56 protein-coding genes and 2 tRNA genes (2 of these 58 cut by a window edge) are annotated in these 56602 nt (G+C 66.9%); 38 read left to right on the top strand and 20 right to left on the bottom strand.

Features of this window, described 5'->3' with window-relative positions:
* Positions 1 to 154, top strand: the end of a protein-coding gene (gene trmD / locus LC041_RS11905) for a tRNA (guanosine(37)-N1)-methyltransferase TrmD (RefSeq protein WP_226533282.1). 566 nt of this gene lie to the left of the window's left edge; the window shows 154 of its 720 coding nt (coding positions 567-720); the start codon falls outside the window, past its left edge; its stop codon occupies positions 152 to 154.
* 11 nt (positions 155 to 165) lie between these two features.
* On the opposite strand, the gene LC041_RS11900 is transcribed toward trmD, so the two are convergent.
* Both LC041_RS11900 and map read right to left on the bottom strand, forming a co-directional pair.
* A complete protein-coding gene (locus LC041_RS11900; RefSeq protein ID WP_226533281.1) occupies positions 166 to 759 on the bottom strand; it encodes a histidine phosphatase family protein in 594 nt (197 codons plus the stop codon).
* 27 nt (positions 760 to 786) lie between these two features.
* Positions 787 to 1569, bottom strand: coding sequence for a type I methionyl aminopeptidase (gene map / locus LC041_RS11895; protein WP_226533280.1), 783 nt, complete (start codon positions 1567 to 1569; stop codon positions 787 to 789).
* A gap of 109 nt (positions 1570 to 1678) precedes the next feature.
* Here map and LC041_RS11890 point away from each other — a divergent pair, with 109 nt between their 5' ends.
* The 9 genes from LC041_RS11890 (at position 1679) to LC041_RS11850 (ending at position 8731) form a co-directional block, all read left to right on the top strand.
* Positions 1679 to 2167: an MFS transporter permease gene (locus LC041_RS11890; protein ID WP_226533279.1), complete on the top strand. Its 489-nt coding sequence runs from the start codon at positions 1679 to 1681 to the stop codon at positions 2165 to 2167.
* Positions 2168 to 2336: 169 nt separating this feature from the next.
* Complete coding sequence (rplS, locus tag LC041_RS11885) at positions 2337 to 2684, top strand: 50S ribosomal protein L19 (protein ID WP_045265383.1); 348 nt, start codon at positions 2337 to 2339, stop codon at positions 2682 to 2684.
* Positions 2685 to 2801: 117 nt separating this feature from the next.
* The gene (lepB, locus tag LC041_RS11880) at positions 2802 to 3527 is read left to right on the top strand and encodes a signal peptidase I (protein ID WP_226533278.1); all 726 of its coding nucleotides are present in this window, start codon (positions 2802 to 2804) and stop codon (positions 3525 to 3527) included.
* Complete coding sequence (locus tag LC041_RS11875; protein WP_226533277.1) at positions 3524 to 4183, top strand: ribonuclease HII; 660 nt, start codon at positions 3524 to 3526, stop codon at positions 4181 to 4183. The genes lepB and LC041_RS11875 overlap by 4 nt, the downstream gene beginning before the upstream one ends.
* 49 nt (positions 4184 to 4232) lie before the next feature.
* Entirely contained in the window at positions 4233 to 4559 is a 327-nt protein-coding gene (locus LC041_RS11870; RefSeq protein ID WP_047523373.1) for a DUF2469 family protein, read from the top strand.
* A 125-nt stretch (positions 4560 to 4684) separates the two neighbouring features.
* Positions 4685 to 5047 carry a YraN family protein gene (locus LC041_RS11865; RefSeq protein ID WP_226533276.1) on the top strand — a complete coding sequence of 121 codons (363 nt, stop codon included), beginning with the start codon at positions 4685 to 4687 and terminating at the stop codon, positions 5045 to 5047.
* A complete protein-coding gene (locus tag LC041_RS11860) occupies positions 5044 to 6573 on the top strand; it encodes a YifB family Mg chelatase-like AAA ATPase (protein ID WP_226533275.1) in 1530 nt (509 codons plus the stop codon). The genes LC041_RS11865 and LC041_RS11860 overlap by 4 nt, the downstream gene beginning before the upstream one ends.
* Positions 6570 to 7763, top strand: a complete 1194-nt coding sequence (gene dprA / locus LC041_RS11855) for a DNA-processing protein DprA (protein ID WP_226533274.1) — start codon at positions 6570 to 6572, stop codon at positions 7761 to 7763. The genes LC041_RS11860 and dprA overlap by 4 nt, the downstream gene beginning before the upstream one ends.
* Before the next feature lie 65 nt (positions 7764 to 7828).
* Entirely contained in the window at positions 7829 to 8731 is a 903-nt protein-coding gene (locus tag LC041_RS11850; RefSeq protein ID WP_226533273.1) for a tyrosine recombinase XerC, read from the top strand.
* A gap of 32 nt (positions 8732 to 8763) precedes the next feature.
* Here LC041_RS11850 and LC041_RS11845 read toward each other — a convergent pair whose 3' ends face one another.
* Positions 8764 to 9285, bottom strand: a complete 522-nt coding sequence (locus tag LC041_RS11845; RefSeq protein ID WP_226533272.1) for a murein hydrolase activator EnvC family protein — start codon at positions 9283 to 9285, stop codon at positions 8764 to 8766.
* Positions 9286 to 9590: 305 nt separating this feature from the next.
* Between LC041_RS11845 and rpsB the strand changes: the two genes are divergently transcribed.
* The 9 genes from rpsB to LC041_RS11800 all read left to right on the top strand — a co-directional run bounded on the left by rpsB (position 9591) and on the right by LC041_RS11800 (position 16289).
* Entirely contained in the window at positions 9591 to 10502 is a 912-nt protein-coding gene (rpsB, locus tag LC041_RS11840; protein WP_226533271.1) for a 30S ribosomal protein S2, read from the top strand.
* Positions 10503 to 10543: 41 nt separating this feature from the next.
* The gene (gene tsf / locus LC041_RS11835) at positions 10544 to 11371 is read left to right on the top strand and encodes a translation elongation factor Ts (protein WP_091036126.1); all 828 of its coding nucleotides are present in this window, start codon (positions 10544 to 10546) and stop codon (positions 11369 to 11371) included.
* A 92-nt stretch (positions 11372 to 11463) separates the two neighbouring features.
* Positions 11464 to 12180 (top strand): UMP kinase, encoded by a 717-nt coding sequence (gene pyrH, locus LC041_RS11830; protein WP_047523364.1) that lies wholly within the window; start codon positions 11464 to 11466, stop codon positions 12178 to 12180.
* Between the two features lie 68 nt (positions 12181 to 12248).
* A complete protein-coding gene (gene frr, locus LC041_RS11825) occupies positions 12249 to 12803 on the top strand; it encodes a ribosome recycling factor (protein WP_226533270.1) in 555 nt (184 codons plus the stop codon).
* A 5-nt stretch (positions 12804 to 12808) separates the two neighbouring features.
* Positions 12809 to 13954, top strand: coding sequence for a phosphatidate cytidylyltransferase (locus tag LC041_RS11820; RefSeq protein ID WP_226533269.1), 1146 nt, complete (start codon positions 12809 to 12811; stop codon positions 13952 to 13954).
* The gene (locus LC041_RS11815) at positions 13954 to 14535 is read left to right on the top strand and encodes a DivIVA domain-containing protein (protein ID WP_226533319.1); all 582 of its coding nucleotides are present in this window, start codon (positions 13954 to 13956) and stop codon (positions 14533 to 14535) included. Before LC041_RS11820 ends, LC041_RS11815 begins: the two co-directional genes overlap by 1 nt.
* 48 nt (positions 14536 to 14583) lie before the next feature.
* Complete coding sequence (locus LC041_RS11810; RefSeq protein WP_226533268.1) at positions 14584 to 15273, top strand: transglycosylase SLT domain-containing protein; 690 nt, start codon at positions 14584 to 14586, stop codon at positions 15271 to 15273.
* A 9-nt stretch (positions 15274 to 15282) separates the two neighbouring features.
* A complete protein-coding gene (locus tag LC041_RS11805) occupies positions 15283 to 15570 on the top strand; it encodes a hypothetical protein (protein ID WP_226533267.1) in 288 nt (95 codons plus the stop codon).
* 2 nt (positions 15571 to 15572) lie between these two features.
* Entirely contained in the window at positions 15573 to 16289 is a 717-nt protein-coding gene (locus LC041_RS11800; RefSeq protein WP_226533318.1) for an alpha/beta hydrolase, read from the top strand.
* A 15-nt stretch (positions 16290 to 16304) separates the two neighbouring features.
* On the opposite strand, the gene LC041_RS11795 is transcribed toward LC041_RS11800, so the two are convergent.
* Complete coding sequence (locus tag LC041_RS11795) at positions 16305 to 17366, bottom strand: AI-2E family transporter (RefSeq protein WP_226533266.1); 1062 nt, start codon at positions 17364 to 17366, stop codon at positions 16305 to 16307.
* A 180-nt stretch (positions 17367 to 17546) separates the two neighbouring features.
* Here LC041_RS11795 and LC041_RS11790 point away from each other — a divergent pair, with 180 nt between their 5' ends.
* Together LC041_RS11790 and LC041_RS11785 are read left to right on the top strand one after the other, a co-directional pair.
* Entirely contained in the window at positions 17547 to 19487 is a 1941-nt protein-coding gene (locus tag LC041_RS11790) for a glycosyl transferase (protein WP_226533265.1), read from the top strand.
* Positions 19484 to 20413, top strand: coding sequence for a tetratricopeptide repeat protein (locus tag LC041_RS11785; RefSeq protein ID WP_226533264.1), 930 nt, complete (start codon positions 19484 to 19486; stop codon positions 20411 to 20413). Before LC041_RS11790 ends, LC041_RS11785 begins: the two co-directional genes overlap by 4 nt.
* Positions 20414 to 20441: 28 nt before the next feature.
* Here the strand turns inward: LC041_RS11785 and glgB are convergent, their stop codons facing one another.
* The 3 genes from glgB to glgX all read right to left on the bottom strand — a co-directional run bounded on the left by glgB (position 20442) and on the right by glgX (position 26853).
* Complete coding sequence (gene glgB, locus LC041_RS11780) at positions 20442 to 22646, bottom strand: 1,4-alpha-glucan branching protein GlgB (RefSeq protein ID WP_226533263.1); 2205 nt, start codon at positions 22644 to 22646, stop codon at positions 20442 to 20444.
* Complete coding sequence (locus tag LC041_RS11775; RefSeq protein ID WP_374197672.1) at positions 22643 to 24622, bottom strand: alpha-1,4-glucan--maltose-1-phosphate maltosyltransferase; 1980 nt, start codon at positions 24620 to 24622, stop codon at positions 22643 to 22645. Before LC041_RS11775 ends, glgB begins: the two co-directional genes overlap by 4 nt.
* A gap of 158 nt (positions 24623 to 24780) precedes the next feature.
* Entirely contained in the window at positions 24781 to 26853 is a 2073-nt protein-coding gene (gene glgX, locus LC041_RS11770; RefSeq protein ID WP_226533262.1) for a glycogen debranching protein GlgX, read from the bottom strand.
* Positions 26854 to 26953: 100 nt separating this feature from the next.
* Between glgX and LC041_RS11765 the strand changes: the two genes are divergently transcribed.
* The 4 genes from LC041_RS11765 to LC041_RS11750 are packed head-to-tail and all read left to right on the top strand — an operon-like array spanning position 26954 to position 32072.
* Complete coding sequence (locus LC041_RS11765) at positions 26954 to 28129, top strand: cysteine desulfurase family protein (protein ID WP_226533261.1); 1176 nt, start codon at positions 26954 to 26956, stop codon at positions 28127 to 28129.
* 9 nt (positions 28130 to 28138) lie between these two features.
* Positions 28139 to 29236, top strand: coding sequence for a tRNA 2-thiouridine(34) synthase MnmA (mnmA, locus tag LC041_RS11760; RefSeq protein ID WP_226533260.1), 1098 nt, complete (start codon positions 28139 to 28141; stop codon positions 29234 to 29236).
* Between the two features lie 38 nt (positions 29237 to 29274).
* Positions 29275 to 31608, top strand: coding sequence for an NAD-dependent DNA ligase LigA (gene ligA, locus LC041_RS11755; RefSeq protein WP_226533259.1), 2334 nt, complete (start codon positions 29275 to 29277; stop codon positions 31606 to 31608).
* Positions 31605 to 32072, top strand: coding sequence for a hypothetical protein (locus tag LC041_RS11750; RefSeq protein ID WP_226533258.1), 468 nt, complete (start codon positions 31605 to 31607; stop codon positions 32070 to 32072). Before ligA ends, LC041_RS11750 begins: the two co-directional genes overlap by 4 nt.
* Positions 32073 to 32095: 23 nt before the next feature.
* Here LC041_RS11750 and LC041_RS11745 read toward each other — a convergent pair whose 3' ends face one another.
* Positions 32096 to 33901 carry a DEAD/DEAH box helicase gene (locus LC041_RS11745; protein ID WP_226533316.1) on the bottom strand — a complete coding sequence of 602 codons (1806 nt, stop codon included), beginning with the start codon at positions 33899 to 33901 and terminating at the stop codon, positions 32096 to 32098.
* 65 nt (positions 33902 to 33966) lie between these two features.
* Positions 33967 to 35667 (bottom strand): long-chain-fatty-acid--CoA ligase, encoded by a 1701-nt coding sequence (locus LC041_RS11740; RefSeq protein WP_226533257.1) that lies wholly within the window; start codon positions 35665 to 35667, stop codon positions 33967 to 33969.
* A 67-nt stretch (positions 35668 to 35734) separates the two neighbouring features.
* Between LC041_RS11740 and gatC the strand changes: the two genes are divergently transcribed.
* Genes gatC through LC041_RS11710 form a run of 6 tightly spaced genes read left to right on the top strand, consistent with a single transcriptional unit; the run spans position 35735 to position 41286 of the window.
* A complete protein-coding gene (gene gatC / locus LC041_RS11735; RefSeq protein WP_211544318.1) occupies positions 35735 to 36034 on the top strand; it encodes an Asp-tRNA(Asn)/Glu-tRNA(Gln) amidotransferase subunit GatC in 300 nt (99 codons plus the stop codon).
* Positions 36031 to 37548, top strand: coding sequence for an Asp-tRNA(Asn)/Glu-tRNA(Gln) amidotransferase subunit GatA (gene gatA / locus LC041_RS11730; protein WP_226533256.1), 1518 nt, complete (start codon positions 36031 to 36033; stop codon positions 37546 to 37548). The genes gatC and gatA overlap by 4 nt, the downstream gene beginning before the upstream one ends.
* On the top strand, positions 37548 to 39062 hold the full coding sequence (gatB, locus tag LC041_RS11725) for an Asp-tRNA(Asn)/Glu-tRNA(Gln) amidotransferase subunit GatB (protein WP_226533255.1): 1515 nt from the start codon (positions 37548 to 37550) through the stop codon (positions 39060 to 39062). Before gatA ends, gatB begins: the two co-directional genes overlap by 1 nt.
* A gap of 47 nt (positions 39063 to 39109) precedes the next feature.
* The gene (gene dinB / locus LC041_RS11720; RefSeq protein ID WP_226533254.1) at positions 39110 to 40366 is read left to right on the top strand and encodes a DNA polymerase IV; all 1257 of its coding nucleotides are present in this window, start codon (positions 39110 to 39112) and stop codon (positions 40364 to 40366) included.
* Between the two features lie 37 nt (positions 40367 to 40403).
* Entirely contained in the window at positions 40404 to 40721 is a 318-nt protein-coding gene (locus tag LC041_RS11715; protein WP_226533253.1) for a hypothetical protein, read from the top strand.
* Positions 40705 to 41286 carry a hypothetical protein gene (locus LC041_RS11710; RefSeq protein ID WP_226533252.1) on the top strand — a complete coding sequence of 194 codons (582 nt, stop codon included), beginning with the start codon at positions 40705 to 40707 and terminating at the stop codon, positions 41284 to 41286. The genes LC041_RS11715 and LC041_RS11710 overlap by 17 nt, the downstream gene beginning before the upstream one ends.
* A 3-nt stretch (positions 41287 to 41289) precedes the next feature.
* Here the strand turns inward: LC041_RS11710 and LC041_RS11705 are convergent, their stop codons facing one another.
* From LC041_RS11705 to orn, 6 genes are all read right to left on the bottom strand, one after another.
* Entirely contained in the window at positions 41290 to 41793 is a 504-nt protein-coding gene (locus tag LC041_RS11705; RefSeq protein ID WP_226533251.1) for a DUF2017 family protein, read from the bottom strand.
* Positions 41790 to 42086, bottom strand: coding sequence for an ATP-dependent Clp protease adapter ClpS (clpS, locus tag LC041_RS11700; RefSeq protein ID WP_226533250.1), 297 nt, complete (start codon positions 42084 to 42086; stop codon positions 41790 to 41792). Before clpS ends, LC041_RS11705 begins: the two co-directional genes overlap by 4 nt.
* Positions 42083 to 42430 carry a metallopeptidase family protein gene (locus LC041_RS11695; RefSeq protein WP_226533249.1) on the bottom strand — a complete coding sequence of 116 codons (348 nt, stop codon included), beginning with the start codon at positions 42428 to 42430 and terminating at the stop codon, positions 42083 to 42085. Before LC041_RS11695 ends, clpS begins: the two co-directional genes overlap by 4 nt.
* Positions 42431 to 42468: 38 nt before the next feature.
* Entirely contained in the window at positions 42469 to 43104 is a 636-nt protein-coding gene (locus LC041_RS11690; protein ID WP_226533248.1) for a LysE family transporter, read from the bottom strand.
* An 89-nt stretch (positions 43105 to 43193) separates the two neighbouring features.
* A tRNA-His gene (locus tag LC041_RS11685) sits at positions 43194 to 43266 on the bottom strand.
* Between the two features lie 36 nt (positions 43267 to 43302).
* Entirely contained in the window at positions 43303 to 43929 is a 627-nt protein-coding gene (gene orn, locus LC041_RS11680) for an oligoribonuclease (protein ID WP_226533247.1), read from the bottom strand.
* An 85-nt stretch (positions 43930 to 44014) separates the two neighbouring features.
* On the opposite strand from orn, the gene LC041_RS11675 reads away from it, so the two are divergent.
* The 5 genes from LC041_RS11675 (at position 44015) to LC041_RS11655 (ending at position 47925) form a co-directional block, all read left to right on the top strand.
* Positions 44015 to 44087, top strand: a tRNA-Arg gene (locus tag LC041_RS11675).
* Between the two features lie 525 nt (positions 44088 to 44612).
* The gene (locus LC041_RS11670) at positions 44613 to 45119 is read left to right on the top strand and encodes a single-stranded DNA-binding protein (protein WP_226533246.1); all 507 of its coding nucleotides are present in this window, start codon (positions 44613 to 44615) and stop codon (positions 45117 to 45119) included.
* A gap of 81 nt (positions 45120 to 45200) precedes the next feature.
* Positions 45201 to 45689, top strand: coding sequence for a DUF6993 domain-containing protein (locus LC041_RS11665; protein ID WP_226533245.1), 489 nt, complete (start codon positions 45201 to 45203; stop codon positions 45687 to 45689).
* 63 nt (positions 45690 to 45752) lie between these two features.
* Positions 45753 to 47432: an energy-dependent translational throttle protein EttA gene (gene ettA, locus LC041_RS11660; protein ID WP_226533244.1), complete on the top strand. Its 1680-nt coding sequence runs from the start codon at positions 45753 to 45755 to the stop codon at positions 47430 to 47432.
* A gap of 7 nt (positions 47433 to 47439) precedes the next feature.
* Complete coding sequence (locus LC041_RS11655; RefSeq protein WP_226533243.1) at positions 47440 to 47925, top strand: acyl-CoA thioesterase; 486 nt, start codon at positions 47440 to 47442, stop codon at positions 47923 to 47925.
* Positions 47926 to 47955: 30 nt separating this feature from the next.
* On the opposite strand, the gene LC041_RS11650 is transcribed toward LC041_RS11655, so the two are convergent.
* A complete protein-coding gene (locus LC041_RS11650) occupies positions 47956 to 48846 on the bottom strand; it encodes an acyl-CoA thioesterase (protein ID WP_226533242.1) in 891 nt (296 codons plus the stop codon).
* 51 nt (positions 48847 to 48897) lie between these two features.
* On the opposite strand from LC041_RS11650, the gene LC041_RS11645 reads away from it, so the two are divergent.
* Positions 48898 to 49563 (top strand): hypothetical protein, encoded by a 666-nt coding sequence (locus LC041_RS11645; protein WP_226533241.1) that lies wholly within the window; start codon positions 48898 to 48900, stop codon positions 49561 to 49563.
* A gap of 32 nt (positions 49564 to 49595) precedes the next feature.
* Here LC041_RS11645 and LC041_RS11640 read toward each other — a convergent pair whose 3' ends face one another.
* From LC041_RS11640 to pepN, 4 genes are all read right to left on the bottom strand, one after another.
* Positions 49596 to 51260, bottom strand: a complete 1665-nt coding sequence (locus LC041_RS11640; protein ID WP_226533240.1) for an FAD-binding dehydrogenase — start codon at positions 51258 to 51260, stop codon at positions 49596 to 49598.
* Complete coding sequence (locus LC041_RS11635) at positions 51257 to 51748, bottom strand: globin (protein WP_264189241.1); 492 nt, start codon at positions 51746 to 51748, stop codon at positions 51257 to 51259. Before LC041_RS11635 ends, LC041_RS11640 begins: the two co-directional genes overlap by 4 nt.
* Positions 51703 to 52776, bottom strand: a complete 1074-nt coding sequence (locus LC041_RS11630; protein ID WP_226533238.1) for a mechanosensitive ion channel family protein — start codon at positions 52774 to 52776, stop codon at positions 51703 to 51705. The genes LC041_RS11635 and LC041_RS11630 overlap by 46 nt, the downstream gene beginning before the upstream one ends.
* Positions 52777 to 52922: 146 nt before the next feature.
* Entirely contained in the window at positions 52923 to 55475 is a 2553-nt protein-coding gene (pepN, locus tag LC041_RS11625) for an aminopeptidase N (RefSeq protein ID WP_226533237.1), read from the bottom strand.
* 146 nt (positions 55476 to 55621) lie between these two features.
* On the opposite strand from pepN, the gene LC041_RS11620 reads away from it, so the two are divergent.
* A protein-coding gene (locus LC041_RS11620; RefSeq protein ID WP_226533236.1) for a ferrochelatase crosses the window boundary here: on the top strand, positions 55622 to 56602 show its 5' portion. 204 nt of this gene lie beyond the right edge of the window; only the first 981 of its 1185 coding nucleotides appear in the window; the start codon lies at positions 55622 to 55624; its stop codon lies off the right edge, out of view.

Below are 56602 nucleotides of genomic sequence, written 5' to 3'. Positions count from 1 at the left end.
GAAGCCCGCATCCTGGCGCGAGCGATCCGTGCCCGACGTTCTCCTGAGCGGCAATCACGCCGCCATCGCCGCCTGGCGCCGCGAGCAGCAACTGGATCGCACCCGACGCCGTCGACCCGATCTCCTGTCGACGGAGGAGAGCTCTGCGTCCTGAACGGCATCCGCTCAGAGCATGCGTTCCGTGGAGCGGATGATCTCCAGGACGACACCGGGGGGATGGCGGAGGCCCAGTGCGTTGGCCGGGTCGAGTCCTCGCAGCTCTGCGCGCAGCATCCGTCCGATCATCTCGTGGCTCACCAGGAGCGGGGCACCTGTGGCGGCCCACCCACATGCGCTGAGCGCTCGACGGGCGCGCACGCGCGCCTGGGCATAGCTCTCCCCACCGGGGAACGCCCAGCCGTAGCGGTTCGCTGCGCGCTCTTCCCGAAGGGAGGGATACGCCTGGTCGACCTCGTCCCAGGTCATCCCCGCGAGCTCGCCGTGGTCGATCTCCGCGAGGTCAGGGACCTCGATCAGCTCTGCGCCGATCCGCTCGGCGATGATGGTCGCGGTCTGTCTGGCTCTCCCCAGTGGACTCGAGCACACCGTCAGCACTCCGGCGCCTCGCAAGCGCTCCGCGGCGGTGCGAGCCTGCGCCACCCCGTCGTCCGTCAAAGGGGAATCCAGCTGTCCCTGCAGGCGGTGCTCGACATTCCAGGTCGTGCGTCCATGCCGGGCGAGGAACAGATGCTCGGGGACGTGACGATCCTGGGGAATCATGGACTCAGGATGGCACAGCACTCCCGCTCAGTCGACGCCGAGGAAAGACCTGTCCGTCAACACGATCGGTCCGTTCTCGGTCACCGCGATCGTGTGCTCGGAGTGCGCACCGCGGGACCCGTCGGCGCTGCGCAGGGTCCATCCGTCCGGGTCGGTCACCAGCTCGTCGGTCGTTGCGAGGAACCAGGGTTCCAGGGCGAGGACGAGTCCGGCGCGCAGGGGGAAGCCGCGGCCCGCGCGGCCGTCGTTCGGCACATGGGGATCCCCGTGCATGGTGCGACCGACGCCGTGGCCGCCGAAGTCGGTGTTGATCGAGTACCCCTCACCGCGCGCGACGTCCGCGACGGCTGCGGAGATGTCTCCGATGCGATTGCCCACGGTGGCGGTCTCGATGGCTGCCGCCAGCGCGCGCTCGGTCGTGTCGATGAGTCGCAGATCCTCATCGCGTGCGGTGCCGACGGCGAAGGACACCGCGGAATCGGCGACCCAGCCGTCGACGGCCACAGCGAAGTCGAGGGTCACGAGGTCGCCGTCGCGCAGGGCGTAGTCGTGGGGGAGTCCATGCAGCACGGCGTCGTTGACGGACGTGCAGATGACCTTGCCGAATGGGCTCGCACCGAACGACGGGTGGTAGTCGATGTAGCAGGACTCCGCTCCGGCCCTGCGGATCATCTCGTGCGCGCGACGGTCGATCGAGAGGAGATTCGTCCCGACCTTGGTCTCATCGCGCAACGTCGCCAGGGTTTCGGCGACGAAACGTCCTGCGGCGCGCATCTCGTCGATCTCGGCAGGGGTGCGCAGTTCGATCATCGGTTGTCCTCTCGTCATCTCCATTCTCCCTGATCCGATACCCCGAGATCTCCGACCGCTCTCAGCGAACATCAGGGCGCGGGTGCGCGGCGCGTCGTACGATCTGAGCATGTGGTTGCGACGGGCGTTCTTCCGCTGGCTTCTTCCGGCGGCGTTCCTGCTGCCGCTGTGGCTCCTCATCGGCTGGGGCGTCTTCCAGGGTGGCTGGGCGATCCTCTGGGTGCTGCTCATCGCGATGCCGTCCGTATTCCTCGGGCAGCTCCTGCTCACGCTCCTGACGCGCTCGCGTCCTTCCGTTCGTATCGAGCGAGCGGTCTCGTGGTGGGATGTTGCCGGCTTCACGCTCTGGCACGGTCTGACGATCGCGGTCGGGTTCTTCATCGAGGGACTGTTCCCCTGGTTGCTCACCGGCGCGATCGTGGTCGGCATCGCATTCGTCTGGCTCCAGGTGTGGCAGTTGTGGCAGGAGGCCAGGGGCAGCGGCGCGCGGTTGCGCGAGACCATCACCTGGTCGACGATCCCGACCGCCGACGAACAGACACCTCCGACCAGAGCGCACGAGGTGATCGTGGTGCGGGAGACCGACGGTCGCGACTGACGGCGCGGTTTTGGCCGAGCACGTCTTCCATGGCAGAATGAGTGTTTGTGCTGTGACCGGCTCTGCCACAGGGGAGCCCGCGGACGCGTCAGCTCCGTACAGTTCATCCCTTTTCTTGTTCCTTTGAATACATGCATGCGACCTGTGGCGGGTGCAGAGAGAGACGATCATGCAGATCCTCGACGCCGTCGACGCGGCTTCCCTCCGTTCGGACATCCCGGACTTCTTCCCCGGTGACACCGTCAAGGTGCACGTCAACATCACCGAGGGCAACCGTTCCCGCATCCAGGTCTTCCAGGGCGTCGTCATCGGACGCCAGGGCGACAGCGTGCGCGAGACCTTCACGGTCCGCAAGATCAGCTTCCAGGTCGGCGTCGAGCGTACCTTCCCGGTGCACTCCCCGGTGATCGACCACATCGAGGTCGTCACCCGCGGTGACGTGCGTCGCGCGAAGCTCTACTACCTCCGCCAGCTGCGTGGCAAGAAGGCGAAGATCAAGGAGAAGCGCGACCGCTGAGTCGCAGCATCTCCGCAGCACCCCGGGACACGATGTCCCGGGGTGCTTCGTTCTCTCCCCGGTGTGCGAACCTAGATAGCGTCGCCGCACGACGGTGCATGATCGTGAAGGAACCTGATGACTGAATCCTCGTCCGCGCGCACGGCCAGACGCCGCCGCGGGTTCCTGGTCTTCCTGCGCGACGTGCTGGTGATCATCGTCATCGCCGCACTGGTGTCGTTCGTCGTCAAGACCTTCGTCGTGCGGTCCTTCTACATCCCGTCGGCCTCGATGGAACGCACGCTTCTCGTGAAGGACCGGATCCTCGTCGACGAGCTCACCCCACGGTGGACGGCGTACGAGCGCGGTGACGTGGTCGTCTTCAAGGACCCGGGCGGGTGGCTCGATCCTCAACCGCAGACCCCTGCTCAGCCCCCTCTGGTCCAGGCCGTCGATTGGGTGCTGAACTTCGTCGGAATCTCCGCGAGCGATTCACAGGATCATCTCGTGAAGCGGCTGATCGGTCTTCCGGGGGATCACGTGGTCTGCTGCAACGCGCTGGGGCAGATCACGATAAACGGTGCTCCGATCGACGAACTGAGCTACCTCAATCTGCCGGATGGCGATACGGCCGCGTCGAACGAGCCGTTCGACGTCGTGGTGCCGGAGGATTCGGTCTGGCTGCTCGGAGACAACCGTGACCGCTCCCGTGATGCTCGGGCACACCAGGACCTTCCCAGCGGAGGCTTCGTGCCGATGGAGAACATCGTGGGCAAGGCGTTCCTCACCACGTGGCCGTTGAACAGGATCGGCCCCATCGACGGACACCACGACCTCTTCAACGGCGTTCCGGATCCCGAATGACCGTTGTCACGCCGAAACTGACTCTCGAGCGGCGGCTCCTGGGCGAGTGCGAGCTGATCATCTCGCTCGACGAGGTCGGTAGGGGGGCGCTCGCGGGTCCTGTCGCCGTCGGCGCTGCGATGATGGATGCCGCCGGTGTTCGTCGACGCGTCCCCGAAGGGCTTCGCGATTCCAAGCTCGTGACGGAGAGAAGACGCCCGGAAATCGCGGAGCGGGCCGCCGCCTGGGTGCAAGCATCCGCAGTCGGCTGGGCCACGGCGAAAGAGGTCGATGAGGTCGGCATCATGTCCGCTCTCGGACTCGCGGCCTCACGGGCCGTCCAGTCGATCGTCGATCAGGGCGCGCCTGTCGAGGAGGCGCTCATCCTGCTCGACGGCAACCATGACTACGTCTCCAAAGCACATCCGGTGCCGCTGCGTGTCCGTCCGGTGATCAAGGCCGACCGTGACTGTGCTTCGGTCTCCGCAGCGTCCGTGATCGCGAAGGTCGCGCGTGACGGCTACATGGCCGAGCTCCACGAGGCTCATTCCGCATACCAGTGGAACCGGAACAAGGGCTACGCGAGTCCCGAGCATCGTGATGCGATACGCAGCCACGGTCTGTCTCCGTTCCATCGGGCTTCGTGGGCGATCGCGGACGTGCCGACGCTGTTCTGAGCGCTGCGATGCCGCGGTCCAGGGCCCGCGACTCTAGGATGGACACATCATGGATGAGGAAGCCTTCGACGACTACGACCGCGAACTCGAGCTGGCCCTGTTCCGGGAGTATCGGGACGTGGTGTCGCAGTTCCAGTACGTGGTCGAGACCGAACGTCGCTTCTATCTGGCCAACGAGGTCAACGTCGTGCGACGCGACAGCGAACACGACTTCTACTTCGAGATCTCGATGACGGACGTGTGGGTGTGGGACATCTACCGTGCTGACCGATTCGTGAAGGCCGTGCGAGTCCTCACTTTCAAAGACGTGAACGTCGAAGAGCTGCAGCGTCGTGAGTTCGAGCTCCCGCAGGAGCTGTCGCTCGACGGCGAGTGACGCCGGTGCCGCACTCGCGCGGCGAACTCCTCCACACGCTGCCTCACGCGTGAGTTGTCCCCAGCGCTCGGGCCATCGGGGCCGTATCGAGCCAGGCGACGCGAGCGTCGCGTGATGCTGAGTCCATGGCATCGAAGGATGAACTCGGCAGAGCCGGAGAAGAGCGCGCCGCGCGGCATCTGACGGGGAACGGGTACACCGTTCTCGCGCGGAACTGGCGGTGCGCGCAAGGAGAGATCGATATCGTCGCCGCATTCGGACGGTACTTGGCGATCGTGGAGGTCAAGACGCGGCGAACGGTCGCCTTCGGGCACCCTTTTGAGGCGATCGATGCGCGAAAGCGACGGCGGCTGTGGCAACTCGCGAGCGCGTGGGCCGTCGAGAACCCCGACGCGACACGGGGGAGGGCCATGCGGCTCGAAGTCATCGGGATCGTGGGCGCTGACCCGGCACACGGGACACTCGAGCACCTCGTGGACATCGCATGAGCACAGCGCGCACGTGGGCGGTGGCGCTCACCGGTGTCGATGGGCATCTCGTCGAGGTCGAGGCCGACCTGTCGAACCAGACGCCGGAGTTTCGCATCATCGGCTTGCCGGACAAGTCCCTCGGCGAGGCCGTTCAGCGAGTCCACAACGCGTGCAAGAACGCGAGTCTCGACCTCCCTCGGCGGCGTCTCACCGTGAACCTGTCACCGGCGAGCCTTCCGAAGCACGGCTCAGGGTTCGACCTCGGGATCGCCATGGCCGCGCTGGCGTCAGGCGGGGCGCTCGCGTCACGATCGATCGCCGCGACGGTGCATATCGGCGAGCTCGGACTCGACGGTCGGATCCGCCCTGTTCCCGGTGTCCTCCCGGCGGTCTTCGCCGCGGCACGCGCCGGTTTCGAGACGGTGATCGTGCCGCGTGGTAACGAGTCCGAGGCGAGATTGGTGCCGGGGATCGAGGTGCGTGCAGCGAGCTCGCTCGCAGAGGTCGCCGTCTGGCACGGTGCCGACGTCGAGGTGCCGGACGTGGACGCGGTGGAGCCCGCGGTGGTGCCGGTGGAGGATCACCCGATGCTCGATCTGCGCGATGTCGTCGGTCAGGGGGAGGCGGTGGAGGCACTCATGGTCGCGGCAGCCGGTGGACACCACATGCTGCTGAGCGGTCCGCCGGGAGCAGGAAAGACGATGCTCGCTCGCAGACTGCCGGGAATCATGCCTTTGCTGGATGAACAGGAGGCACTCGAGGTCGCGTCCATCCGATCTCTCAGCGGCGAATCCGTTGCTGCTCTCGATCGCGTTCCGCCGTTGGAGGCACCGCACCACAGTGCCTCGGTTGCAGCTCTGGTCGGGGGCGGATCGCGGACGGCGCGACCCGGATCGATCGCGCGAGCGCACGGTGGGGTGCTCTTCCTCGACGAGGCCGCGGAGTTCTCGCGGGTGGCTCTCGACGCCTTGCGCCAGCCACTCGAGTCCGGCGCGATCGAAGTCCACCGTGCGGGCTTCACGGCGAAGTTCCCCGCGAAGTTCCAGCTGTTGCTCGCGATGAACCCTTGCCCGTGCGGAAACTACGGTGTGAGAGGGGGCGAGTGCATCTGCCCGCCGATGTCGATCCGCCGATACTCCACTCGGTTGTCCGGACCGCTCCGCGACCGTGTCGACATCGATCTCCAGGTGGGCCGCGTCGCGGCATCCCGTGCGATGGGCGAGGCGGGAGGAGCGACGACGACGGCCCAGGCGCGCGTCCGAGTGCAAGCCGCCAGGGAGCGGGCAGCGCATCGGTGGCGGAGCAGCCCGTGGACACGCAACGCGGACGTGCCGGGAGCCTGGCTCCGTCAGGGTGCCCTGCGTCTGCCCGCTGCAACGCGCTCTCCGCTCGACAGGGCGCTGGAGCGCGGTCTTCTGACTCTGCGCGGGTACGACCGGGTATTGAGGGTCGCGTGGACGATGGCCGATCTGGCCGCGCTCGATCAACCCGGCGCGGACGAGATCGGGCGTGCGCTGCACCTTCGCAGAGGACTGCCGAAATGATGCCCGCCCTGCTCGAAGACGCCGAGATCGTGGCTGCCGCCCGCCGCATACATGGGGGCGATGATGTGGCGGACTGTGTGGCGCGAGCGGCATGGACGGTGATCGCCGAGCCGGGAGACGCGGTCGCAGGCGCACTCATCGGGGCTCTCGGAGCGGTGGATTCGCTTTCCGTCGTGGCGGGAGGTCGAAGCCGGTCGCCTTTCACGGACGACACCGGTGAGATCGGTTTCCGTGCGCTTCGAGACGCGCAGGCGAGGTGGCGACCTCGGCTGCGGCGAGAGGCCGTGCGAGCGGCATTCCTCGCGGCACTCGCCGTCGATGCGCGATTGGTTATCCCCGGCGATCCGCAGTGGCCGGAACCCCTCGATGACCTCGGACCGCATGCGCCGAACGCACTGTGGGTGCGCGGGCGAGCCGAACTGCTCACCGCGGACCCACGGGTGTCCATGGTCGGTGCGCGCGCCTCGAGCGCCTACGGGGAGCAGGTGGCCGCCGAGCTCGCTGGGGACCTCGCGGCGACGGGAGCGGTCATCGTGTCCGGGGGCGCATACGGCATCGACGGGGCGGCGCATCGGGCCGCTCTCGGGGTCGGTGGAGAGACCATCGCCTTCCTCGCCGGCGGAGTGGATCGTGCCTATCCCAGCGGTCATCAGCGACTGTTGCAGCAGATCGCCGAGCACGGGGCCGTGGTGAGCGAGCCACCGTGCGGCACCGCCCCGACGAAGTGGCGCTTCCTCGCACGCAATCGGCTCATCGCCGCGCTCGGTCAGGCGACCGTCGTCGTCGAAGCCGGGCGGCGAAGCGGATCCCTGAACACTGCGGGCCACGCGGCGGCACTCGGTCGTCCACTCGGCGCTGTGCCGGGACCGGTGACCTCCTCGTCCTCCGCGGGGTGCCATCGTCTGCTGCGAGAGTACGACGCGCAGTGCGTCACTTCGGCGCAGGAGGTCCGGGAGCTCTGGGGGCAGCTCGACGGCGCGCAGTCAGCGCGCACAGTCGAACACCCGGACGGGACGCGGGTGCTCGATGCCCTCACCACGAGGTCGGTGCTGTCCGTCGAGGAGATCTCCCGACGCGCCGGATTGTCTCCCGAACGGGTGCGGTCACTTCTCGGGCTGCTCCACCTGGAGGGCGACGTCGATGCCGACGGAGCAGGCTGGCGGCGGGTACCCCGTCCGCGAAGCGGATGACGGTCAGCTCGACGTCGCGGCGAGGCTCCAGATCTCGGGCCCACGGCAGGGGCAGAGTGGAGGGCATGGAACTCACGGTCGCCACCGAGGCGTTCGCCGATCACCTGGAACGGGTGCGTCGGCTGTCGCCGGCGACCGTGAGGGCCTACCGTTCCGACCTTCGGGATCTGGCGGCATCCGTCGGCGGCATCCAGATCGAAGACGTCGACCTCGACGCGCTCCGGGACTGGCTCTGGCACGCGACGCAACGAGGCGATGCGCGATCCACCCTCGCGCGTCGTTCCGCGGCGGCGCGGTCGTTCTTCCGGTGGGCGCAGGAACAGGAACTCGTCTCCCAGGACCCGAGCCTTCGTCTGGTCAGCCCGAAGAGGGGCCGCACTCTTCCCACCGTCGCGTCGCGCGAGGCGATGACCGGTCTGCTCGATGAGTATCGCGACAACGCCGCGGCGGGCGACCCGATCGACCTCCGGGATCACGCGGCCCTCGAGCTCCTCTACGGATCCGGTATGCGGGTCTCCGAGCTGTGCGGGCTCGACATCGACGACCTCGACCTCGACCGAGCGACTGCGCGGGTGCTCGGCAAGGGGGCCAAAGAACGAGTCGTCCCCTTCGGCGTTCCCGCACGAGACGCGTTGGACGCCTATCTCCGTCGTGGGAGGCCGGTCCTGGCCGCCCGAGCACGCACCTTCAGTCCCGCAGCGATGCTCGGGAGCCGGGGGGCCCGGGTCGGACCACGAACGGTGTACGAGCTCGTCGCACGCGTGCTGGCGCCGGTGGTCGGTGCCGAGACGATCGGTCCACATGCGCTCCGTCACACGGCCGCCACGCACCTCCTCGATGGCGGAGCCGACCTGCGCGCCGTGCAGGAGATCCTCGGTCACGCGAGCCTCGGCACCACCCAGATCTACACCCACGTCTCGGCGGAGCGCCTGACCGCCACCTATCGGCTGGCGCACCCCCGTGCGTGACCGTCGCACTCTGAGAACACCGTGTCTTCGCGTCAGAGCGGTGCGCAGCAGGGGAGCAGGATCGACCGCGGGATCTCGCCGAAGAGCAGGAGCGGGTTGAGGTATCCGCCATTCCGTCTCACACCGACGTGGAGCGTGCCCGCCGGCGCGTGTCCGCCGGTATCGACTGTTCCGATCTCCTGGCCGGTCGACACCGGATCGCCGGGATCGAGCGATGAGCGAAGAGGCTCGAACGTCGTCACGAAACCATCGGCATGCGCGATCGTGAGCAGCGGGCGATCGACGACGGTGCCGCGAAACGCCACGATCCCTTCCGCAGGAGCGACCGCGACAGCGCCGACCGACGAAGCCAGGTCGACGCCGCGATGCCCCGCGCCGTATTCGTGCGCAGGAGCACGAAAAGGCTCGACCACCGTCGGCGTGCCGGAGAGAGGCCAGCGCCACCGGGGGAGATCTGCGGCTTCCGCGGTGCCGGTCGCTCCCTGCGAAACGAGCAGGAGGAGGAGTGCGAGTCCGATCGCGGAGCCGGACCTGACGCGAGAGTGAAGCCTCATGAGAGGGATCCTGCCGCCTGGCTGCGGTCATTGATCTGGATCGCCGCAAAGTGGATGGCGCCCGTGATCAACTCGCACAGGACTGCGTCGGTGCAGAGACGGTGACTCCACGGCATCCTGTATGCTGGAGGGGCACCTCGATATCGGGGTGACTACGCGTGCCCAGAGCGATTCCATCGCGGCATCGACACCCATAGGTCCTTCTCTCGAGGGGGAGGGTGCGTGCCGGGCACCAGGAAGTCCGATCATCCGATCGGCTTGACAACCTCAACGGCACGGAACCGTGCCAGAACCAGGAGACGACCATGGCTGTGGTCACCATCCGCCAGCTGCTCGACAGCGGCGTGCACTTCGGACACCAGACCCGTCGGTGGAACCCGAAGGTCAAGCGCTTCATCCTCACGGAGCGCAGCGGTATCCACATCATCGATCTTCAGCAGTCGCTCGGCTACATCGACAAGGCCTACGACTTCGTCAAGGAGACGGTCGCGCACGGCGGCACCATCCTCTTCGTCGGCACGAAGAAGCAGGCGCAGGAGATCCTCGCCGAGCAGGCGACCCGCGTGGGCCAGCCCTTCGTCAACCAGCGCTGGCTCGGTGGACTCCTCACGAACTTCTCCACGATCTCGAAGCGTCTCGCACGTATGAAGGAGCTCGAGGAGCTCGACTACGAGACGCCGGCGAACAGCGGCTTCACCAAGAAGGAGCTCCTGCTCAAGAAGCGTGAGCTCGACAAGCTGCACAAGTCGCTCGGCGGTATCCGCAACCTCACCAAGACGCCGTCGGCTCTGTGGGTCATCGACGCCAAGCGCGAGCACCTCGCGATCGACGAGGCCAAGAAGCTCGGCATCCCCGTGATCGGCATCCTCGACACCAACGCGGACCCGGACGACTTCCAGTACCCGATCCCCGGCAACGACGACGCGATCCGCTCCGTCTCGCTGCTGACCCGCATCATCGCCGACGCCGCAGCCGAGGGCCTGCAGCAGAAGCACAACCCGGAGACCGGTGACGCCGAGCCGCTCGCCGACTGGGAGAAGGAGCTCCTCGAAGCTCCGGCTGAGAACGTTCAGGAGTCGGCTGACGCCGCTGAGGTCGCCCCCGCGGAGGACGCTGCCGTCGTCGAGACTCCTGCTGCCGACGAGACCGCTGCCGACAAGGCCGGTGCCGAGGCGCACGACGAGGCGATCGCCGCCGAGGCCGCTGACGCCAAGTAATCCCTCGTACACACCTCTAACGAAGCAAGGAGCCACCACACATGGCCAACTTCACCATCGCTGATCTGAAGGCGCTGCGCGAGCAGCTCGGCACCGGAATGGTCGACACCAAGAAGGCGCTCGAGGAGGCCGACGGAGACGTCGCGAAGGCCACCGAGATCCTGCGCCTGAAGGGTGCGAAGGGCAACGCGAAGCGCGCTGACCGTTCGACCAGCGAGGGCCTCATCGTCGCCCGCGAGCAGGACGGTGCTGTGACGCTCATCGAGCTCGCCTGCGAGACGGACTTCGTCGCGAAGAACGAGCGGTTCATCGCACTCGCGGACAAGGTCGCCGACGCTGCCGCAGCGGTGAAGGCCGACTCGGTCGACGCCGCCCTCGCCGCATCCGCCGGTGACAAGAGCGTCGAACAGGTCATCTCGGAAGAGGCTGCGATCATCGGCGAGAAGGTCGAGCTGCGCCGCGTGCGCACGATCTCCGGCGACAAGGTCGAGGTCTACCTGCACCGCACCAGCAAGGACCTGCCACCGCAGATCGGTGTCGTCGTCGCCTACTCGGGCGATGACGCCGAGACCGCGCGCAGCATCGCGCAGCACATCTCGTTCGCGAACCCGTCCTACCTGTCCCGCGAGGACGTGCCGGCGGATGCCGTCGAGAAGGAGCGTGAGATCGTCACCGAGATCTCCCGCAACGAGGGAAAGCCGGAAGCGGCTCTGCCGAAGATCGTCGAAGGCCGTGTTTCTGCTTTCATCAAGCAGGTCGCCCTGCTTGAGCAGGACTACGCGAAGGACAACAAGCTCTCTGTCGCCCAGGTGGCGAAGGACGCCGGTATCACCGTGACGGACTTCGCGCGCTTCAAGGTCGGCGCGTAGCTACGTCGAAGGGGTTCGGATCGCCATGATCCGAACCCCTTCTTCATGCCCACGAGGCACTATCTTGAATCGGGACGAGAGGACACCCACCCATGACTGAACGCACCGGACGCCGTCGCGTCCTTCTCAAACTCTCCGGCGAGGCCTTCGGAGCAGGACAGCTGGGTGTCAGCCCCGACGTGGTCTCCCAGATCGCCCGGGACATCGCGGCGGCCGTCGACCGCGTGGAGGTCGCGATCGTCGTCGGTGGCGGCAACTTCTTCCGCGGTGCCGAACTCAGCCAGCGCGGCATGGACCGCGGGCGCGCCGACTACATGGGGATGCTCGGCACCGTCATGAACGCTCTCGCCCTGCAGGACTTCCTCGAGCAGGCCGGAGCCGCGACCCGCGTGCAGTCGGCCATCTCGATGACCCAGGTCGCCGAGCCCTACATCCCCCGTCGTGCGGAGCGCCACCTTGAGAAGGGGCGGGTCGTCATCTTCGGCGCCGGCGCCGGGCTCCCGTACTTCTCCACCGATACCGTGGCAGCACAACGCGCGCTCGAGATCGGAGCGGACGAGGTGCTCGTCGCCAAGAACGGCGTGGATGCGATCTACACGGCCGATCCCCACAAGCACGCCGACGCCGAACGCATCGAGCAGGTCACCTACCGTGATGCGCTGCAGCGTGGACTCAAGGTCGTGGACTCCACCGCGTTCAGCCTGTGCATGGACAACAGCATGGACATGCGAGTGTTCGGTATGGAGCCGGCCGGCAATGTGACCCGCGCCCTGCTCGGAGAGGCCATCGGCACCCTCGTCACCGCTTGAGCGTGTGACACGGCGGAGAAGCCTTCGCCCGATAGAATTTGCAGAACACCCCGACGATAGGAGTCACCGTGATCGCGGACGTCCTCGCTGAAACCACCACTCGTATGAACCGGGCGGTCGAAGCTGCCAAGGAGGACTTCTCCACGGTGCGCACCGGTCGTGCGAACCCGCAGATGTTCCAGAAGGTCCTCGTGGACTACTACGGGACGCCGACCCCGATCGGGCAGCTCGCTTCGCTGGCGAACCAGGAGGCGCGCACCCTCATCATCACGCCGTACGACAAGTCGGCGCTCAAGGCCATCGAGCAGGCCATCCGGGACATGCCGAACCTCGGAGTTAATCCCACGAACGACGGCAACCTCGTCCGCGTCACGATGCCCGAGCTCACGGCCGAGCGCCGCAAGGAGTACGTCAAGCTGGTCAAGACCAAGGCCGAGGACGCGAAGGTACATGTCCGCGGTATTCGTCGTAAGGCGAAGGATGAGCTGGATGCGCTCAAGAGCGAGCTCGGTGAAGACGAGATCGTCCGTGGCGAGAAAGAGCTCGACGGTCTGACGCGTCAGCACGTCGACCTCATCGACGACGCGCTGAAGCGCAAAGAGGCCGAACTCCTCGAGGTGTAGTCGGGATGTCTGACGGAACGCGAGACGCCGATGACGGCACGCCACCGACGCGCCGGGACGCGCGTGGCGGTGCGCCGGCCGACGGCATCCCGCTCGTGGACGCGGCGTTTCCTTCGTTCGATGCGGCCGCCATTCCGCCTCGGCCGCCGCTCCCGGTGACGCCGGAGAACACAGCGCAGGGGCCCGTCGGGCCACTGGACACGGCCGACCACAATGCGATCCGCGAGCAGTGGCGTGCCGCACGGGACGAGATCGGCAGCCATGTCTCGCACGCACGTGATCAGCTCGATCAGGCCAATGAGCGGATCAAGCAGCGCACGGGACGCGACCTCATCCTCGCGATCCTGATCGGGCTCGCGTTCGGCGCTGCCCTGCTGGCATCGCTGTTGTTCGTCAAGGCGCTCTTCGTGCCGTTCGCCCTCGCCGCGGCGCTGCTGGGCGTGTATGAGCTCTCTCGGGCGCTGCGCGCTGCCGGCAGACGGATCGACGTCGTACCGCAGTTGATCGCTGCGGCCTTCCTCGTTCTCTCTGCGTACTTCGCGGAGCCCTGGCTCTGCTGGGTGATGCTGTTCGTCGCGGTCGCCTTCGTGGTCGTCTGGCGCCTGATCGCGCAGATGGTCGTGAAAGACGGTCGCACCTACGGAGATGTGCTGACCGACGCCGTGATCAGCGGATTCGTGCAGGTCTATGTGCCGTTCCTCGCCGGGGTCGCCCTCATCCTGCTGGAGCAGGAGGGCGGTCAGTGGTGGGTGCTCAGTTTCATCGCCATCGCCGTCGCCGCCGACACGGGGGCGTATGCCGCGGGGCTGGCGTTCGGTCGCCATCCGATGGCACCGAAGATCAGCCCGAAGAAGACCTGGGAAGGATTCGGTGGCGCTGTCGCCGCTTCTCTGATCGCCGGAGTGCTGCTCGCGATCTTCCTGCTGGAGCTTCCCTGGTGGGCGGGCTTGATCTTCGGCGCATCCATCCTTCTCTCCGCGACGCTCGGGGATCTCGGCGAGTCCATGCTCAAGCGTGACCTCGGCATCAAGGACATGAGTTCCTGGCTGCCCGGCCACGGCGGACTCCTCGATCGGCTGGACAGCATCCTGCCGTCGACCATCCCTGCCCTCGGGCTGTATTTCCTGCTTTCCCCCTGGGTGGTGCTGTGATGAATGAAGGACGGCTCGACGAACAGGCGACGACGACGGCACAGCCGGCATTCGCGCTGACCACCGGGCGTGAGCGCGGTTACCATCGCGCCGCGGTCGACACCTTCCTCGCCTCTGCTCGGCGTTCCTTCGAGTCAGGAGGCGACGAGCTGAGTGCGGAAGAGGTCCGCATCGCCTCGTTCCCGCTCGTGAAGGGCGGCTATGTGGTCGCTGACGTCGACGCAGCGCTCGGCCGCGTGGAAGACGCGTTCGCGGCTCGCGAGCGCGAGCGCGTGGTGCGCACGCAGGGAGCGGGCGCCTGGGTCGATCAGGCGAGAGCCGACGCGCAGGTCATCCTCGACCACCTCGCCAGACCCCGTCGTCATCGATTCGCTCGCACCGGCGTGCTGACCTTCGGGTACCGCATAGACGAGGTCGACCACGTGTCGACGAGGATCGTTCGCTATCTGCGTGACGGCGATGCGCTCACCGCGGAGCAGCTCCGCTCGGCAGCCTTCCGGATGCAGCGCGGTGGCTACCGCGAGGAGCAGGTCGACGCGCTCCTCGACGCGACGATCGACGTCATCCTCGCCGTCCGCTGAGGTTCCTGATGGTCGATTCAGGCGCCTTTGCGTAGACTGTCCTTCATCGTGAACTCCCGAAACGACATGAACCTCGAACGAAGCGACTCCTCGCCGGTGCCCGCGGCCAGGGCCACACCCGCGCGCCCGAGTGCTCGCCGTTGGTCTCGGCGACGCGGCGTCGTGAGTGTCTTCAGTGCTCTCGCCGTGGTCGGATTCGCCGGAGCGCTCGTCGCACCGACCGGAGTGGCGCTGGCGGAACCGGCCCCGATCGACTCTCCCGACTCGGCCTACTCGCTGGCTCTCGCCGATACCCAGAACCTCGCCGTCACCGTCAGCGGTGCAGCCATCACCCCGATCGAGCGTGGCACCTTCGAGGTGTACGTGAAACCGAAGCCCAAGCCGAAGCCCGCTCCCACGGTCGCATCGAGCTCCAACGGCGGGTCGTCCGGCGGATCGGCTCTGCCCCCGTACTCGGGAGGCGGAGCGCCCGCCGAGTGGATGGCTGCTGCCGGCATCGCCCAGAGCGACTGGCAGTACGTCGACTACATCGTTTCGCGCGAGAGCGGGTGGAATCCGAACGCCACGAATCAGTCTTCCGGCGCATGCGGTCTTGTTCAGGCGCTGCCCTGCAGCAAGGTGCCGGGCAACGGCTACAACCCGGTAGACAACCTGCGGTGGGCTACCGGTTACGCCACGGGGCGGTACGGCAGCTGGGCCGGTGCCTACAACTTCTGGACCAACAACCACTGGTGGTGAGCAGGCGCGATGCCCCCCTCACGCAGACGCCCTCCGGCGCGCCCTGATCCTGAGGACTCGCTGGACAGGTTGCTCGCCGGCTGGAAGCGAACGGAGACCCGGCGAGGTGCGGAGTGGACCGTACAGCCGGTGTCCGCCGTACAGGCCCAGAAGGCCTACGTGTGCCCGGGTTGCGGTCGGCAGATCCAGATCGGCACTGCGCACCTCGTGACGTGGCGCGCCGATGGCGTGCTGGGCGATGCAGCGGACCTCGCCGCACGCAGACATTGGCACACACACTGTTGGAGGATGGCGTGAGTATGGAGATCCGCGGGCCGTTGGAGCTTCCGGCACAGCGCGAGGACATCGAGCTGAGGACCGCGGACGGGCTCACTCTCGTCGGCGAGCTCGCTGTCCCGCAGCATGCCGAGCCTGCGGGGACACTCGTGACGCTGCACCCCCTGCCGACCGCCGGTGGATTCATGGATTCCCACATCATCCGCAAGTCGGCGGCCCGTCTCCCCGCCCTCGCCGACCTCGCAGTCCTGCGGTTCAACACCAGAGGGACGACGTCACCGCGAGGGACCAGCGAAGGGGTATTCGACGGCGGCGCCGCGGAGCAATTCGACGTGGCGGCCGCCATGGACTTCGTCCGCGACCGTGCACTGCCGAATCCCTGGCTCGTCGGGTGGTCGTTCGGCACCGAGCTCGCCCTCAAGTACGGTCGCGACCATGACATCGCCGGCATCATCCTGCTCTCGCCCCCCTTGCACCGTGCGACGGATGAGGAAGTCGCCGCCTGGGGCGCGGTCGATGTGCCCGTGGTGGTCCTGGTGCCGGAACTCGACGACTACCTGCGTCCGGACGAGGCGCGTGAACGTTTCGCTTCGATCCCGCACGCGAACCTGATCGCCGTGGACGGCGGCAAGCATCTGTGGGTCGGGGAGACGCAGACCCGGCGCGTGCTCACGGAGATCGTGGCGGCGGTGAACCCCTCGGCGCTTCCACTGGCGACGCACTGGCCAGAGGCCGATTGAGCCGTCCGCCTCGCTTCAGAGCTCGTTCATGCGGGGGATGAGCACCTGCCGATAGATGATCAGGATGCTCGCGGCGACGGGGATCGCGATGAGTGCGCCCAGCAGCCCGAGCAGGCTTCCCCCGGCAAGTGCGGCAACGACCACGACAGCGCCAGGAACGGAGACCGCGCGGCTCATGATGCGCGGAGAGATGACGTACGCCTCGATCTGCATGTAGATGAGGTAGTAGATGGCCGCGGCGATCGCGATTCCCGGGGAGCCGAGTCCTGGGATGAGACAGACGAGCACGATGATCGTCGAGCCCGTCAGGGTGCCGACCAGGGGGATCAGTGAGAAGAAGAAGGCGATGATCGCGAGCACCGAGGGGAACGGAGCGTTGATGATCGAGAGGAAGATCGCGCTCAGGACGCCGTTGAGCACACCCTGGGAGATCTGTCCCATGACGTAGTAGCCGACCGAGTCGGTGATCTGCTCGGCGAGGTCGATGAACCGGTCGCGCTTCGAAGCCGGGGCGAGTTGGTACACCGCGCGCTTGAGCGAAGGAGTCGACGCGGTCAGGTAGATCGTCAGGATGAGAACGATGAACGCGCCGAACAGTCCGCTGAGCACGGCACCGCTCGCGACCAGGACGCCTTGGCCGATCGACCCGCCGATCTCGGCGAGGTTCGTGGTCAGCCAGTCGGTCAGGTACGTGAAGACGTCGTCCACGAGCAGGTTCGGGAACGTGACCTGCATCCACTCCTTGAGATCGGGGATCAGGTTTCCGCGCGAGACGATCGCCGAGATCTGCGCGATCAGCTGGGAGATCTGGTCCACCAGGACCGGGAGGATGATCAGCACGATCCCGCTGAACACGGCGAGCACGGCGACGATCGTCACCAGCACGGCCAGCCAGCGGGGGAGCTTGCGGCGCTCGAGGAACGAGACGAGCGGATCCAGGCCCAGGCTGAGGAAGAGAGCGGTACCCACGTACAGGAGCACACTGGAGAGCGTCTGCACGCTGCTGATGAGCAGAATCCCCAGCCCCACCCCGAGGGTCGCCACCAGCGCGGTGCGGAAGGGATTGTGGATCTTCATCTGACGACTCCTCGAAACGGCTGCAGCAAGGCTATCGAGCAGTGACGCCCAGGGGCGGTCGACGTGCCGTTCCTGCCCGCACTGCACCTCCTCGTGGGCAACACACAGCTGATTTCGCTAGTCTGAAATGTCGAGTGTTGCGTCGCGGACAGATGTCGGTGATGCGTGAGGAGACTATTCGTGCGTTTCGTATGGGCCGTGGTGGCCTTCGTGCTGGCCGCGGTGCTGATCGGGGCGGGAATCGCTCAGCGCACCATCTTCATGGGACCCGACTCTCAGCAGACACAGGTCGAGATCGACGAGCCCGCACCGTTCGTGCTGCTGGACGGCGATGTCCTCCGGACGAACCCTGGTGCGCAGAAGCTGATAGTCCGCGGTCAGGGCGACATCTTCGGCAGCTACGGTCGCACCGCCGACCTGGAGGCATGGCTGGCCGACGCCGACTACAACAGGGTGACGGTGGACGACGACGGAGAACTTTCGGTCGAGCACGTCGCCGCACCCGATACCACGGACTCGGCGGACGCCGGGGAGGACGCGGGCGACGGGGAGGCCGCGGAACCCGCAGGTCGCAACCCCCGAGGGTCCGACCTGTGGCTGGACTCCTTCGACGATGAGAACGTTCTGATCGTCGACAACATCCAGTTGCCCGAGGGAACGAGCACCTTGATCGCGTACGACGGCACGATCGATGCGCCCGACCAGATCACGGTCTCCTGGCCGCTGGACACGAAGACGCCGCTGGCAGGACCGCTGATGGTCGCCGGTGGCGTCGTGCTGCTGGTCGGACTCATCCTGTACGTGCTCGGGATCCGCCATCAGCGGCGAGGCCGTGGTCCGCGCCGCAAGGGTCCGGGCCCGCTTCCCATGACAGAGCCGATCGACGTCGCCGCGCTTCCTCCGGCGGAGCGCGCAGCGCTCGACGGCGCGAACGACCCGGCGGACTCTCCGTCCTCCGCCGACGGCTCGCAGGGCAATGGCACCGAAGACGCGGAGATCGTGGAAGACCCGAAGGAACCCGACTCGAAGAACGCCATGCGTGCGGCGCCTCCGACGCGGCGTCATCGGATGCTGGCGCTGCCTGCGCTCGGTCTGACGGCCGTCCTCGCGGCCGGTTGTTCGGCCGACTCGTGGCCGCAGTTCGACGGTGCGTCGACGTCGCCTTCGCCCAGCCCGACGGTCATCGCCCCCGAGAACCAGAAGCCACCGGCGGTGACCGAGTCGCAGGCGAAGCGTATTCTGCAGTCCGCATCCGAGACCGTCGCCGAGGCCGACTCCGCGCTCGATCTCGATCTGGCGACGACCCGTCTCGAGGGCCCGGCGCTCGCTGCGCGGACCACTGAGTACGCTCTGCGTGCGGAGATCGCCGACAGGGCGCTTCCCGCAGCGATTCCGACCGACGATTTCGAGGTGATCCTCCCCGAGGCGACCGATAGCTGGCCGCGCACGGTGCTCATGCTCTCCAAGAGCACGGGCGACGACACCGTCCCACCCGTTCTGCTCATGATGACGCAGGCGGACCCGTGGTCGAACTACCGGATCAGCAACATGGCGGAGATGTCGGCGGATGCCGTATTCCCCGACGTCGCCGCCACCTGGCTCGGGACCTCTCTCGTCCCGTCCGATTCCGCCTTCCTCACGCTCCCGCCGGCGGAGCTTGCGGGAGCTTTCGCCGATGTCGTGGACGCGGGGGAGACGAGCGAGTACTACGGCCAGTTCGATGACCTGGCGCTCAACCTTGCGAAGTCGATCACCGACAGCCGCCAGGCGATCGTGCAGAACCTCGCTGACAAGGGCGCAGCGGAGACCTCGAAGGCCGCCTTCGACATGTCGCCGACGAGCGCCGAGCCCATCTCCATGACGACGCTCGACAGTGGTGCGATCGTCGCCGTGTCGCTCACCGACAAGGAGACCGTGACGCCGACCTCTTCAGATGTGGTGATCCGATTCGGTGACAACGCTGAAGCCAAGGCGCTGACCGGGGCTACCGAGTCCGCGAAGGGCGTCGAGACGACGTATGAGTTCCAGCTGTTCTTCTCGGTCCCCGCACAGGGATCGACGGAGCAGATCCGACTCCTGGCAGTGCACCAGGACCTCCTCTCCGTGAAGGTGATCAAGTGAGTGAAATCTCCCCGGCCGCGCTGCGTGGCGCGGTGGACCTTTCGAGCCTCCGCAACCGGCCGGCGTCGCCGACCGAAAGCACGACGAGGTCCGCTGCTGCCGATGTCGTGGTCGACGCGACCGACGAGACCTTCGGTCAGATCCTCGAGCTCTCGCGTACCGTGCCGGTCGTCGTGGACCTGTGGGCCGAGTGGTGCGGACCGTGCAAGCAGCTCAGTCCGATCATCGAGAAGGTGACCCGCGAGCTGGGCGGACGCGTTCTGCTGGCCAAGGTCGACGTCGATGCGAACCCGCAGCTCGCACAGAGCTTCCGCGCGCAGTCGATCCCGATGGTGGTCGCGCTGATCGCCGGCCAGCCGGTACCGATGTTCACCGGTGCGGTCCCGGAACAGCAGGTGCGAGATGTGTTCGCCCAGTTGTTGCAGGTCGCGGCGCAGAACGGCGTCACCGGCACGCTCGCGGTGGAAGAGGCCGCGTCTGCCGACGCGCCGAGCGCACCGGAGGAGCCGGCGCTTCCGCCGCTGCACGCCGAGGCCTTCGCCGCGATCGAGGTGGGGGACTACGCCGCAGCGATCCGCGCGTACGAGAAGGCACTGGCGGAGAACCCCCGGGACGAGGAGGCCCTCGCCGGTCTGGGGCAAGTGCGTCTTCTCGATCGCGTTCAAGGACTCGATCCGCAGGCATCCCGCGCGGCGGCCGCCGATCGTCCGCTCGACATTCAGGCACAGTTCGATGTCGCGGATCTCGACCTTTCGGGAGGGCACGTCGACGACGCGTTCGGCCGGCTGCTCGACCTCTTCGCGCAGCTGCCCTCCGATCAGCGCACTCCTGTCAGGGAGCGCCTGCTCGAGCTGTTCGGGCTCATCGGGCCGGCCGACCCACGGGTGGTCTCCGCCCGCAACCGCCTTTCTTCGCTCCTCTTCTGAGGCGCTCGGTCGGCCTGTCCGGGCACCGTCACCCGTGGCTCACGGTGGGCACGTGCGGCTCGGGTTGATGGCGCAACCACAGCGTCGAAAGCGCAGGGAGGGTCATCGTGGCGGTGGGCGCGGCGCCTTCCTCTGCGCTCGCGAAGACGATGCCGAGGTTTCCGGAGCCCCGGCCTCCATACTCGGCCGCGTCCGTGTTGAGAACCTCCTGCCAGACTCCTTCCCGGGGGAGCTCGAGGCGATAGCCGGAGTGCTCGACGCCCGCGAAGTTGCTGACCACGACCACGCGCCCACCGTGGTCGTCACGTCGCTCGAAGGCGATCACGGAGGGATTCCAGCTCGGAGCCCCGAGTCGATGGAACGAGGATCCGTCGTCGTCGCGCGCCCAAAGCGGTGCCTGTGCGCGATAGGTCCGGTTCATCGCTCCCACGAAATCCTGCAGCTGCAGATGCGAGGGTTGATCGAGAAGCCACCAGTCGAGTTCGCGACCCTCCGACCACTCGGCGAGCTGACCGAACTCTTGTCCCATGAACAGGAGCTTCTTGCCCGGGTGCCCCCACATGTATGCGAGATAGGCCCGCGCATTGGCGAGCTTGTGCCAGTGGTCGCCGGGCATCTTCGTGAGAAGGCTTCCCTTGCCGTGCACGACCTCGTCGTGGCTGATCGGCAGCAGGTAGTTCTCGCCGAAGGCGTAGACGAACGAGAACGTCATCTCACCTTCGTGATGCGAACGGTACATCGGATCGCGTGAGATGTACTGGAGCGAGTCGTTCATCCAGCCCATGTTCCACTTGAAGCCGAAGCCGAGTCCCGCATGATCGGTGGGGGCGGTCACGCCGGGGAAGCTCGTCGATTCCTCGGCGATCATCATGATGCCCGGATGCAGCCGGTAGGCCGTCGCGTTGACCTCCTGCAGGAATCGGATCGCCTCGAGGTTCTCGCGGCCCCCGTGGATGTTCGGCTCCCACTGTCCGGGCTCGCGCGAGTAGTCGAGGTACAGCATCGAAGCGACGGCGTCGACGCGTAGCCCGTCCACGTGGAATTCCCTGAGCCAGTAGAGGGCGTTGGCGACCAGGAACCCTCGGACCTCGGGTCGTCCATAGTCGAAGATGAGCGTGCCCCAGTCCTGGTGCTCGCCACGGCGCGGATCGGGGTGCTCGTACAGCGGTTGGCCGTCGAAACGGGCGAGCGCGAACGAGTCCTTCGGGAAGTGTCCCGGCACCCAATCAAGGATCACGCCGATCCCTGCCTGGTGCAGTCGATCGATCAGGTAGCGCAGATCGTCGGGGTTGCCGTACCGGCTCGTCGGCGCATAGTAGCCGCTGACCTGGTAGCCCCAGGAGCCGCCGAACGGATGCTCGGCCACTGGCATGAACTCGACATGGGTGAACCCCGCGGCCGTCACATGCTCGATGAGCGGACTCGCGAGTTCCCGGTAGCCGAGTCCGGCACGCCAGGATCCGACATGGAGCTCGTAGATCGAGAGCGGCTGCGCGACGGCATGAGTTGCCGCACGCCTGGTCATCCAGGCACCGTCGGACCAGGCGTAGGACGAGGACGTCACCACCGAGGCCGTGTCCGGAGGAACCTCGGCAGCGAGCGCCATCGGATCGGCCTTGAGGATCCATTCCCCGTCGCGAGTGCGGATCTGGTACTTGTACCGGGTGCCGACCGGAAGGTCCGGGATGAAGAGCTCCCAGACTCCGCTCACCCCCATCGAACGCATGGCGTGGGCTTCGCCGTTCCAGTCGTTGTGGTCACCCACCACGCGCACAGCGGTGGCATTCGGCGCCCAGACGGCGAAAGAGACGCCCGGCTCGCCCTCCGAGGTCCGTGGGCGTGCCCCCAGCGCGTCCCAGAGCCGTTCATGACGCCCCTCGGCGATCAGATGCAGGTCGAGGTCGCCGAGGGTGGGGGGATGCCGATAGGGATCGCCGGCGATGGTTTCCGCATGATCGGAGTATCGCGTCGCGACTCGGTAGGGAAGAGGGGGCCCGACGTGCTGCCCCTCCCAGATGCCGTGTGCGGCGTGGGTGAGTTCGAGTCTGCTTCCGTCGTCGAACACGGCAGCGACCTCGGACGCGAGGGGACGACGGGCACGGATCACGGTCACGGTCCGGTCGGCGGCGTCGCGGCGCGCGTGCGCCCCGAGCACGGAATGCGGATCGTGGTGGCTGGCCGAGGAGACCGCCTCCCACTCGGTGGATGCGGCGACGTCTTCCGTGTAGCTCATGATCGCTCCCTCACCTTCAGGATGTGGACCGGCTCGGCGAAGGCGTCGAGTCGTACATAGTTGTGATCGCTCCAGGTCCAGATCGCTCCGGTGAGGAGGTCCTCGACCTCGAACGGTTCGCCGAGGGGAACCCCCCACTGCGTCGTGTCGAGGTGGACGGTGGTCTCCCGCACCGAGTGCGGATCGACATTGGCGACCACGATGATGGTGTCCGGGCGGCCGCTCCCGGTGAAGGGGGCTGCGAGGTGCTTGCTGTAGACGAGGATGGCGTCGTCATCGCTCCAGTGGGTCGAGAAGTTGCGGAGCTGGCGCAGTGCCGGGTGGGCGGCGCGGATCTCGTTGAGCCTGCGCAAGAGCGGCGCAAGTGATTCGCCGCGGGTCTCGGCCCCGTTCCAGTCGCGGAACTTGTATTCGTACTTCTCGTTGTCGATGTTCTCTTCGGAACCCGGGCGGGCGACGTTCTCAAAGAGTTCGTAGCCCGCGTATACGCCGTACACCGGCCCCGCCGTCGCTGCGATGCAGGCGCGGACCCGGTAGGCGGCCCGACCGCCGAACTGCAGATACTCGGTGAGGATGTCGTGGGTGTTCACGAAGAGGTTGGGGCGCATGTAGTCGGCGGTCTCGTGCGAGACCGAGGTGAGGAACTCCTCGAGTTCCGCTTTCGTGTTCCGCCAGGTGAAGTAGCTGTAGCTCTGTTGGAACCCCACGGCGGCGAGCGCACGCATCACCGCGGGACGCGTGAAGGCCTCCGCGAGGAAGATCACGTCGGGGTCGCCTGCGTTGACCTCCGCGATCAGCCACTCCCAGAACTGCAGCGGCTTCGTATGGGGGTTGTCGACGCGGAAGATCTTCACCCCCTGTGCGACCCAGTGTCGAACCACCCGGAGCATCTCCGCCGAGATCCCCGCAGGGTCGTTGTCGAAGTTGAGCGGGTAGATGTCCTGGTACTTCTTCGGAGGGTTCTCCGCGTACGCGATGCTGCCGTCGGGCAGCGTCGTGAACCACTCCGGATGCTCCGTGACCCAGGGGTGATCGGGGGAGGCCTGCAGCGCGAGATCGAGTGCGATCTCGAGGCCCTCCTTCCGCGCGGCGCGGACGAAGGCCCGGAAGTCCGCGAGAGTGCCGAGGTCGGGGTGGATCGCGTCGTGGCCCCCCTCGTCAGCACCGATGGCGTACGGCGAGCCCGGGTCTCCCTCTTCTGCGGTGAGGCTGTTGTTGCGTCCCTTGCGGTTCGTGATGCCGATCGGGTGGATCGGTACGAGATAGACCACATCGAAGCCCATCGCCGCGACTTCCGGCAGACGCTTCGTCGCCGTACGGAACGTTCCGCTCCGCACGGTCCCGTCCTTCAACCGCTTGGCGCCTTCGGAGCGCGGGAAGAACTCGTACCAGGCGCCGACTCCTGCGGCCACCCGGTCGACGATGAGGTTCTGGTCGGAGCTGGCGGAGCGGATCGTCGTGATGGGCCGATCACGGAAGATCTCCCTCAGCTCGGAATCCGCAGCGAGGGTCGCGGTGACCGCGCCGTCGCCGCTCCGGAGGGACTCGGCGTCTGCGAGCAACCGTTTCCGCTGCGCGGCCGGCCGATCCTTCTCCGCGGCCGCGCGTGCGAGCAGTTCCGCCCCCAGGGCTGCCATCACAGGAACATCGATACCTGCCGCGACCTTCAGCCTCGCCGCATGGGACCAGGTCGCGAAGTCATCGGCGAACGCCTCGAAGCGGTAGCGCCACGCGCCCTGCTCATCGAGCGCGATGTCTGCCGACCACGTGTCGGTGCCGTCTTGGCGAGGGGAGAGCACGTGAAGCGACTCCTCCCCGGACGGCGTTGTGAGGCGGAGATGAACGCCGATGATGTCGTGGCCCTCACGGAAGGACACCACGTGAAAGGGGACGACTTCGCCGAGGAATGCTTTGGCAGGGAAGCCACCGGGGACTGCGGGTGAGGGATCGAGCAGAGGGAGCCGCGTCGTGCGCAACGCGCCGGGGAGGTCTACGTGCCCGGGCGCGCGCGCCGGGATCTGAGCGGGGCTCCGAAGAGCCGAGGACCGAGTACCAGCACGTGCAGCCACATCCCGAATCTACCGCGCGGACGTGATCGCGGGTAGCGCGCCGTCGGGTGCGTCCGCACCTGGTCTCATTCGACCCGGAACAACCTCATGGATGTGCCGGAGACGGGGAGGACGTCTCCGGGGGCGAAGACCTCCTCGTCCTCGGAGGGGCGCTCCTGCGCACTCGACCACAACGAGATGAACCGCGTGGCGCCCTCGATCTCGTCCGGGAGACGCACGTCGATCGGCGACTCGGTTCCGTGCACGATGAGCAGGATCCGGTTGTACGCTTCGGCGTCAGGAGTGGAAGCCGCGACGTACTGCAGGGTGCGGTTCCCGGGATCCGCCCATTGGCTCTGCTCCATCGTCTCGCCGTTCTGGTCGTACCAGTCCATGACGGAGGCATTGGGGATGTGCTCTCCCAATCGGGCGTAGCGACTGGGGCGGAGAGCGGGGTTCTCCCGCCGCAGCCGGGTCAGGCGGGACACGTGCGCGCGCAGATCCTCCTGCCACGGTTCGAACTCCCAGCCGAGCCAGGTGAGAGCGGAGTCCTGCGCGTAGGCGTTGTTGTTGCCGCGCTGGGTGCGCCCGACCTCGTCGCCAGCTGTGAGCATCGGCACGCCCGCCGACAGCAGGAGCGTTCCGAGGAGGTTACGCATGGCCTTGCGGCGCGCGGCCAGGATCGTCGGGTCGTCTGTGGCGCCTTCGATCCCGTGGTTGAACGCGCGATTCATGTCGGCGCCGTCGCGATTGTGCTCCCCGTTGGCCTCGTTGTGCTTGACGTCGTACGAGACGAGGTCGTGCAAGGTGAATCCGTCATGCGCGGTGATGAAGTTCACACTGGCGAGGGGACCGCGTTCTTCGCTGAAAGTGTTCGAGGAGCCGGCGAGGCGCGTCGCGAATCCGCCGATCCCCACCGGTGCCGATGCGCGACGCGCGTAGTCGATGTCGCTCAGCCAGAAGTTGCGCACGCGGTCGCGGTAGCGGTCGTTCCACTCCTGCCAGCCGGTCGGGAAGTTGCCTGTCTGCCAGCCGCCGAGACCGACGTCCCACGGCTCGGCGATGAGCTTTGTGCCTGCCAGGATCGGATCGTTCGCGATGGCGGCGAGGAGCGGATGGTCGGGGGTGTAGGTGTGGGTGCCGTCGCGTGCGATGGCGGTGGCGAGGTCGAAGCGGAAGCCGTCGATCTGCATCTCCTGCGCCCAGTAGCGGAGCGAATCGAGGACGAGCCTCGCACCGGCGTCGGTGGCCGTGTTCAGGGTGTTCCCGCAGCCCGTGGTGTCGATGTAGGCCCCGGACTCGTCCTGTCGGTAGTAGGACGCGTTGTCGATGCCGCGCAGGCTCGAGCGGGGGCCGCCGATGCCTTCCTCCGATGTGTGGTTGTACACGACGTCGAGGATCACTTCGAGTCCGGCTTCATGCAGCAGCCTGACCATGCCCTTGAACTCGGCGAGCACAGCCTCTGGGCCCTTCTTGCGGGCGTCTTCCGTGGCGTAGGCGGTGTGCGGGGTGAAGAAGTTCAGGGTGTTGTAGCCCCAATAGTTGGTGAGTCCGCGCTCGAGCAGGCGAGGTTCGGGTACGAACGCGTGCACAGGGAGCAGCTCGATCGACGTGATGCCGAGCGAGTGGAAATGCTCGATCATGGCGGGGTGCGCGAGGCCGGCGTAGGTGCCGTGAAGGGCCGGAGGCACATCGGGATGCCGCTTCGTGAGCCCCTTCAGATGGCCCTCGTAGATGACGGTGCGGTCCAGGGGCACTCGCGGCTTCTGCGAGTCGCCCCAATCGAAGCCGTCGACGATGACGACGGAGCGCCATTCCTCGTAGCCGTCGCCCTGCGCGAGACCGCGGGCGTACGGATCGAGGAGGAGCGTCTCCGGGTTGAAGGTGTTCCCGGGACCGTGGGGCCCTCCGACGCGGATCGCGTACCGGACGCCGGGCTGCAACAAGTCCGTCGTGATCTCCCACACGCCGCCCGGTCGACGCTCGAGCGCCACCTCATCCGTGGCCCAATCGAGGTCGGTGGCGTCGAACACCACGAGATCGACGGACGAGGCGTTCTGCGACCACACACGCAACGTGCCGACACCGTCGTGGAGACGGACGCCGAGGTGGTCGAGGGTGGAGCCGCCGGGCACGGTGAAGTCAGTGGACACGGGCATGAGTACACACTAGAGGCGATGCGTCGCCGTCTCATCTCAGCGCGTACCGGGTTCCACGATCATGCGCCCCACCGCGGTCGATTCGCGAGAGAATCGAGGGATGCGGCACTACCTCGATCACGCGGCGACCACGCCTCTGTGCCCCGAGGCGCGCGACGCGTGGCTCGACGCCACCGAGACCATCGGCAACGCGTCGTCGACCCATGGCGCGGGACAGGATGCGCGGCGCCTGCTCGAGGAGTCGCGGGAGCGAGTCGCCGCGGTGCTGGGCGCCGACCCCATCGAGATCGTGTTCACCTCGGGAGGCACCGAGTCGATCAATCTGGCGCTTCAGGGGCTGTGGCGATCTCGACCGACCGAGACGGCGGCGATCGTGATGCCCGAGGCGGAACACCACGCCACGATGGACACGGTCTCCGCACTCCTCGAGGAGGGGGCCGGGTTGCGGAGGGTATCCGTCACCGCCCAGGCGCGGATCGACCCGGAGAACTTCGCCGCGCTTCTCCCCGGCGCTGCCCTCGCCACAGCCCTCGTCGCGAACAACGAAGCGGGGACGATCAACCCGGCGGGGAGGCTGGCCGCCCTTGCGGGGGTCGCGGGCGTGCCGCTCCACCTCGACGCCGTGGCCGCGCTCGGGCATGTACCGCTGTCCTTCCGTTCGATGCGGGGCGACGTTCCCGACGGCGTCGGACTCGTCGCGATGAGTCTCGCCGGACACAAGATCGGCGCTCCTGTCGGAGTCGGGGTCCTCGTCGTCGCACGCACCGCGCGGATGACAGCCCTGTTGCGTGGTGGTGCACAGCAGCGGGGGCTTCGCGCCGGCACGCAAGATGTCGCTGGAGCCGCAGCGTTCGCCACGGCCATCGAACTCGCCGAGACCGAGCGAGAGCAGGAGGCGGCACGGCTGGCCGGGCTCCGCGACCGCCTCGTCACGGGCATCCGCTCCGCCGTGCCGGCCGCTGTGCTCCTCGGCGACCCGACGGAGCGTCTGCCGGGCAACGCGCACGTGCTCTTCCCCGGAGCAGTGGGGGAGAGCCTGCTGTTCCTTCTCGACGTGGCCGGTGTCGCCGCGTCCACCGGCTCGGCCTGCCAGGCAGGCGTGGCCGAGCCGTCGCACGTCGTGATGGCGATGGGGCACAGCGAGCGAGAGGCGCGCAGTGTGCTGCGGTTCTCCCTGGGACGCACGTCGACAGGCGCAGACGTCGACGCGGTGCTCGCGGTCATCGGCGACGTCTATGCCCGTGCATCCGGCGCCCGTGCAGGCGCACGCTCGTAGACTGTTCTCATGCGGATACTTGCGGCGATGAGCGGTGGAGTCGATTCCGCCGTCGCGGCCGCCAGGGCTGTGGAGGCGGGACACGACGTCGTCGGAGTTCATCTGGCTCTCTCCCGCGCAGGAGGCACGCTGCGCACGGGGAGCCGTGGATGCTGCACGATCGAAGATGCCCTCGATGCGCGCCGGGCTGCCGACGTACTCGGCATCCCCTTCTACGTGTGGGACTTCTCGGAACGCTTCCGCGACGACGTGATCGAGGACTTCATCACGGAGTATCAGGCGGGCCGTACTCCGAATCCGTGCATGCGTTGCAACGAGAAGATCAAGTTCGCCGCCCTTCTGGAGAGAGCCATCGAGCTCGGGTTCGACGCCGTGTGCACGGGCCACTACGCCACGCTCATCGACGGCGCGCAGGGGTTGGAGCTGCACCGCGCCTCGGACAATGCCAAGGACCAGTCGTATGTGCTGGGGGTTCTGACTGCCGAGCAGCTCGCGCACACGTACTTCCCCCTCGGCACGACCCCTTCGAAGGCGATCGTCCGCGCTGAGGCCGAGTCGAGAGGCCTGAGCGTCGCGCAGAAGCCCGACAGCCACGACATCTGCTTCATCCCCGACGGGGACACCCGCGGCTGGCTCGCGGAGAAGGTCGGTACGGCGACGGGCGAGATCGTCGATCGCAGCGGTGAGGTCGTCGGATCGCACGAAGGGGCTCACGCGTTCACGGTCGGACAGCGTCGCGGACTCAAGCTCGGCATCCCCGCCCCGGACGGGAAGCCGCGGTTCGTCCTCGAAGTGCGGCCGGTGTCGAACACGGTCGTCGTCGGTCCGAAGGAGGCGCTGGCCATCGCGGAGATCGCGGGGGAGCGCTTCAGCTGGGCGGGCGCGGCACCGGAGGAGTCCGTGTTCGAATGCCACGTGCAGATCCGCGCGCACGCTGAGCCGGTCCCCGCGCAGGCCAGGGTCTCGGATGCCGGAGTCCGCGTCGTTCCTGAGGTGCCGCTCGACGGGGTCGCACCGGGGCAGACGGCCGTGCTCTACGTCGGCACGCGCGTGCTCGGGCAGTTCACGATCGACACCACGGTCTCGGCCGTTCCGGTCGGCGCGTAGACGTCTCCGGTGTCGGTGCCCGCTCGTAGACTGTCGAGGTGCCGGAGAACATCTCGCTGGAAGACGCCCGAACCGAGGCCGAGGAGCTGACCACGCGCATCCTCGATGCGAAAGAGGCCTACTACGGCCGAGACACCTCCCTCGTGGACGATTTCACCTATGACGGGTGGATGCACCGGCTCGAAGAGCTGGAGAGGCTTCACCCCGAGCTGCGCGGGCAGGACTCGCCCACACAGATGGTCGGCGCGGCCGAGGCGACTGGGCTCGCGACGATCGAGCACGCCGAGCGCATGCTCAGCCTCGACAACGTGTTCTCCGTCGACGAGCTGAGGGAGTGGGCTGCGAAGACCGAAGCCGCGGCCGGCCGTCGCGTCGCATGGCTCACCGAGCTGAAGATCGACGGCCTCGCCATCAACCTCCGGTACGAGAACGGCGTGCTGACCTCCGCGGCCACGCGTGGCGACGGTCGAGTCGGAGAGATCGTCACGGAGAACGCGCTGCGCCTTCCTCAGATTCCCTACCGATTGCGCGGGGAGGGCCATCCCGACATCGTCGAGGTGCGCGGAGAGGTGTTCATCCCCGTGGCGGCGTTCGAGCGTCTCAACGCCGCCCAGGCGTCTTTCCGCGAACGTGCCCATGCCGATGCGCTGAGTAAGTGGGAAGCGCGCGCAGGCGTCAAGAAGCCGTTCGACGAAGAGAAGGCACGCACCGCCTCCGCTCGGCGCTTCCCGTCCTTCGCGAACCCCCGCAATGCTGCCAGCGGAGGGCTCCGCCAGCAGATCGACAAGAAGAGCGGGCTCGAGCTCGAGGCAGGGCTTCTTCGCATCGACTCTCTCTCGCTCTACGTGCACGGCATCGGTGCGTGGACGAATCCCCCCGTCGCAGCGCAGAGCGAGGTGTACGAGCTGCTCGCCGAATGGGGACTGCCGACCAGCCCGCACACGAAGGTGTGTCACACGATCGACGAGGTCGTGGCGTTCGTGGACTACTTCGGCGAGCATCGGCACGACATCGAGCATGAGCTCGACGGCATCGTGGTCAAGGTCGACGAACTCGAGTTGCATGATGAACTGGGGGCCACGAGTCGTGCACCCCGGTGGGCGATCGCCTACAAGTACCCGCCCGAGGAGGTGCAGACCACGCTGCTCGACATCGTGGTCTCGGTCGGTCGCACCGGTCGCGCGACGCCCTTCGCCGTCATGGCACCCGCTCACGTCGCCGGTTCCGTGGTGCGTCAGGCGACACTGCACAACAAGGACGTGGTCAAGGCCAAGGGCGTATTGATCGGTGACACCGTCGTGTTGCGCAAGGCTGGCGACGTGATCCCCGAAGTTCTCGGACCGGTGGTCGAGAAGCGTGACGGCACGGAGCGCGAGTTCGTGATGCCCGCAGAGTGTCCCGAATGCGGTACACCGCTTCGGGCGATGAAGGAGGGCGACATCGATCTGCGATGCCCGAACGCCCGTTCCTGTCCTGCGCAGGTGCGTGGTCGCGTCGAGCACATCGGCTCCCGCGGCGCCCTCGATGTCGAAGCGCTCGGGGAGGTCACCGCTGCGGCGTTGACGCAGCCGACTTCGCCGGCGATTCCACCGCTCGAGACGGAGGCCGGCCTGTTCGCTCTCACGCTCGAGCAGCTCGTACCCATCGAACTCTTCGTGCGCGATGCCGAGACCGGCCTGCCGAAAGAGGACGAGGACGGGATGGTCAAGACGCGTGCTCCCTTCCGTCGAAACCCGACCGCGGCCGAGAAGAAGGCAGGCGTCGAGGGCCCGCAGCCGTCCTCGCAGGCGCTGACGCTCCTCGCTGAACTCGAGAAGGCGAAGACGAAAGACCTGTGGCGTCTGCTCGTTTCATTGAACATCCGCCACGTCGGGCCGGTCGCCGCGCGCGCACTCGCCCAATGGTTCGGTTCGCTCGGTGCGATCCGCGCGGCCTCGCGCGACGAACTCGCCGCAGTGGAGGGCGTCGGAGGAATCATCGCCGATTCGGTCCTTGCCTGGTTCGAGATCGACTGGCACCAGGAAATCGTGCAGCGATGGGCAGACGCCGGTGTGCAGTGGGCGACGCCGGGGCACCCGGGCCCGGGCGGGGCTGTCCCCGGAGGCGGTGTGCTCGAGGGCGTGACCGTCGTCGCTACGGGATCGCTCGACGGCTACACCCGTGAGGGGGCGCAAGAGGCCATCATCAAGGCAGGTGGCAAAGCGGCATCCAGCGTCTCGAAGAAGACGGACTTCGTCGCGGCCGGGCCGGGAGCGGGGTCGAAGCTGGCCAAGGCGGAAGAGCTCGGAGTACGGATCCTCGACGCCGCCCAGTTCCACGTCCTTGTGACGGAAGGGCCGGCGGCGCTACCGCCCGCAAACGAGAACGCGTGAAGCGATACGGACCGCTGATCGTCGTCGCCGATGCACTAGCCGTCGGCGACCCCGGTCGGAATCATCTCCGGCTCACACCCGAGGCGGTGTTGATCCGTGCGGGGGTCGAGAGCCGAGGCATCGTCCCGTGGGCGCGCATCGAGAAGGTCGCACTCGATGTCCCGACCACGCGGTTTCGTCTCCCGGGCCTGGTCGGCACGGTGCTGCTCGGTGCCGTGACTGCAGCGATGCTGAGCGACCCCGGCATCGAGCCCGAGGACGGTGCCGTGACGCTGACCGTCGACGGGGAGAGCAGCACCCTGCCGCTGAGCCGTCATCATGTCGGCGGATACTGGGCACCGAGCGTCGCGGGAGCGCACCGGCTGATCGAACATCTCGTCGATCACCCGGAACAGCGGGCACTGCTCGAGCACCCGGAACGATTGATCGACGTGGCCGCGCGGCTCGCGCGCGGAGCGGGGTAGCCCGCGCCGCGCGCGAAGACGCGTCAGTTCTTGTGGCGGGGTTTGCGGTACGGCTTCTCGTCGCGGTTGTCGCGCGCCGGACGGTCATCCCGGTCGCGTCGTTCGAAGCGGCCGCCATCGCGCGGTGCACCGCGTCGGGCGCCACCGGGGCCACGATCGGGCTTGATCTCGATCAGGCGACCGGAGATACGCGTGCTGCGGAGCTTCTCCAGGACGGCGGGGTCGAGGTTGGAAGGCAATTCGACGATCGAGAAATCGGGGCGGATGTTGATGGCTCCGAAATCATCGCGACCCAACCCGCCTTCGTTCGCGAGCGCGCCGACGATCTGGCGGGGCTCGACACGGTGGCGGCGTCCGACCTCGATGCGGTACGCCGTGTAGTCGCCACGACTGCGGCGCTCGGTGCGCGGTTCACGCGACTCGCGTGGCGTGCGTTCACGCGGCGGTCGGTTGTCCGCCTCGACGGCCTTCGACAGAGGGTCGTTCGCAGGGTCGAGGAGCAACGGCTTGTCGCCCTGGGCGACGACGGCCAAGGCTGCGGCCACGTCCCCCTCCGGCACGTCGTGGTGGCGGACGTAGTGCGCGACGATGTCGCGGAACGCTTCGATCCGTCCGGTCTCCGAGAGTGCGGTGGTGATCGCGTCGTCGAAGCGGTTCAGGCGCGTGGTGTTCACGTCCTCCGTGCTCGGCAGCTGCATCTGGGTCGGCTGCTGACGTGTCGCCTTCTCGATGTGCTTGAGCAGATAGCGCTCACGCGGCGTGATGAAGCTGATGGCGTCGCCCGAGCGTCCCGCCCGACCGGTGCGACCGATGCGGTGCACGTACGACTCGGTGTCGGTGGGGATGTCGAAGTTGACGACGTGGCTGATCCGCTCGACGTCGAGACCGCGCGCGGCCACATCCGTCGCGACGAGGATGTCGAGCTTGCCGTCCTTGAGCTGGTTCACACTGCGCTCACGCTGCACCTGGGGGACGTCGCCGTTGATGGCTGCCGCCGAGTAGCCGCGGGCGCGGAGCTTCTCGGCGAGTGTCTCGGTCTCGTTCTTGGTGCGGACGAAGACGATCATGCCGTCGAAGTTCTCGACTTCGAGGATACGGGTGAGGGCGTCCACCTTCTGCGCATACGACACCACGAGGTAACGCTGGGTGATGTTGGTGCCCGTGGCGGTCTTGGACTTGATGCTGATCTCCTCCGGCTCACGCAGGTACTTCTGTGCGAGCCGACGGATCTGCGGGGGCATGGTGGCCGAGAACAGGGCGACCTGCTTCTCTTCGGGCGTCTGCGCGAGGATCTGCTCCACGTCTTCCGCGAAGCCCATCTTCAGCATCTCGTCGGCTTCGTCGAGCACGAGGTACTGGAGCTGAGAAAGGTCGAGTGTGCCCTTTGCGAGATGATCCATGATGCGGCCGGGAGTGCCGACGACGACGTGGACGCCGCGACGCAGTGCCGACAGCTGAACGCCGTAGCCCTGTCCGCCGTAGACGGGGAGGACGTGCACGCCCTTCATCCTCGAGGCGTAGGACTCGAAGGCCTCGCAGACCTGGAGTGCGAGCTCACGAGTGGGCGCGAGCACGAGCGCCTGCGGGGTCTTCTGCGAGACATCGAGTCGCTCGAGCACCGGGAGCGCGAAGGCTGCGGTCTTGCCGGTACCGGTCTGCGCCATGCCGACGACGTCGCGGCCGGCCAGGAGCGTGGGAATGGTGGCCGCCTGGATGGGCGACGGGGTCTCATAGCCGAGGTCCTTGATGGCTTTGAGGACGGGCCCGGTGATGCCGAGCTCCTCGAATCCGGGGGTCGCGGGGGAATCCTCGGGGGCGTCGGTCAGCACTGCATCTTCAGGGGTCACTTCCCAAGGGTAGCGCGCCGCGATGCTCGGCGCCTGTGAGGGCGGCCTCAGACGCCGGTGGTCAGCGAGAGCAGCCGCTCCTTCACCTGGCGTCGGAGCACTTTCCCGATCAGGGACGTGGGCAGTTCGTCCACGACGAAGACGCGACGGGGCACCTTGTATGGGGTCAAGATGCGTCGCGCGAAGTCACGGATCTCCTCGACATCGATCTCGGTACCCGGATCCACGACGATCGCAGCGACGACCTCTTCGCCCGAATGCTCGCTGGGCAGACCGACGACCGCTGCATCCGCGACCTTCGGGTGCTGGCGCAGGATGTTCTCGACCTCGGTGGGAGCGACGTTGAAGCCACCCGTGATGATGAGTTCCTTGATCCGGTCGACGATCCGTACGAAGCCGGCGTCATCGATCGTGACGATGTCACCGGTGCGGTACCAGCCGTCGACGAAGACGGCCTCGGTCTCCTCGGGCTTGCCGTAGTAGCCCGAGAAGACCTGCGGGCCGCGCACGACGAGCTCACCCGCTGTTCCCGCCTCGACATCCTGGCCGGGGTTCTCCGGATCGACGACTCGGCACTCGGTGCCGGGGAGGGGGAGCCCCACGGTGCCGGGCACGCGGTTGTCGGCGACGGGATTCGCCATGAGGACCGGGGAGCATTCGCTGAGCCCGTAGCCCTCAACCAGGTATCCATGCGTGGCCTCCTCGAACGGGACGACCAGCTCGTGCGGCAGTGCCATCGCCCCGGAGATCGCGACCTCGATGCCGGCGAGCGACACACCCTTCTCCTTCGCCGCAGTGAGCAGGCGGTCCGCGATCGGAGGGACCAGCGGCAGGAACGTGGCGGGGTGCTTCCTCACGACGTCGAGAACGAGATCGGGATCGAACTTCGGGAACAGGACGAGGCGCGCGCCCATCGACATCGCGAACGTGAGGCACAGCGTGAGCCCATAGGCGTGGAACATCGGCAGGACCGCGTACACGACACAGCCTTTGCCACGCTGGATCGACGGGACCCATGCCTGGGCTTGCGCCGCGTTCGCGAGCAGATTGCGGTGCGTGAGGGCCGCGCCCTTCGGCGTTCCGGTCGTGCCGGAGGTGTATTGGATGATCGCGAGGTCGTCGGTGTCCGGCTTCGGGTGCGACTCGGGGAGAGGGGCGGAGCTCTGGAGCGATTCCCAGGTGGTCGTGCCGTGCACCTTCGCGGTGAGCGCCGCGCGCGATTCGCGTGCCTTGGTCACAGGAAGACGCAGGGCGAATCGCGTGAGAAACGGCATGGCGCGTGTCACGTCGACCGAGATGAGGTTCGTGACGGCGAGATCGGCCGGGAACTCCTGGACGGTGGAGACGACCTTGTTCCACACGATCGCGTGCTTCGCGCCGTGGTCTTCGAACTGCTTGCGCAGCTCTCGCGGCGTGTAGAGGGGGTTGTGTTCGACGACCACGGCACCGAGTCGGAGGACGGCGTAGAACGCGACGATGTGCTGCGGACAGTTCGGCAGCACGATCGCGACCGGATCGCCGGCACGGACGCCGAGGTCGCGCAGTCCCGTCGCGGCCCGGTCGATCGCGGTCTGCAACTGCGCATATGTCGTCTCACGTCCGAAGAACTGGAGAGCGGGCGCAGCGGGATAGTCGCGAGCCGAAGCTGCGACGATGTCCACGAGGGATCCCTCGACAGGAGGCAGATCCTGCGGGACGCCTTCCGCATAGCTGGCGATCCACGGGCGAGAGGGCTGGAACGTGCTCACCCGCCCAGCATATGTCGAGCCGGCGGTCGGACGGAGGAGTCCGGAACGCGCCAACTAGACTGAAGGTGTGTCTGAAATCACCCCTGATCTTGTACGCCATCTCGGCGTGCTCGCGCGCATCCAGCTGAACGACGACGAGGTGACGCGGCTCACGGGCCAGCTCGACGCCATCGTCGACAACATCGCCAAGGTGTCGGAGGTCGCCACCGCCGACGTCGTCGCGACGAGCCACCCGATCCCGCTGAGCAATGTGTTCCGTCCTGACGTCGTCGGTCAGACGCTCACGCACGAGCAGGTCCTCCAGAATGCGCCGGACGCTGCCGACGGCCGTTTCCGTGTCACCGCGATCCTGGGAGAAGAGCAGTGAGCGACATCATCGGGTTGACCGCTGCAGATCTGGCCGCGAAGCTCGCCGCAGGCGAGGTGTCGAGCGTCGAAGCGACGAAGGCCCACCTCGATCGCATCGCTGCCGTCGACCGCGACGTGCATGCCTTCTTGCACGTCAACGAGGGTGCCGTCGAGGCCGCGGCCGCGATCGACGCGCGTCGTGCCGCGGGGGACACGCTCGGCCCGCTCGCCGGTGTGCCGCTCGCGATCAAGGACGTTCTGGTAACCACCGATCAGCCCACCACCAGCGGCTCCCGCATCCTCGAGGGGTACCGTTCGCCGTACGACGCGACGGTCGTCGCCCGTTCGCGGGCCGCAGGCATGGTGCCGCTGGGCAAGACCAACATGGACGAGTTCGCGATGGGATCTTCCACCGAGCACTCGGCCTATGGCCCCACTCGCAACCCGTGGGACCTCGATCGCATCCCCGGCGGCTCGGGGGGTGGCTCGGCAGCGGCCGTGGCAGCCTTCGAAGCCCCGCTCGCACTGGGGTCCGACACCGGCGGCTCGATCCGGCAGCCCGCGCACGTCACCGGCACCGTGGGCGTCAAGCCGACGTACGGCGGCGTGAGCCGCTACGGCGCGATCGCTCTCGCATCCAGCCTCGACCAGGTCGGCCCGGTCTCGAGAACGGTCCTCGACTCGGGGCTGCTGCACGATGTGATCGCCGGGCACGACCCGAAGGATTCCACTTCCCTGCGTGACGAGTGGCCGTCGTTCGCCGAGGCGGCGCGGGAAGGTGCGCGAGGGGACGTCCTCAAGGGGCTCAGGGTCGGCGTCATCCGCGAACTGCCCGACAGCGGATTCCAGCCCGGTGTGGCCGCATCGTTCCGCAGCGCGCTCGCGCTGATGGAGGCCCAGGGGGCGGAGATCGTGGAGATCGGCGCTCCGCATTTCGAGTACGGCGTGGCCGCCTACTACCTCATCCTGCCGGCGGAGGCATCGAGCAACCTGGCGAAGTTCGACTCCGTGCGCTTCGGACTGCGTGTGACTCCCGAGGGCGCCCCGACGGTCGAGGACGTGATGTCCGCGACCCGTGATGCCGGTTTCGGCGATGAGGTGAAGCGGCGCATCATCCTCGGCACCTACGCGCTCTCCGCCGGATACTACGACGCCTATTACGGAAGCGCGCAGAAAGTCCGAACGCTCATCCAGCAGGACTTCGCGAACGCCTTCTCGGAGGTCGACGTGATCGCGACGCCGTCGGCGCCGACCACCGCGTTCAAACTCGGCGAGAAGATCGACGACCCGCTGCAGATGTACCTCAACGACATCACCACGATTCCGGTCAACCTCGCCGGGGTTCCGGGCATCTCGATCCCGAGTGGGCTGGCCGATGAGGACGGGTTGCCGGTCGGCATCCAGTTCATCGCTCCGGCGCGTGAGGACGCGCGCCTGTATCGGGTCGGCGCTGCACTCGAGACACTGCTCGTCGATTCGTGGGGTGCTCCATTGCTGACGCGTGCGCCCCAGCTCGCAGGAGGGAACCGCTGATGGCCGCCGCCAAGCTCATCGACTTCGACAAGGCGCTGGAGCTGTTCGAGCCGGTCCTCGGTTTCGAAGTGCACGTCGAGCTCAACACGAACACGAAGATGTTCTCCGACGCGCCCAACCCGGCCAACGAGGCGTACCACGCCGCGGAGCCGAACACGCTCATCGCTCCTGTCGATCTCGGTCTTCCCGGATCGCTGCCCGTGGTGAATGAGACGGCGATCCGCTCGTCGATCAGCCTGGGGCTCGCCCTCGGCTGCTCGATCGCGGAGTCGAGCCGGTTCGCCCGCAAGAACTACTTCTACCCGGATCTCGGCAAGAACTACCAGATCTCGCAGTACGACGAGCCGATCGCCTTCGACGGGTCCGTCGAGGTCGAGCTCGAGGACGGCACGCTCATCACGATTCCTATCGAGCGCGCGCACATGGAGGAAGACGCCGGCAAGCTCACCCACATGGGCGGGGCGACCGGGCGCATCCAGGGGGCCGAGTACTCGCTGGTCGACTACAACCGGGCGGGTGTTCCGCTGGTCGAGATCGTGACGAACATCATCTACGGCGCGGAGCACCGTGCTCCGGAGGTTGCCAAGGCGTACGTGCAGGCGATTCGCGACATCGTGCGTGGCCTCGGCATCTCCGAAGCGCGACTGGAGCGGGGCAATCTGCGCTGCGACGCGAACGTTTCGCTGCGCCCCCGCGGCACGGACAAACTCGGCACCCGCACCGAGACGAAAAACGTCAACTCGATGCGCTCCGTGGAGCGGGCCGTGAGGTACGAGATCCAGCGCCAGGCACAGATCCTGGCCGATGGCGGCACGATCACCCAGGAGACGCGCCACTGGCATGAGGACACCGGGACCACCTCCCCGGGCCGTCCGAAATCGGATGCCGATGACTACCGCTACTTCCCGGAGCCGGACCTGCTGCCCGTGGAGCCGGCCGCCGAACTGATCGAGGAGCTGCGCGCGGCTCTTCCCGAGCAGCCGGTGGCGCGCCGCCGTCGTCTGATGGCCGAGTGGGGCTTCACCGATCTGGAGTTCCAGGACGTCCGCAACGGCGGCCTGCTCGAGGTCGTGGAGGCGACGATCACGGCGGGCGCGACCCCCGCCACTGCGCGAAAGTGGTGGACCGGCGAGATCACTCGTATCGCCAACGCCCAGGACGCTGACGCCACCGCGATGATCAGTCCGGAGAACGTCGCGGCTCTGCAGAAGCTCGTCGACGCGGGAACGCTCACCGACAAGCTCGCCCGGCAGGTGCTCGAAGGCGTGATCGCAGGCGAGGGCACTCCGCAGGAGGTCGTCGACGCCCGGGGGCTCGCGGTCGTGTCCGACGACGGCGCGTTGATCGCGGCTATCGACGAGGCCCTTGCGGCGCAGCCCGATGTGATGGCGAAGATCAAGGACGGCAAGGTCCAAGCCGCCGGAGCCGTCATCGGTGCGGTCATGAAGGCGATGAAGGGGCAGGCGGATGCCGCGCGCGTCCGTGAGCTCATCCTCGAGCGCGCGGCACAGTAGCGCGAGCCCCCGAGTCTCACGTCAGAGGCTCGGGGGAGAATCCTCACATGGGACACGGTGACGGCAGAGGGCGGATCGTCTCCGGGGCGGGCGCGGAAGACACCGGCACGAGGATCCTGCATGTCGACATGGACGCGTTCTATGCGGCTGTCGAGGTGCTGGACGACCCCGCGCTCCGGGGCCTGCCGCTGATCATCGGTGCACCTGATGGTCGCTCCGTGGTCTCGAGTGCGTCCTATGAAGCCCGTCGATACGGAGTGCGCGCCGCGATGCCCGTCTCGCAGGCGCTGCGACTGTGTCCGTCCGCCCGCGTCGTCCCGCCGCACTTCGCTCGCTACCAAGAGGTTTCCCGAGACGTCATGGCGATATTCGAGTCGTTCACGCCGCTCGTCGAGCCGCTGTCCGTGGATGAGGCCTTCCTCGATGTGCAGGGCGTACGGCGGCTGTGGGGGAGCCCTGCCCGCATCGCCGAGCTGATCCGAGAACGGGTGCGCGACGAGGTCGGCATCACGTGCAGCGTGGGCGTCGCAGCGACCAAGCACGTCGCCAAGATGGCTTCGACGCTCGCCAAGCCCGACGGGATGCTCATCGTCGCGGGCGACGACACGCTGGACTTCCTCGCACCTCGTCCGGTGCGTGCGATGTGGGGAGTGGGACCGAAGGCTGCGGAAGCTCTCGAAGCACGTGGAATCCGCACCGTCAAGGATGTCCGTGATGCTCCGGCCGAGTCGATAGATCGTGCCGTCGGGGGCGCGCTCGGTGCCCGCCTCAGACAACTGGCCCGCGGAGAAGACCCTCGCGCCGTCGACACGGATCGAGTGGAGAAGAGCATCGGCCACGAGGAGACCTTCGACACGGACATCCTGGACCGCCCGTTCCTCCGTGCCGAACTGCTGCGCCTCGCCGACCGGGTCGGAGCCCGGTTGCGACGGGCGAGTTGGGAAGCATCGACGGTCGCGATCAAGATTCGCTTCGATGACTTCCGCACCGTGAACAGATCCCAGACTCTGAGCGAACCGACCGCTGTCGGACAACGCCTCGGCGAAGCCGCGCAGACGCTCTTCGACCAGATCGATCGACGCGACCCCATCCGCCTTGTGGGGGTGAGGGCCGAGAATCTGCGACCTGCCGGCGGTTCGGGAATGGCGCTCTGGGACGACGACGAGGACTGGCGCAAGGTCGAAGACGCGGTCGATGAAGCAGTCGCTCGTTTCGGTTCAGCGACGATCAGCCGCGCACGGCACATCGGACGCGGTGAAGGACGAGGCGCGGCCCAGCACCCCAAGGCGCACGGCGTGGATTGATCCCACACGCGGGGCGTTCCTCGACTACCGTTGGCTTATGCCGAACATTGCACTGGAACTCGGAAAGCAAGCTGCGTCCTTCGGCGTGAAGAGCGCGTACGGAGAGCCGCAGGACGTCGACGGGGTGAGCATCACGCCGGTCGCGTTCACCTATGCCGGGTTCGGCGGGGGAAGCGGGGAAGGCGCCGAAGGTGGGGGAGGCGGAGGAGTCTCCGTCCCGGTCGGCGTCTACGTGCGGCGAGAAGAGGGTTTGCGTTTCGAGCCCAACATCGTCACGCTGCTCGTCGTGGCAGTGCCGTTCGTGTGGGTTGCCGGGCGAGCCTTCGCACGCATCATCCGTGCCCTCAAGAAGTGACGACCCGGTCGCGCTGGCTCTCGAGCAGGCGGCGACCCTGATCGCGCAAGACATCCAGGCTCTTGCTGCGGCGAACCCCGTGGTGCTCATCGACGGCGGCAGCGGCGCCGGTAAGTCGTCCCTCGCTGCACGGCTCGTGCGGCGCTGGCCGGTGCTGGGCCACGTGCAGCTCATCGCGCTCGACTCGATCTACCCGGGATGGGACGGGCTCGATCAGGGTGCGGAGCGCGCGCTCGAGTGGGTCCTGCGTCCGCACGGTCGGGGCTACCTCGGGACCTGGCGTCGCTGGGATTGGGAGGCGGAGGCCGAAGCGGAGAGCCACGCGGTCGACCCTGCGCTCGGTGTGATCATCGAAGGAAGCGGGATACTGCGGCCGTCTACTGCAGGCCTCGCCGATATCCGGATCTGGGTGGAGTCGGCGGAAGACTCGCGCAAGAGGCGTGCGCTCGCGCGTGACGGGGACACCTACCGTCCGCATTGGGACCGATGGGCGGCACAAGAACGACGCCACATCTCTCGGGACGATCCGCGCGCGCTCGCGACTCGTATCGTCGAGGTCCCGTAGCGGTCAGCCGACCGGCCCCGCGTCTGTCTCATCGGCGGCGTGGACGAGCAGATCCAGGCGGTACCCCAGCCAGTCGTAGATGCCGTGGCGGTCATCTTCGTCGACGTCCTCGTCGGAGGTGATACCCAACCGGGTGGCGATCACGAGACGGAGGGCGGTGAGCGTTCGCAGCCAGGCCTCGAGGCTTTCGAAGGATACGAACACCTCCCGCGTCGTGAGCGCCGTGTCCTCCGTGAGAGCCTCCGCGTCTGCTGGCACCGTACCGAGGGCCGACCGCACTGTGCGTGCGTCGGTGAGGCGACGGTCGAGGAGATCACCTCTGGTCGCTGCGCTGAACTCCGCCGCCGCGGCGGAGTCCTCGGGGTACGGGGTGGGGGCCAATCGCTCGACGGCGGGATCGCCCACGTCCCGCGAATCCGTGACGAGATCCACGAAGTCGTCGACCAACCGGGCGAGATGGAACGATTCGATCAGGGTCATCTCCTGAAGGACTCCGTCCGCGGTCACGGTGTGGCCTTCCGGACCGTCGCCCAGAGCCCGAAGTCGTGCATCGCCTGGGCATGGACCTCCATCGTCTCCCTGGGGCCTGTCGCCACGACCGCGTGGCCTTCGTGGTGAACAGCGAGCATCAGTGCGGTGGCGTGGTCGCTCGAGTAGCCGAAATACGTCCGGAACACGCGCACCACGTAGCTCATGAGATTCACCGGATCATTCCACACCACGACCTGCCATGGTTCGAGTGGTGCGGCGCGAAGGTCCGTGGCCTCGTCGATCTCGGGAAGTGCAGCCGGTGTCGTCATGCCCATCCCATCTCGTGCAGTTGCTCGTCGTCGATACCGTAGAAGTGGGCGATCTCATGCACCAGCGTGGTGTGGACCTCTTCGCGGAGTTCGTCTTCGGAATCGCACTGCGCCAGGTGCGGTTCACGGTAGACCACGATGCGATCGGGGAGTTCACCCATCCCGTACTGCGTTCGCTCGGTGAGGGCCAGGCCATCGTAGAGACCGAGCAGATCCAGGCTGCCGTCCTCCGGGCGATCCTCGACGACGAACACGATGTTCTCGAGCCCCTCGACCATGTCGTCGGGTAGCCGGTCGAGCTCGTCGATCACGAGCTCTTCGAAGGCGTCGGCGTTCATGTCCATCCCTCCCAGCCTACGGGCGGTCGCGGCTCGGCGCCCGCTCAGTGCACGATGACGAGGACACCGGCGACAGCGATGAACAGGGTCCCGAAGACCACGTTGAGGACGCGTTGTCCGCGTGCGGACGCCGTCAGGCGTCGGAAGGGCCGTGCAGCAGCAGCGAAAAACCCCCACATGACGATCACGTCGACGACGATCACGGTGGCGATCAGCGTGAGGTACTGGGGGAGCGGGGGTTCATCGAGCCGCACGAACTGGGGGATGAATGCCAGGAAGAAGACGATCGCCTTGGGGTTCAAGAGGTTCACCCAGAACCCTCGTCGGATCATCGACCAGTGGCTCTCACGGAGGTCGATCGGAGTGGGGGCGTCGACATCGACGTTGACGACAGCGGGCCGGGCGAGCAGTAGCCGCACGCCGAGGTACACGAGGTAGGCGGCACCGGCGTAGCGGATGGCGTTGAAGAGGAGCTCCGAGCGGGAGACGAGGAGCCCCACGCCGGCTGCGACGATCGCCACGTGGACGACCAGAGCGATCTGCTGGCCGATGATGCCCCAGATCGAGCGCCGCCACCCTTGGCTCATGGCGTTCGACATGGTGTTGATGGCACCCGCACCGGGCGTGAGGCTGATCACGACGGACGCGGTCAGCAACGAGAACCAGACCGCGAGTGACACCAGGTCAGTCTAAAGCGTCGGGGTGCGGTGCCCGGCTTGTTCACGAGGGAACGATGAAGGCCCGGATCCTAGGATCCGGGCCTTCTGAGGGTGAGTAACGGGACTCGAACCCGCGACATCCGGCACCACAAGCCAGCGCTCTACCAGCTGAGCTATACCCACCATGTGCCCACCGGAGCGGGCAACCATACGAGTCTATTACATGTTCGGAGTGAACTCTGACACCGTGCGCGTGGAGATCTCCCGTGCTTCGTCGCTGGACGGACCCGGCTCATCGACGAAGACGGCTTCGCGGTAGTAACGGAGCTCTCTGATCGACTCCAGGATGTCGGCGAGTGCGCGGTGTCCGCCGTCTTTCGCGGGCGCCTGGAAGAACACGCGCGGGTACCAGCGTCGCGAGAGCTCTTTGACGCTCGACACATCGACGTTCCGGTAGTGCAACCATCGGTCGACCTGCGGCATGTACTTGGCGAGGAACATCCGGTCCGTGCCGATTGTGTTGCCGGCTAGCGGCGCTTTGCGCTCCAGCGGTACGAAGCGCTTGATGTACGCGAGGGTCTGTGATTCGGCCTCCTCCAGGGATACGCCGTACGGGATCTCAGTGATCAGGCCGGAGGTCTCATGCATCTTCGTGACGAAGTCATTCATGTGAGCGAGAGCGTCTGCGCTGGGTCGAATCACGACCTGGAAGCCTGGATCGATGGGGTTGAGCTCGAAGTCGGTGACGACAACGGCGATCTCGACGAGCTCATCGACAGCCAGGTCGAGCCCCGTCATCTCGCAGTCGATCCATACGAGACGATCATTCTCGGACGCAGATACCATGCGGCCATCCTATCGACGGGCCCGACATCGCCGACGTGGCGTGCTTCGTGCAGGACCCCGCGACCGCGATACTCTATACGCGTGCGCCTCCGTAGCTCAGGGGATAGAGCAGGAGCCTTCTAATCTCTTGGTCGCAGGTTCGAATCCTGCCGGGGGCACTTCGACGGCTGGAACCGGCGGTTGTCGCCGCGTCGGTGTCGGCTTCTCACGAGTGGCGGAGTGCAGTGACGGCGTCATCCGCGCTCCAGAACTCGCCGACGATGCGAAACGTTCCGGTCGCCAGGTGGAGGCGTTCGGCACGGTATCGGAGTCCGAGCGGGTCGGCAGCGATTCTCAGATGCCCTAGGACATGCTCCCGCTGATCTTGCACCCGCCAAAGGTGATCTGCGGCGCGCACGAGGTGCTCACGGGGGGAAGAGAGCCGGGGCGTTGCGTACGGTACGTCGGGGAGGGAAGTGATCAGGTTGTCGGACATCGAAACTCCTTTCGCTCCTTCGAAGATATGACCGACGTCGGACATTCGATCCGCCCCGCGACACGCTGACTGATCGGCCCTTTCTGCACCGGTTGGCGCGGAGTGCGATGAGTCCACGTTTTGCATGATTCCCGGGTCCAGCGTGGTCGGCACGGAGGCAGGCTTGGGAACCGGACCGACACGCGTCCGGTCACTGAGAGGACAAGACATGATCGACACGCTCACGATTGTGGGAAGAGTTGCCACGGACCCCACGCAGGGGCAGACGGGGGGAGGCGTTCCGGTGACGAACTTCCGTCTAGCGAGCACACACCGGCGGTTCGACCCGGCGACGCAGGAATGGACGGACTCGGGGACCAACTGGTTCTCCGTCGCAGCGTTCCGACAGCTCGGTGAGAACGTCAGGGCCTCGCTGCGCACCGGCGACAGCGTGATCGTGACCGGAAGGTTGAAGGTCCGCGAGTGGGAGAGCAACGGCAGGCATGGCACCAGCGTCGATATCGAGGCCGACGCTGTCGGGCACGATCTGCGCTGGGGCACGACGGCGTATCGACCGCGCGCACGCTCGTCCGCGGAACCCCCGCCGCGCTCGAACCTCGGTGAGGAATCGCCTTCGGAGGACTCTCCCCACGATGTGTCGAACGGCGACGCGGAGACGACGTCACCGGGGCTTTCCTGGGCGGGTTCGGAAGTCCCGGTCGAACACGTGCGGTGAAGTGTCCGTATTCGGATCGAGCGACGATGTCGGACCCCGGAGTGTGCAGGGGCACTGCGGAAGGGGCCGTAGACTCAGCACGTGATTCGTCGCTCGATCTTCTCGCCGGCGCGCACGGTCGGCGTCGTGGCTTCGGTCTCCGCCGTCCTCCTGTTCGCAGGCTGCGCGCCGACACCTGAGCCCTCCGCATCTCCGACGGTTCAGGAGTCGGCGGGCCCCACACCCGTCCCTGAGCCGGCCCTGGTTCCCGATGGCACTGCCGAGGAGAACCTTCCCATCTTCCGCGCGGTCGCCGAGCGTGTGTGGGCGACGGATCAGCGGGGTTCCGGGCGAGCCTACGTGGATGCCCTGATCGACGTGGGGTTCGATCGCGACGCGATGCAGGTGACTCAGGACCAGACGACGGTCGGCAACCCCGCGGAGAGCCTTCAGTTCTCGGTGAGATGGGGGGACGAGGCCTGTCTGGTCGGACAGGTCGGGCCTTCCACGGGTCAGGTCGTCACGACCGTGTTGCCGCAGCTCGCCGAAGGGCGATGTCTCGTGGGCACCACGCGTTCCATCGACTGGTGACACTCCACGGGGCCGGTAGGCTGGGGTGTCGATCTTCGACGCCAACAGAAGGAGCGGTTTTCGGTGGCTGAGTACATCTACTCGATGGTGCGTGCGCGCAAGGCGGTGGGCGAGAAGCTCATCCTCGACGACGTGACCATGGCGTTCCTGCCCGGAGCCAAGATCGGCATGGTCGGTCCGAACGGTGCGGGAAAGTCGACGATCCTCAAGATCATGGCGGGGCTCGACACCCCCTCCAACGGCGAGGCGAAGCTGTCTCCCGGCTTCAGCGTCGGCATCCTGATGCAGGAGCCGGAACTCGACGAGTCGAAGACCGTGATCGAGAACATCCAGGACGGGATCGCGATCAAGGCGAAACTCGACCGGTTCAACGAGATCTCCGCGCTCATGGCCGAACCCGACGCCGACTTCGACGCCCTCCTCGCCGAGATGGGCACCTTGCAGGAAGAGATCGATGCGGCGGACGGCTGGGATCTCGACTCCCAGCTCGATCAGGCCATGGATGCGTTGCGGACGCCGCCCGCCGACGCTGCGATAGCTCCGCTCTCCGGCGGTGAGAAGCGCCGTGTCGCGTTGGCGAAGCTGCTCCTGCAGAAGCCCGACCTGCTGCTCCTCGACGAACCTACGAACCACCTCGACGCGGAGAGCGTGCTCTGGCTCGAGCAGCACCTGCAGGCCTACAAGGGTGCGGTGATCGCGATCACCCACGACCGATACTTCCTCGACCACGTCGCGGAGTGGATCGCTGAGGTGGATCGCGGTCGTCTGATCGGCTACGAGGGCAACTACTCGACCTACTTGGAGAAGAAGGGTGAGCGCCTCGAGATCCAGGGCAAGAAGGACGCGAAGCTCGCCAAGCGCCTCAAGGAGGAGCTGGAGTGGGTGCGCTCCAGCGCGAAGGGGCGTCAGACCAAGTCGAAGGCCCGTCTGGCCCGGTACGAGGAGATGGCCTCGGAGGCAGAGCGCACCAGGAAGCTCGACTTCGAGGAGATTCAGATCCCTGCGGGTCCGCGTCTCGGCAACGTCGTCATCGAGGCGAAGAACCTCAAGAAGGGATTCGATGGTCGCTCGCTCATCGACGGCCTGAGTTTCAGCCTTCCGCCCAACGGCATCGTCGGTGTCATCGGCCCGAACGGCGTGGGAAAGACCACTCTGTTCAAGACGATCGTCGGCCTCGAGCCGCTCGACGGCGGCGACCTGAAGATCGGCGAGACCGTCAAGATCAGCTACGTCGACCAGTCGCGGTCCAACATCGATCCGAACAAGACACTGTGGGAGGTCGTGTCCGACGGGCTGGACTTCATCACCGTGGGCAAGACCGAGATCCCCTCGCGCGCCTACGTGTCGAAGTTCGGGTTCAAGGGGCCGGATCAGCAGAAGAAGGCGGGCGTGCTCTCGGGTGGCGAGCGCAACCGACTGAACCTCGCCCTCACTCTCAAGGAAGGCGGCAACCTGCTGCTGCTCGACGAGCCCACCAACGACCTCGATGTCGAGACCCTGAGCTCCCTCGAGAACGCCCTTCTCGAGTTCCCTGGATGCGCCGTGGTGATCACCCACGACCGGTGGTTCCTCGACCGCATCGCGACGCACATCCTGGCCTACGAAGGTACCGATGAGAAGCCCGACCAGTGGTACTGGTTCGAGGGCAACTTCGAGGCCTACGAGGAGAACAAGATCGAGCGCCTCGGTCCGGACGCCGCGAAGCCGCACCGGTCGACGCACCGCAAGCTGACGCGCGACTGAGGCCGCGGTGTCTACGTCGCCGGGGCCCCGCCTGCATATCCCGATCCACCTCCGCTGGGGGGATCTGGACGCCTTCAACCATGTGAACAACACCTCGATGCTGAAACTGCTCGAGGAGGCGCGTGTGCGGGCGTTCTGGAGGGCGGGTCCCGGCGAAGAGGCACCCTCCACGGCGGTTCTCGACTCCGGCATCGATGAGGGCATCCTGACGCTCATCGCGCGCCAGGAGATCGAGTACCTCGCGCCGGTGCCCTATCAGCGCCGGCCACTCGAGGTCCAGATGTGGTTCGGCAAGCTCGGCGGCTCAAGCATCGAAGTCTGCTACGAGGTGCACAACGATCCCGCCGCAGATCCTCGACAGATCTACGCGCGCTCGACGGCGATCATCGTGCTCGTCGATGCGCAGACGGGGCGCCCGACCCGGCTCACACAGGAGATGCGTGACGCCTGGGAGCCGCTGGTCGGACCATCGATCGAGTACTCCCACCGCTGAGGCCGTGGAACAGGGCGAGGTCGACCGACCTCAGGAGGCGTCCTCCGGGACGCGGATCATGATCTCCTGCGCGACGCTCGCCACCAACGCGCCCTCGCGCGTGTAAATCCGTCCGGTGGCGAGCCCGCGGCCACCCCGGGCATTCGGGGACTCCTGGACGTACAGCAGCCAGTCGTCGACACGTGCGGGTCGGTGCCACCACATCGCGTGGTCGAGGCTTGCGACCTTCAGCCCGGGCAAGGCCCAGTACACACCGTGTGCGCGGAGGATCGACTCCTGGATCGTCATATCGCTGAGGTAGGCGAGCGCGGCGCGGTGGAGGCGCTGATCATCGGGGAGCGGCGCACGCAAACGCATCCAGACCGCCTGGCGCGCGACATGCCGATCGTCGCTCGGCAGATACAGCGGAGAGTCGACATGCCGGATGTCGGCTGCGCGCTCGCTCAACATGCGGGTGGTGCCCTCCGGAAGGCCGTGAACGCGCTCCTCGTCCGGCATGAGCTCTTCCGGAGAGGGGATGCCGTCCGGCATCGGCTCGGCATGCTCCACACCGGGATCACCGTCTTGGAATGACGCGATCATCGAGAAGATCGGCACGCCGTTCTGGTAGGCCTGTGTCCGCCGTGTCGAAAATGAACGCCCGTCGTGAATCCGATCGACGGCGATCGTGATTCCCTGGCTCGCGTCGCCGGGACGCAGGAAGTAGCCGTGCATCGAATGCACGGCGCGGTCTTCGGGGAGGGTGCGTTCAGCGGCGAGGAGTGCTTGCGCCAAGACCTGGCCGCCGTAGATGCGCCCGCTCGGCATCGGGTGGGAGGAACCCGTGAAGATGTCCTCTGTGGTCCGCGCCTGAGTCGCGTCGAGATCGAGGATGTCGAGCAGCCGCTCGACGCTCCGGACGGCGGGATCCTCCGCACTCATATGTTCCCTCCTCGCGACCGCACGCGCCGCTCCGTTGGTAGTTTAGAACGCGTGCCGCATCACCTCCTCCTCGCCGACCCGGATACCGCGAAGGACGTTCTCACTTTCGTCGGACGAGCGACCAGGATCACGGACGACGGAGTACGGCTGCAGGCCGCGAACGGCGTCCTCGCGCTCACCACTGCAGCGCTGGCCCCGCACGGCCTCTTCGACCAGACGCCGACGATCCTCGCCATGCGCATCGTGCACGCCGACCCTGAGCTGCGCTGCGATGTCGTCGTGGATCAGCTCACCAAGACGGATGAGCCGGCCCGGCTGGCGCTCCCGGACACCGGGCTCTCGCCCGCGTGGGCCGGGGTCGCGCCTCCTCGCACCGGGTGGGAAAAGGGAGCCGTGCTCCCCGCCTCGACCATCGCGCAGCGCGCGCAGTGGGGGATCTCTGCGGTTGCTCACGGGGCAGGCGCTGGCTCAGGCGAGGAAGCGGTGCGGGCGCTTCGGGCAGCGATCTGGGGGGAGGCGGATGACCAACTGGGCGGACTGCCTCGCGGCATCGCCTTCGCCGCGGACGCGATGGGTTTCATCTCCGGCGACGAACAGGTTCCCCTCTCGCGGTCCGGACGCTGGACGCGCCTGGCCTTCCGCCGCGGTCATGTCCTGGTGCGAGGGCCGGTCGCATCCGGGCTCACCGGCGTCCGCGATACGGGCTCCGCGGACTGAGAAGGCGGCGACACGAGCTGCTGGACGGAGGGTCAGCTCTCGGTCGCGGCAGTTCGTCCGGCCGCGCGACCGCTGAAGAGGCAGCCGCCCAAGAATGTGCCTTCGAGCGCACGATAGCCATGGACGCCCCCGCCTCCGAAGCCGCTCGCCTCGCCTGCGGCGAACAGCCCGGGGATCGGTGCGCCCTCGTGGTTCAGTGCCCGACCGTCGAGATCGGTGTTGATGCCCCCGAGGGACTTCCGCGTGAGGACGTGGAGCTTCACCGCGATGAGCGGGCCCGCGGCCCTGTCCTGCAGACGGTGAGGTGCGGCGGTCCGGATGAGCTTGTCGCCACGATAGTTCCGCATGGACCGCAGCATCGCGATCTGTGCGTCCTTGGTGAAGTCGTTCTCCACCTCGAGGTCACGGGCGAGCACCTCCCGGCGCACGGCGTCGATGTCGAGCAACTCTCCACCGGTGTGGAGTTGCATCTGCTCCAGGAGCGACTCGAGGTCGTCCTCCACGATGAAGTCCTCGCCCTCGTCGAGGAAGGACTGCACGGGCCCCGTCGGACCCTTCGCGAGCCGTGAACGAAGCAGCAGACCGACATCCTTGCCTGTCAGATCGGGGTTCTGTTCGCTCCCGGACAGGGCGAACTCCTTTTCGACGATCTGTCGCGAGGTGACGAACCACGAGTGGTCGTGCCCTGTCGAGCGCAGATGCTCGAGGGTGCCGAGGGTGTCGAAGCCGGGGAAGAGCGGCACCGGCAGACGCCGACCCGTGGCGTCCAACCAGAGCGACGAGGGCCCTGGGAGGATGCGGATACCGTGAGCGGGCCATACCGGGTCCCAGTTCGTGATGCCTTCGACGTAGTGCCACATCCGGTCGCCGTTGATCAGTCGCGCGCCCGCCGCTTCGCTCACGCCGAGCATCGACCCGTCGACATAGGCCGGCACGCCGGAGAGCATGTGCGCGGGCGGCGCGCCCAGCCTCGACGGCCACGCTGCGCGGACGAGGTCATGGTTGCCGCCGATGCCGCCCGAGGAAACGACGGTGGCACTCGCTGATATCTCGAACTCCCTGATGACCTCGCGGGCGGTCGGCTCGCCCCTTTCCGCACCGCTCGACGCGAGGATGCCGCCACGCGCACCTGTCACCGTGCCGTCCGTGACGACCAGTTCCGACACGCGGTGTCGAGGGAGCACGGTCAGCCGCCCGTCACGCTCGCCTTGCTCCACGGCAGCGGCGAACGGCGCAACGATTCCGGGGCCGGTTCCCCAGGTGATGTGAAACCGTGGCACGGAGTTGCCAGGACCGACCGCGCCGTATCCGCCGCGTTCCGCCCACCCCACGACCGGGAAGAAGCCGACGCCGCGTTCACGCAGCCACGAGCGCTTCTCGCCGGCTGCGAACTGCAGATATGCCTCGGCCCAGCGCCGCGGCCATTCGTCCTCCGGGCGGTCGAAGGCGGCATTGCCGAACCAGTCCTGCGTCGCGAGTTCGAGCGAGTCCTTGATCCCGAGGCGTCTTTGCTCGGGCGAGTCGATGAAGAACAGGCCGCCGAAAGACCACCAGGCCTGCCCACCCAGATTGGTGCGTGGCTCTTGATCGATCAGTATGACGCGTCGCCCCGCAGCCAGGGCTTCCGAGGCGGCGACGAGGCCGGACAACCCCCACCCGATCACCAGGACATCTGTGGACAGGGGTGTCGTCGTCATGAGTTCTCCGTTGATTCCTGACGTGAGCGGGTCTCGAGGGTGGGACGGTCGCCTGCCGCGGCACCGATGCCCGACGGCTCGAACGTGTTCACCATGGCATAGGCGGCGCGCTCCAGGTAGTCCCACAGCGTCGATTCGTGCAGCGGGGACAACTGGGCCTCGTCCACAGCGGTCCTCATATGACGAAGCCAACGATCCCGAGCGTCCGGATCGATGTGGAAGGGCATATGACGCATCCGCAGCCGGGGGTGCCCGCGAGTCTCACCGTACGTCGTCGGTCCTCCCCAGTACTGCTCGAGGAACAGACGCAGCCGATCCTCCGCTGGGCCGAGATCTTGCTCGGGGTACATCGGCTTCAGCACCGGATCGAGCGCGACTTCGCGGTAGAACACCGAGACGATCCTGCGGAAGGTCTCGTGACCCCCGATCTCGTCGTAGAACGTCACTTCTGGGTGCTCCCGTCGTCGGTGGGCTTCTTGCGTCGCCAGATCCCGCGATCGGGGATGACAGGCACGCCGGTCACGGCGTTCGGGCGCGTCTTGGGCGGGTTCGCTCCTCGCACACGGCGCGCTCCGTCGAGCCCCGTGGGGACGACGTCGGCGATCCGAGGGACGCTGATCTCGTTCTCGAGGAGAGCTGCGCGCAGGCGGCGGCGCAGTTCTTGAGCCACGTCATCCTTTGCATTGGCTCGAGCCTTGATCACGATGCGTACGACGAGCGCGTCGCCGTCGATGGACTCGAGACCCCATAGCTCCGGCTTCTCGATGATGCGGGTGCGCCATTTCGGATCCTTCGCGAGCCCCTGTGCCGTCTCCAGCATGACGTGTTCGACCTTGTCGAGGTCGGAATCGGCAGGTACGCCGATGTCGATGATGGAGCGGGCCCAGCCCTGCGACATGTTCCCGATGCGGGTGACCTCGCCGTTGCGCACATACCAGAGGGTCCCGTTGACGTCGCGTACCTGGGTGATGCGCACGCTGACGTACTCCACGACCCCGCTCGCCAGGCCGAGATCGACCACGTCGCCGATCCCGATCTGGTCTTCGGCCACGATGAACATGCCGTTGAGCACGTCTTTCACGATGTTCTGGGCTCCGAAGCCCAATCCGGCACCGACGGCGGCTGTGAGGAGCGTCAGGGAGCCGAGGAGCGACGGGTTCAGCGCATTGACAATCAGCACGATCGCGATGACGACGAGCATCACGTTGACGATGTTCTGCAGGATCGTGCCGAGTGTCCTGGTGCGCTGCACCAGTCGCATGTCCGCGAGCGGCGAGCGCTCGAGCGCCTGCGTGTCGTCGACCGACGCCTTGTTCTTCGCGCTGTCGACGATGCGCCGCACAACCCGTCGGATGACAAGACGGAGGACCAGGGCGATGACGATGCAGCTGCCGATGATGAGCGCGATGACGAGCGCGTTGGCACCAACCTGCCCGAGCCACGTGAGCAGCGCCTTCACCCAGTCGGGGAGCGGGATCTCCGCGGCAGGGTCGGTTTCGGCGAAGGGGAGGATCATCAGTCACGATCCTAGCGATCGGGTCTCAGCGCGGGCTGGGTGCGGGCACCGGACGAAAACGGAGACCATCCGTCCCCATCTCGCCGTGTCGGTGAGGGACACGCCGAGTGCGGGACGGATGATCTCCGTTTTGGATGCGTGGTGGATCAGTCCTCGGCGTCGCGGGCCTGCGCCGCCAGTGCGCGCTCCACGTCCGCGAGGTTCTCGAGCACGAGTCGCCGCAGCGCGGGTGCGGCGTCCTGATGCTCGGAGAGCCAGGCGCGGGTCGCGTCACGCAGCGCGATATCGGCCAGCGCCGTCGGGAAGAGACCAACGATCAGGTACTGGGCGATCTGATAGGTGCGCGACTCCCAGATCGGAAGCAGCATGTCGAAGTACGCGGGGACGAACTCGGTGAGCACCGCGGCGCCCGCCGGATGGGTGAAACCGAGCGCCGCAGAGCGGACGATCGTGTTCGGGGCGTCATCGCGCTCGATCAGCGATGCCCACGCCGCCTTCTTCGAGGCCGAGTCGGGGAGCGAGGCGCGTGCCTGTGCGGCGAACTCGCCGCCCTTCGCGGTGTTGTCGGAGGCGAGGGCGGCATCGATCGTCGCGGCGTCCGTGGCACCGATCGTCGCGAGTCCCACCAGGAGTTGCCAGTTCAGGTCGGCGTCGACCTCCAAGCCCGGCAGAGTGTCCTCTCCGGACCGCAACCGTCCGACGATGCCCGCGTGCTCCGGGGTGACCAGGGCATTCGCGAACGCGGTGACGAACTGCAGCTGGCTGTCGCTGCCCGGCTCTGCTGCCTCTGCGAGGCTCCACAGACCGTCGGCGACTTTGAGCCGAGCAGCCTCGCGATCGGCGGGTGCGACGTAGAGCGTCGCGGCGGTGCGGAGCTGGGCGAGCGTGGTGCGGACGGTGGTCGACTCGGTCTCTCGGCCGATGTTGCCCAGCACGAGGTCGATGTACGCGGATGCGCCGGTCTCCGCATCGCGGGTCTGATCCCAGGCAGCCCCCCACACGAGCGAGCGTGCGAGCGGGTCGTGGATGTCCGCCAGGTGCGCGATCGCTGTGGCGAGCGACTTCTCGTCGAGACGGATCTTCGCGTAGGCGAGGTCGTTGTCGTTCAGGAGGACGAGGTCCGGTCGAGGGAGACCGTGCAGCTCAGGCACTTCGGTGCGGTCACCGTCGACGTCGACCTCGAGGTGATGCGTGCGGGTGAGTGAGCCGTCGGTCAGCGTGTAGAAGCCGATGCCGAGGCGGTGCGGACGGATCGTCGGGTAGTCCGCGGGCGCGGTCTGAGTGATGGCGAAGCGCGAGATCGTGCCATCCTGCCCCTCGGCGATGACCGGCTCGAGCGTGTTGACACCGGCGGTCTCGAGCCACTTCTTCGACCACGTGCTCAGATCGCGGCCGCTCGTGGCCTCGAGCTCCGACAGCAGGTCGCTCAGCTCCGTGTTGCCCCAGGAGTGCTTCTTGAAGTACTGCGACACCCCGGAGAAGAACGCCTCGATGCCCACCCATGCGGCGAGCTGCTTCAGGACGGACCCGCCCTTGGCGTAGGTGATGCCGTCGAAGTTGACCTGCACGTCTTCCAGGTCGTTGATCTCGGCCACGATCGGGTGCGTCGAAGGAAGCTGATCCTGCCGGTACGCCCAGGTCTTCTCCATGGCGTTGAAGGTCGTCCACGCCTCGGTCCATTCGGTGGCCTCGGCCGTCGCGATGGTCGAGGCCCACTCGGCGAAGGACTCATTCAGCCAGAGGTCGTTCCACCACTTCATGGTCACGAGGTCCCCGAACCACATGTGCGCGAGTTCGTGGAGGATCGTGACGACCCGGCGTTCCTTGACGGCGTCGGTGACCTTGCTGCGGAACACATACGTCTCGGTGAACGTGACCGCTCCCGCGTTCTCCATCGCCCCGGCGTTGAACTCCGGCACGAACAGCTGATCGTACTTGGCGAACGGGTACGGGACGCCGAACTTCGATTCGAAGTAGGCGAAGCCCTCACGGGTCTTGTCGAAGATGTAGTCGGCGTCGAGGTGCTTCCACAGGCTCTTGCGGCCGTACACGCCGAGCGGGATCACGCGTCCGGATGCGCTCGTCAGCTCGGAGAACGTCGACTCGTAGGGCCCGGCGACGAGGGCGGTGATGTAGGACGAGATGCGAGGGGTCGGCTCGAAGCCCCAGGTCGCGGTCAGGTCGTGGTCGTGCACGATGGGCTCAGGCGCGGGGGAGTTGGAGATGACCTTCCATGCCGCCGGAGCCGTCACGGTGAACTGGAAGGTCGCCTTGAGATCGGGCTGCTCGAAGACCGCGAACACGCGACGCGAATCGGGAACCTCGAACTGCGAGTAGAGGTACACCTCGCCGTCGACGGGATCGACGAAACGGTGCAATCCCTCCCCGGTGTTCGTGTAGAGGCAGTCGGCGTCGACCACGAGGACGTTCTCCGCCTGGAGACCGGTGAGTGCGATGCGGGAGTCGGCGAAGACCTCGTTCGGGTCGAGTTGCTCTCCGTTGAGCGAGATCTCGCGCACCTCGCGGGCGATGAGATCGATGAAGGTGAAGCTCTCGGGCGTCGCGGTGAAGCGCACGACACTGCGAGAGCCGAAGACCTCGGCGCCCTTTGTCAGATCGAGGGCGACTTCATAGGACTGCGTGTCGATGACGTCGCGGCGCTCCTGCGCTTCGATACGGGTGAGGTTCTCTCCAGGCACAGCTGTACTCCCAGGGGTGAGGGGATGTCACCGGGGCTTGGCGCAGTTGGCGCCGACGGCAACCATGACAGCCTACGCCAGAGCTGTGGAACTGCACTCGCGTCTCGGCGGACGCTCCTGCGCGGAGGAGATGAAAGGATAGAGGTGTGACTGCGATCGAGCCGAATGCTGTTCCCTTTGCCTCGCCCGGTGCCGCCGACGGTGCGCCTTACGTGACCACCCCCGTGGCCTATGACGCGATCCTCCTCGCGGGTTTCGGGGGACCGGAGGGGCAGGAGGACGTGATCCCATTCCTGCGGAACGTGACCAGGGGGAGAGGCATCCCCGACGAACGCCTCGAGGAAGTCGCCCACCACTACCGTCACTTCGGCGGAGTGAGCCCGATCAACGGGCAGAACCGTGTGCTCAAGGAGGCACTCCAGGCGGCCCTCGTCGAGCGCGGAATCGATCTCCCCGTGTATTGGGGCAACAGGAACTGGGCGCCGTATCTCGAAGAAGTCGTGAGCGAAGCCTCGGCGAACGGTCATGATTCTCTGCTCGCGTTCGCAACGAGCGCCTACAGTTCCTTCTCGAGCTGCCGCCAGTACCGTGAGGACTTCGCTCGCGTCCTGGAGGAGACCGGCTTGGGCGAGACGGTCACGATCGACAAGATCCGCCCGTTCTACGATCACCCGGGGTTCGTCGAGGCCTTCGAGTCCGGAGTGCGCGAGGCGGTCGAGGGCTTCCTCGCCGAGGGCATCGCGGCCACCGACATCCAGATCCTGTTCTCGACCCACAGCATCCCGACAGCCGACGCCGAACGTTCCGGGGCCCGCGACATCGACTGGGGCGAGGGCGGCGCGTACGCCGCGCAGCACCTGGCCGTAGCCGCCTGGGTGATGGACCGTGTCCGGCAGACGGTTCCGGGTGCGGAGGACGTGTCCTGGGAGCTCGTGTACCAGTCGCGGTCCGGGCCCGCTTCGCAGCCGTGGCTCGAGCCGGATGTGTGCGACGTCATCACGGAGCTGCCGAGCCGAGGGCGCAAGGCCGTCGCGGTCGTCCCCGTCGGCTTCATGAGCGATCACATGGAGGTGCTCTGGGACCTCGATACCGAAGCGGCAGAGGCGGCGGAGGAAGCGGGACTGTCC

Source organism: Microbacterium paraoxydans, from assembly GCF_020524545.1.
In the GTDB taxonomy this organism is placed as follows: domain Bacteria; phylum Actinomycetota; class Actinomycetes; order Actinomycetales; family Microbacteriaceae; genus Microbacterium; species Microbacterium paraoxydans_C.
The sequence above is the reverse complement of the archived record's forward strand: the minus strand, read 5'-3'. Positions and strand labels throughout refer to the sequence as shown.

What these genes read in the sequence shown, in the direction of transcription:
- LC041_RS11695 (WP_226533249.1), bottom strand. Translation starts at nt 42,430, where the DNA reads ATGGACATGAACGCCGACGCCTTCGAAGAGCTCGTGATCGACGAGCTC.
- mnmA (WP_226533260.1), top strand. Translation starts at nt 28,139, where the DNA reads ATGCGGATACTTGCGGCGATGAGCGGTGGAGTCGATTCCGCCGTCGCG.
- LC041_RS11875 (WP_226533277.1), top strand. Translation starts at nt 3,524, where the DNA reads ATGACCGTTGTCACGCCGAAACTGACTCTCGAGCGGCGGCTCCTGGGC.
- dprA (WP_226533274.1), top strand. Translation starts at nt 6,570, where the DNA reads ATGATGCCCGCCCTGCTCGAAGACGCCGAGATCGTGGCTGCCGCCCGC.
- LC041_RS11805 (WP_226533267.1), top strand. Translation starts at nt 15,283, where the DNA reads ATGCCCCCCTCACGCAGACGCCCTCCGGCGCGCCCTGATCCTGAGGAC.
- tsf (WP_091036126.1), top strand. Translation starts at nt 10,544, where the DNA reads ATGGCCAACTTCACCATCGCTGATCTGAAGGCGCTGCGCGAGCAGCTC.
- clpS (WP_226533250.1), bottom strand. Translation starts at nt 42,086, where the DNA reads ATGACGACACCGGCTGCACTTCCCGAGATCGACGAGGCCACGGACCTT.
- LC041_RS11900 (WP_226533281.1), bottom strand. Translation starts at nt 759, where the DNA reads ATGATTCCCCAGGATCGTCACGTCCCCGAGCATCTGTTCCTCGCCCGG.
- lepB (WP_226533278.1), top strand. Translation starts at nt 2,802, where the DNA reads ATGACTGAATCCTCGTCCGCGCGCACGGCCAGACGCCGCCGCGGGTTC.
- glgX (WP_226533262.1), bottom strand. Translation starts at nt 26,853, where the DNA reads ATGCCCGTGTCCACTGACTTCACCGTGCCCGGCGGCTCCACCCTCGAC.
- LC041_RS11715 (WP_226533253.1), top strand. Translation starts at nt 40,404, where the DNA reads ATGCCGAACATTGCACTGGAACTCGGAAAGCAAGCTGCGTCCTTCGGC.
- orn (WP_226533247.1), bottom strand. Translation starts at nt 43,929, where the DNA reads ATGGTATCTGCGTCCGAGAATGATCGTCTCGTATGGATCGACTGCGAG.
- rpsB (WP_226533271.1), top strand. Translation starts at nt 9,591, where the DNA reads ATGGCTGTGGTCACCATCCGCCAGCTGCTCGACAGCGGCGTGCACTTC.
- LC041_RS11640 (WP_226533240.1), bottom strand. Translation starts at nt 51,260, where the DNA reads ATGACGACGACACCCCTGTCCACAGATGTCCTGGTGATCGGGTGGGGG.
- pyrH (WP_047523364.1), top strand. Translation starts at nt 11,464, where the DNA reads ATGACTGAACGCACCGGACGCCGTCGCGTCCTTCTCAAACTCTCCGGC.
- glgB (WP_226533263.1), bottom strand. Translation starts at nt 22,646, where the DNA reads ATGAGCTACACGGAAGACGTCGCCGCATCCACCGAGTGGGAGGCGGTC.
- LC041_RS11800 (WP_226533318.1), top strand. Translation starts at nt 15,573, where the DNA reads ATGGAGATCCGCGGGCCGTTGGAGCTTCCGGCACAGCGCGAGGACATC.
- LC041_RS11860 (WP_226533275.1), top strand. Translation starts at nt 5,044, where the DNA reads ATGAGCACAGCGCGCACGTGGGCGGTGGCGCTCACCGGTGTCGATGGG.
- LC041_RS11870 (WP_047523373.1), top strand. Translation starts at nt 4,233, where the DNA reads ATGGATGAGGAAGCCTTCGACGACTACGACCGCGAACTCGAGCTGGCC.
- LC041_RS11890 (WP_226533279.1), top strand. Translation starts at nt 1,679, where the DNA reads ATGTGGTTGCGACGGGCGTTCTTCCGCTGGCTTCTTCCGGCGGCGTTC.
- LC041_RS11850 (WP_226533273.1), top strand. Translation starts at nt 7,829, where the DNA reads ATGGAACTCACGGTCGCCACCGAGGCGTTCGCCGATCACCTGGAACGG.
- rplS (WP_045265383.1), top strand. Translation starts at nt 2,337, where the DNA reads ATGCAGATCCTCGACGCCGTCGACGCGGCTTCCCTCCGTTCGGACATC.
- LC041_RS11795 (WP_226533266.1), bottom strand. Translation starts at nt 17,366, where the DNA reads ATGAAGATCCACAATCCCTTCCGCACCGCGCTGGTGGCGACCCTCGGG.
- map (WP_226533280.1), bottom strand. Translation starts at nt 1,569, where the DNA reads ATGATCGAACTGCGCACCCCTGCCGAGATCGACGAGATGCGCGCCGCA.
- LC041_RS11820 (WP_226533269.1), top strand. Translation starts at nt 12,809, where the DNA reads ATGTCTGACGGAACGCGAGACGCCGATGACGGCACGCCACCGACGCGC.
- LC041_RS11765 (WP_226533261.1), top strand. Translation starts at nt 26,954, where the DNA reads ATGCGGCACTACCTCGATCACGCGGCGACCACGCCTCTGTGCCCCGAG.
- LC041_RS11865 (WP_226533276.1), top strand. Translation starts at nt 4,685, where the DNA reads ATGGCATCGAAGGATGAACTCGGCAGAGCCGGAGAAGAGCGCGCCGCG.
- LC041_RS11815 (WP_226533319.1), top strand. Translation starts at nt 13,954, where the DNA reads ATGAATGAAGGACGGCTCGACGAACAGGCGACGACGACGGCACAGCCG.
- dinB (WP_226533254.1), top strand. Translation starts at nt 39,110, where the DNA reads ATGGGACACGGTGACGGCAGAGGGCGGATCGTCTCCGGGGCGGGCGCG.
- LC041_RS11650 (WP_226533242.1), bottom strand. Translation starts at nt 48,846, where the DNA reads ATGAGTGCGGAGGATCCCGCCGTCCGGAGCGTCGAGCGGCTGCTCGAC.
- LC041_RS11670 (WP_226533246.1), top strand. Translation starts at nt 44,613, where the DNA reads ATGATCGACACGCTCACGATTGTGGGAAGAGTTGCCACGGACCCCACG.
- LC041_RS11630 (WP_226533238.1), bottom strand. Translation starts at nt 52,776, where the DNA reads ATGATCCTCCCCTTCGCCGAAACCGACCCTGCCGCGGAGATCCCGCTC.
- LC041_RS11845 (WP_226533272.1), bottom strand. Translation starts at nt 9,285, where the DNA reads ATGAGGCTTCACTCTCGCGTCAGGTCCGGCTCCGCGATCGGACTCGCA.
- gatB (WP_226533255.1), top strand. Translation starts at nt 37,548, where the DNA reads ATGGCCGCCGCCAAGCTCATCGACTTCGACAAGGCGCTGGAGCTGTTC.